General features: G+C 31.3%; 53 protein-coding genes (1 of these 53 running past the window's edge). 34 read left to right on the forward strand and 19 right to left on the reverse strand.

Features of this window, described 5'->3' with window-relative positions:
• Positions 1-337 precede the first annotated feature (337 nt).
• The gene (locus tag ACVC08_RS02150) at positions 338-2,050 is read right to left on the reverse strand and encodes a cytochrome P460 family protein (protein ID WP_452600827.1); all 1,713 of its coding nucleotides are present in this window, start codon (positions 2,048-2,050) and stop codon (positions 338-340) included.
• A 128-nt stretch (positions 2,051-2,178) separates the two neighbouring features.
• On the opposite strand from ACVC08_RS02150, the gene ACVC08_RS02155 reads away from it, so the two are divergent.
• From ACVC08_RS02155 to ACVC08_RS02195, 9 genes are all read left to right on the forward strand, one after another.
• Positions 2,179-3,126 carry a tRNA dihydrouridine synthase gene (locus tag ACVC08_RS02155; protein ID WP_452600828.1) on the forward strand — a complete coding sequence of 316 codons (948 nt, stop codon included), beginning with the start codon at positions 2,179-2,181 and terminating at the stop codon, positions 3,124-3,126.
• 372 nt (positions 3,127-3,498) lie between these two features.
• Positions 3,499-5,694 (forward strand): B12-binding domain-containing radical SAM protein, encoded by a 2,196-nt coding sequence (locus tag ACVC08_RS02160; RefSeq protein WP_452600829.1) that lies wholly within the window; start codon positions 3,499-3,501, stop codon positions 5,692-5,694.
• A 70-nt stretch (positions 5,695-5,764) separates the two neighbouring features.
• Entirely contained in the window at positions 5,765-6,259 is a 495-nt protein-coding gene (locus ACVC08_RS02165) for a glycine-rich domain-containing protein (RefSeq protein WP_452600830.1), read from the forward strand.
• Positions 6,256-7,086, forward strand: a complete 831-nt coding sequence (locus ACVC08_RS02170) for a hypothetical protein (RefSeq protein ID WP_452600831.1) — start codon at positions 6,256-6,258, stop codon at positions 7,084-7,086. Before ACVC08_RS02165 ends, ACVC08_RS02170 begins: the two co-directional genes overlap by 4 nt.
• 97 nt (positions 7,087-7,183) lie before the next feature.
• Positions 7,184-7,609: an SET domain-containing protein-lysine N-methyltransferase gene (locus ACVC08_RS02175; RefSeq protein ID WP_452600832.1), complete on the forward strand. Its 426-nt coding sequence runs from the start codon at positions 7,184-7,186 to the stop codon at positions 7,607-7,609.
• A 429-nt stretch (positions 7,610-8,038) separates the two neighbouring features.
• Positions 8,039-9,751 carry a hypothetical protein gene (locus tag ACVC08_RS02180; RefSeq protein ID WP_452600833.1) on the forward strand — a complete coding sequence of 571 codons (1,713 nt, stop codon included), beginning with the start codon at positions 8,039-8,041 and terminating at the stop codon, positions 9,749-9,751.
• 147 nt (positions 9,752-9,898) lie between these two features.
• Entirely contained in the window at positions 9,899-11,143 is a 1,245-nt protein-coding gene (locus tag ACVC08_RS02185) for a DEAD/DEAH box helicase (protein WP_452600834.1), read from the forward strand.
• A gap of 416 nt (positions 11,144-11,559) precedes the next feature.
• On the forward strand, positions 11,560-12,741 hold the full coding sequence (locus ACVC08_RS02190; RefSeq protein ID WP_452600835.1) for a hypothetical protein: 1,182 nt from the start codon (positions 11,560-11,562) through the stop codon (positions 12,739-12,741).
• 15 nt (positions 12,742-12,756) lie between these two features.
• On the forward strand, positions 12,757-14,931 hold the full coding sequence (locus tag ACVC08_RS02195; protein WP_452600836.1) for a M4 family metallopeptidase: 2,175 nt from the start codon (positions 12,757-12,759) through the stop codon (positions 14,929-14,931).
• A 69-nt stretch (positions 14,932-15,000) separates the two neighbouring features.
• Here the strand turns inward: ACVC08_RS02195 and ACVC08_RS02200 are convergent, their stop codons facing one another.
• Both ACVC08_RS02200 and ACVC08_RS02205 read right to left on the reverse strand, forming a co-directional pair.
• On the reverse strand, positions 15,001-15,420 hold the full coding sequence (locus ACVC08_RS02200; protein WP_452600837.1) for a hypothetical protein: 420 nt from the start codon (positions 15,418-15,420) through the stop codon (positions 15,001-15,003).
• A complete protein-coding gene (locus ACVC08_RS02205; protein WP_452600873.1) occupies positions 15,401-15,991 on the reverse strand; it encodes an RNA polymerase sigma factor in 591 nt (196 codons plus the stop codon). Before ACVC08_RS02205 ends, ACVC08_RS02200 begins: the two co-directional genes overlap by 20 nt.
• A 139-nt stretch (positions 15,992-16,130) precedes the next feature.
• Here ACVC08_RS02205 and ACVC08_RS02210 point away from each other — a divergent pair, with 139 nt between their 5' ends.
• Both ACVC08_RS02210 and ACVC08_RS02215 read left to right on the forward strand, forming a co-directional pair.
• Entirely contained in the window at positions 16,131-16,466 is a 336-nt protein-coding gene (locus ACVC08_RS02210) for a DUF6249 domain-containing protein (protein WP_452598855.1), read from the forward strand.
• Positions 16,467-16,672: 206 nt separating this feature from the next.
• Positions 16,673-17,656, forward strand: coding sequence for a hypothetical protein (locus ACVC08_RS02215; RefSeq protein WP_452600838.1), 984 nt, complete (start codon positions 16,673-16,675; stop codon positions 17,654-17,656).
• A gap of 341 nt (positions 17,657-17,997) precedes the next feature.
• Here the strand turns inward: ACVC08_RS02215 and ACVC08_RS02220 are convergent, their stop codons facing one another.
• Positions 17,998-18,528, reverse strand: a complete 531-nt coding sequence (locus ACVC08_RS02220) for a hypothetical protein (RefSeq protein ID WP_452600839.1) — start codon at positions 18,526-18,528, stop codon at positions 17,998-18,000.
• Positions 18,512-18,748: a hypothetical protein gene (locus ACVC08_RS02225; protein WP_452600840.1), complete on the reverse strand. Its 237-nt coding sequence runs from the start codon at positions 18,746-18,748 to the stop codon at positions 18,512-18,514. The genes ACVC08_RS02220 and ACVC08_RS02225 overlap by 17 nt, the downstream gene beginning before the upstream one ends.
• 198 nt (positions 18,749-18,946) lie before the next feature.
• Here ACVC08_RS02225 and ACVC08_RS02230 point away from each other — a divergent pair, with 198 nt between their 5' ends.
• The 16 genes from ACVC08_RS02230 to ACVC08_RS02305 all read left to right on the forward strand — a co-directional run bounded on the left by ACVC08_RS02230 (position 18,947) and on the right by ACVC08_RS02305 (position 40,328).
• Entirely contained in the window at positions 18,947-21,157 is a 2,211-nt protein-coding gene (locus tag ACVC08_RS02230; RefSeq protein WP_452596775.1) for a RelA/SpoT family protein, read from the forward strand.
• Between the two features lie 92 nt (positions 21,158-21,249).
• Entirely contained in the window at positions 21,250-21,711 is a 462-nt protein-coding gene (locus tag ACVC08_RS02235) for a Fur family transcriptional regulator (RefSeq protein ID WP_452596776.1), read from the forward strand.
• 5 nt (positions 21,712-21,716) lie between these two features.
• The gene (locus ACVC08_RS02240; RefSeq protein ID WP_452596777.1) at positions 21,717-22,988 is read left to right on the forward strand and encodes an adenylosuccinate synthase; all 1,272 of its coding nucleotides are present in this window, start codon (positions 21,717-21,719) and stop codon (positions 22,986-22,988) included.
• A 581-nt stretch (positions 22,989-23,569) separates the two neighbouring features.
• Positions 23,570-24,232 carry a helix-turn-helix domain-containing protein gene (locus ACVC08_RS02245; RefSeq protein WP_452600841.1) on the forward strand — a complete coding sequence of 221 codons (663 nt, stop codon included), beginning with the start codon at positions 23,570-23,572 and terminating at the stop codon, positions 24,230-24,232.
• Positions 24,233-24,313: 81 nt separating this feature from the next.
• Entirely contained in the window at positions 24,314-25,801 is a 1,488-nt protein-coding gene (locus tag ACVC08_RS02250; protein ID WP_452600842.1) for a hypothetical protein, read from the forward strand.
• Positions 25,802-25,877: 76 nt separating this feature from the next.
• A complete protein-coding gene (locus tag ACVC08_RS02255) occupies positions 25,878-26,402 on the forward strand; it encodes a hypothetical protein (RefSeq protein WP_452600843.1) in 525 nt (174 codons plus the stop codon).
• A gap of 191 nt (positions 26,403-26,593) precedes the next feature.
• Entirely contained in the window at positions 26,594-27,121 is a 528-nt protein-coding gene (locus tag ACVC08_RS02260) for a hypothetical protein (RefSeq protein WP_452600844.1), read from the forward strand.
• 139 nt (positions 27,122-27,260) lie between these two features.
• A complete protein-coding gene (locus tag ACVC08_RS02265) occupies positions 27,261-27,755 on the forward strand; it encodes a hypothetical protein (protein WP_452600845.1) in 495 nt (164 codons plus the stop codon).
• A 133-nt stretch (positions 27,756-27,888) separates the two neighbouring features.
• Positions 27,889-29,760 (forward strand): OstA-like protein, encoded by a 1,872-nt coding sequence (locus ACVC08_RS02270; RefSeq protein WP_452600846.1) that lies wholly within the window; start codon positions 27,889-27,891, stop codon positions 29,758-29,760.
• Positions 29,761-30,945: an aspartate aminotransferase family protein gene (locus tag ACVC08_RS02275; RefSeq protein ID WP_452600847.1), complete on the forward strand. Its 1,185-nt coding sequence runs from the start codon at positions 29,761-29,763 to the stop codon at positions 30,943-30,945.
• A 195-nt stretch (positions 30,946-31,140) separates the two neighbouring features.
• Positions 31,141-32,523, forward strand: a complete 1,383-nt coding sequence (locus ACVC08_RS02280; protein ID WP_452600848.1) for a tetratricopeptide repeat protein — start codon at positions 31,141-31,143, stop codon at positions 32,521-32,523.
• A 174-nt stretch (positions 32,524-32,697) separates the two neighbouring features.
• A complete protein-coding gene (locus tag ACVC08_RS02285) occupies positions 32,698-33,705 on the forward strand; it encodes a DUF368 domain-containing protein (RefSeq protein ID WP_452600849.1) in 1,008 nt (335 codons plus the stop codon).
• Positions 33,705-34,724 (forward strand): DUF368 domain-containing protein, encoded by a 1,020-nt coding sequence (locus tag ACVC08_RS02290; RefSeq protein ID WP_452600850.1) that lies wholly within the window; start codon positions 33,705-33,707, stop codon positions 34,722-34,724. The genes ACVC08_RS02285 and ACVC08_RS02290 overlap by 1 nt, the downstream gene beginning before the upstream one ends.
• On the forward strand, positions 34,717-35,454 hold the full coding sequence (locus tag ACVC08_RS02295; protein WP_452596784.1) for a shikimate dehydrogenase family protein: 738 nt from the start codon (positions 34,717-34,719) through the stop codon (positions 35,452-35,454). The genes ACVC08_RS02290 and ACVC08_RS02295 overlap by 8 nt, the downstream gene beginning before the upstream one ends.
• 134 nt (positions 35,455-35,588) lie before the next feature.
• Positions 35,589-37,619 (forward strand): DUF349 domain-containing protein, encoded by a 2,031-nt coding sequence (locus ACVC08_RS02300; RefSeq protein ID WP_452600851.1) that lies wholly within the window; start codon positions 35,589-35,591, stop codon positions 37,617-37,619.
• 378 nt (positions 37,620-37,997) lie between these two features.
• A complete protein-coding gene (locus ACVC08_RS02305; RefSeq protein ID WP_452600852.1) occupies positions 37,998-40,328 on the forward strand; it encodes a GH92 family glycosyl hydrolase in 2,331 nt (776 codons plus the stop codon).
• A gap of 239 nt (positions 40,329-40,567) precedes the next feature.
• On the opposite strand, the gene mazG is transcribed toward ACVC08_RS02305, so the two are convergent.
• From mazG to ruvX, 5 genes are all read right to left on the reverse strand, one after another.
• The gene (gene mazG / locus ACVC08_RS02310) at positions 40,568-41,341 is read right to left on the reverse strand and encodes a nucleoside triphosphate pyrophosphohydrolase (RefSeq protein ID WP_452600853.1); all 774 of its coding nucleotides are present in this window, start codon (positions 41,339-41,341) and stop codon (positions 40,568-40,570) included.
• 118 nt (positions 41,342-41,459) lie between these two features.
• Positions 41,460-41,744: a hypothetical protein gene (locus ACVC08_RS02315; protein ID WP_452600226.1), complete on the reverse strand. Its 285-nt coding sequence runs from the start codon at positions 41,742-41,744 to the stop codon at positions 41,460-41,462.
• A gap of 144 nt (positions 41,745-41,888) precedes the next feature.
• Positions 41,889-42,308 carry a DUF5606 family protein gene (locus ACVC08_RS02320; RefSeq protein WP_452600854.1) on the reverse strand — a complete coding sequence of 140 codons (420 nt, stop codon included), beginning with the start codon at positions 42,306-42,308 and terminating at the stop codon, positions 41,889-41,891.
• A gap of 56 nt (positions 42,309-42,364) precedes the next feature.
• On the reverse strand, positions 42,365-42,955 hold the full coding sequence (gene def / locus ACVC08_RS02325; protein ID WP_452600224.1) for a peptide deformylase: 591 nt from the start codon (positions 42,953-42,955) through the stop codon (positions 42,365-42,367).
• An 11-nt stretch (positions 42,956-42,966) separates the two neighbouring features.
• Positions 42,967-43,377: a Holliday junction resolvase RuvX gene (gene ruvX / locus ACVC08_RS02330; RefSeq protein WP_452600855.1), complete on the reverse strand. Its 411-nt coding sequence runs from the start codon at positions 43,375-43,377 to the stop codon at positions 42,967-42,969.
• Between the two features lie 298 nt (positions 43,378-43,675).
• On the opposite strand from ruvX, the gene ACVC08_RS02335 reads away from it, so the two are divergent.
• Positions 43,676-44,491 (forward strand): 2,3,4,5-tetrahydropyridine-2,6-dicarboxylate N-succinyltransferase, encoded by an 816-nt coding sequence (locus ACVC08_RS02335; protein WP_452600856.1) that lies wholly within the window; start codon positions 43,676-43,678, stop codon positions 44,489-44,491.
• A gap of 153 nt (positions 44,492-44,644) precedes the next feature.
• Here ACVC08_RS02335 and ACVC08_RS02340 read toward each other — a convergent pair whose 3' ends face one another.
• Positions 44,645-45,406 carry a lipopolysaccharide kinase InaA family protein gene (locus tag ACVC08_RS02340; RefSeq protein WP_452600857.1) on the reverse strand — a complete coding sequence of 254 codons (762 nt, stop codon included), beginning with the start codon at positions 45,404-45,406 and terminating at the stop codon, positions 44,645-44,647.
• Between the two features lie 120 nt (positions 45,407-45,526).
• On the opposite strand from ACVC08_RS02340, the gene ACVC08_RS02345 reads away from it, so the two are divergent.
• Together ACVC08_RS02345 and ACVC08_RS02350 are read left to right on the forward strand one after the other, a co-directional pair.
• On the forward strand, positions 45,527-46,597 hold the full coding sequence (locus tag ACVC08_RS02345) for a glycosyltransferase family 9 protein (protein WP_452600858.1): 1,071 nt from the start codon (positions 45,527-45,529) through the stop codon (positions 46,595-46,597).
• A 7-nt stretch (positions 46,598-46,604) separates the two neighbouring features.
• Positions 46,605-47,186, forward strand: a complete 582-nt coding sequence (locus ACVC08_RS02350) for a class I SAM-dependent methyltransferase (protein WP_452600859.1) — start codon at positions 46,605-46,607, stop codon at positions 47,184-47,186.
• 118 nt (positions 47,187-47,304) lie between these two features.
• Here ACVC08_RS02350 and ACVC08_RS02355 read toward each other — a convergent pair whose 3' ends face one another.
• Complete coding sequence (locus ACVC08_RS02355) at positions 47,305-48,138, reverse strand: glycosyltransferase family 2 protein (RefSeq protein WP_452600860.1); 834 nt, start codon at positions 48,136-48,138, stop codon at positions 47,305-47,307.
• A 92-nt stretch (positions 48,139-48,230) separates the two neighbouring features.
• Positions 48,231-48,836: a hypothetical protein gene (locus tag ACVC08_RS02360; RefSeq protein WP_452600081.1), complete on the reverse strand. Its 606-nt coding sequence runs from the start codon at positions 48,834-48,836 to the stop codon at positions 48,231-48,233.
• A 49-nt stretch (positions 48,837-48,885) separates the two neighbouring features.
• On the opposite strand from ACVC08_RS02360, the gene ACVC08_RS02365 reads away from it, so the two are divergent.
• Entirely contained in the window at positions 48,886-49,623 is a 738-nt protein-coding gene (locus tag ACVC08_RS02365) for a glycosyltransferase family 2 protein (protein WP_452600080.1), read from the forward strand.
• A 71-nt stretch (positions 49,624-49,694) separates the two neighbouring features.
• Here the strand turns inward: ACVC08_RS02365 and ACVC08_RS02370 are convergent, their stop codons facing one another.
• The 3 genes from ACVC08_RS02370 to ACVC08_RS02380 all read right to left on the reverse strand — a co-directional run bounded on the left by ACVC08_RS02370 (position 49,695) and on the right by ACVC08_RS02380 (position 52,764).
• Positions 49,695-50,294: a DUF6705 family protein gene (locus ACVC08_RS02370; protein ID WP_452600861.1), complete on the reverse strand. Its 600-nt coding sequence runs from the start codon at positions 50,292-50,294 to the stop codon at positions 49,695-49,697.
• A 12-nt stretch (positions 50,295-50,306) separates the two neighbouring features.
• The gene (locus ACVC08_RS02375; RefSeq protein ID WP_452600862.1) at positions 50,307-51,896 is read right to left on the reverse strand and encodes a hypothetical protein; all 1,590 of its coding nucleotides are present in this window, start codon (positions 51,894-51,896) and stop codon (positions 50,307-50,309) included.
• Between the two features lie 148 nt (positions 51,897-52,044).
• Complete coding sequence (locus ACVC08_RS02380; RefSeq protein WP_452600863.1) at positions 52,045-52,764, reverse strand: polysaccharide deacetylase family protein; 720 nt, start codon at positions 52,762-52,764, stop codon at positions 52,045-52,047.
• 102 nt (positions 52,765-52,866) lie between these two features.
• Between ACVC08_RS02380 and ACVC08_RS02385 the strand changes: the two genes are divergently transcribed.
• Positions 52,867-53,613: a glycosyltransferase family 2 protein gene (locus ACVC08_RS02385; protein WP_452599664.1), complete on the forward strand. Its 747-nt coding sequence runs from the start codon at positions 52,867-52,869 to the stop codon at positions 53,611-53,613.
• A complete protein-coding gene (locus ACVC08_RS02390; protein ID WP_452600864.1) occupies positions 53,614-54,681 on the forward strand; it encodes a glycosyltransferase family 4 protein in 1,068 nt (355 codons plus the stop codon).
• Here ACVC08_RS02390 and ACVC08_RS02395 read toward each other — a convergent pair.
• Positions 54,673-55,611, reverse strand: a complete 939-nt coding sequence (locus tag ACVC08_RS02395; protein ID WP_452600865.1) for a hypothetical protein — start codon at positions 55,609-55,611, stop codon at positions 54,673-54,675. The genes ACVC08_RS02390 and ACVC08_RS02395 overlap by 9 nt on opposite strands.
• Positions 55,612-55,702: 91 nt before the next feature.
• Between ACVC08_RS02395 and ACVC08_RS02400 the strand changes: the two genes are divergently transcribed.
• Positions 55,703-56,605, forward strand: coding sequence for a glycosyltransferase family 2 protein (locus ACVC08_RS02400; RefSeq protein ID WP_452600866.1), 903 nt, complete (start codon positions 55,703-55,705; stop codon positions 56,603-56,605).
• Here ACVC08_RS02400 and ACVC08_RS02405 read toward each other — a convergent pair.
• Entirely contained in the window at positions 56,595-57,422 is an 828-nt protein-coding gene (locus ACVC08_RS02405; RefSeq protein WP_452600867.1) for a glycosyltransferase, read from the reverse strand. The genes ACVC08_RS02400 and ACVC08_RS02405 overlap by 11 nt on opposite strands.
• A gap of 16 nt (positions 57,423-57,438) precedes the next feature.
• Positions 57,439-57,671 carry the 3' end of a NeuD/PglB/VioB family sugar acetyltransferase gene (locus ACVC08_RS02410; protein ID WP_452596904.1) on the reverse strand. Its footprint extends 385 nt past the window's final position, so 233 of the gene's 618 nt are visible here — the last part of the coding sequence; its start codon lies beyond the right edge, outside the window; the stop codon is at positions 57,439-57,441.

The following is a 57,671-nucleotide window of genomic DNA, read 5'->3' on the forward strand; positions in this document are numbered from 1 at the left end:
AACTTGGTATAATAGAAAAAGATTACACACGGCTTTAGGCTTAAAATCTATTGAAGAATTTGAAACAGAAATGAACAATCAAAAATTAGCAGCATAATCTCTCTTCTTTTTGTCCAGTTTTTTGTTGCAAGTCCAGTTAAAAAATTATGGTGTAATGCTCGTGTAGAAAAATCAAAATTCTATGAAAGATTTAACTTAAAAACTACAGACCAAAGCTTTACAAAAGATGGAATTGAATATGTTATTATGGAAAACACTTTCGTTAAGAATATGGTAAATTAATTAGCTACTCTATTGTATATAGACACTAAAACTGTTATAAAGTAATACCTTTAAATCACTTTTTACTATAAGGCATCTCCGTAATAACAGGACGTTTCCCAAAATTAAAACTTAACATACCATCGCCGTTGCCTTTCCAATTCATATGGCAACTAATACACCCTTGCTCATTAAAACTTGCAGAATCTACAGGGCCATAAGGCGGTGTTTTTTGCCAAAACCAACGTACAGCTCCTTCTTCATCTTTAGCTTTATACATAATGGTAAGTTCTACTAAATCGCTAGTTTGGGGCTTTTGCCTAGGCATGGTTCTAAAATTTTCTTTTAAAACAATACTACCAACAGGCAATTCTGTAATAGTAGTGGTATTATTTAAATACGCATTTAAAGCAATATCGTTTGTATAAATTTTTATCATTTTACCATGCGGATTTTCACCTGGTGTAGCCTTGCTAAACACATTCCATTTATCGTCTGGCCAAGTTTTCCAATTCTTATAAGGATTAACCCGCATCACATATTTTAAAACATCTGGACCATTTGGTTCTGGTAATTTAGCCACTGGATTTTTAGCTCTCCCCATTACCCAACTAAAATTGGAATATTTAGTTGGGTTAGACGATCGTGCAAACGCATGGCAACCAATACAACTACTTGCCGTTTGGTTAAACGTTTCCATACTACTATTGGCTAAATTCTGCAATTTAGGGCTACCTACTCTAGTTTTATCTGTTGGCCATTGTACACCAATAAGTTGATAGTGCCTCCAAACAGATTTTTCTTTACTTAATATCTCTTGATATCTTGTATTTGCTTTTTGTACCCAATCCGGAATTGGATTTTGTCGTGTTACCTGCATCATAATCTGCTCTGGGCAATCGCACTGTCTGCTATTATCTTCACAATACGGTATGGCTTTAGATTGGTCGTAAAACGATGGTGTAATCCCTGCCTTTTTAGTCGCTTCGGTTTCTACATTATCGTTCTGCTCAAACGTCATCCACACAAAATTAGGATTAGAAGGTGTTTTGTATACAATATGCAATCCTACTAAACCCACAAGTGCTTCAGAACACGATTTTATATTCTGTTTTGCAAGTTCTGGAATGCAATCAGCTCGTTTTATATGTGTACTATCTGGAACATAAATAACTGCTTTAGAGGTATAATAGCGACTAATGTCATCCTTTTTAGGATCTAAAATTCTCCAAGATGCTTTAAGCTCCATACTTCCAACAGGAAAATCTATTGTACTACCCGCCTGTTTTAACGCATTATAAAACTGATTTTTTAATACATAATTAAACATCGGTTTATTCATATACACCTCATAATGTACCAAATTTGAATTTTTATCGATAAGTACACCGCCAACAGCTTGGTCGGTTTCATCTACTAACGGGCTTACCTTAGAAGTCGCCCGCAACACCTTACTATTTTCTATGTTACCACCACAAATGGTCTCGTTACCTTGAGTTGGTTTCCCCCAAGCAGTAGGTGTTTTAGCCTCTGGTAAAAAAATATCGTAAGCTTCTTTATAATTTTCCCATTGCGTTCCTGTACCTTTTTTAGTTGGTGTATTAATACTTAAAAAGGTTTGCCAAGCAAAACCAGCAGCTTCACTAGGTGAGGCTCCAAAAGGTAAATCCTGCGGAAGCCCATTATTATTAACTATAACTATAGCTTTTTGCTTTAAAACAAGAGGCTTATTTTCGTTACAACTAACAATTAACAAACTCACTAAAAATAGATGTATAATAGGTTTCATTATAATAGTTTTTAAGTCATTACAATATACTGTATACAATACTCTCAATTACACGTAATTATACTCGTTTTTTTAATTGCAGATACTTCAACAATTCTCCTATATTTGCAGCTATTATAACTTAATTTATGTCGTTTACACTCTTATCCTCTCCATTACAAGGCTTTACCGATTTTCGTTTTCGTAACGCATTTCATAACTATTTTGGAGGTATAGATACATTTTATTCTCCTTATATAAGATTAAACGGAAAATTAGTAGTAAAAAACGCATACGAACGCGACATTCTTCCAGAAAACAATATAACTCTAGAGGTTATTCCACAAATAATAACCAATGATGTTGAGGAGTTTTTATTTGTAGCAAAGTATGTACAACAATTTGGTTATAAAGAGCTAAACTGGAACTTAGGTTGCCCCTACCCAATGGTTACAAAACGTGGTATGGGATCTGGTTTAATTGCCGATCCTGAAAAAATTGACCATATTTTAAAACGCGCACACACAGAAACAGATATTATTGTTTCTATGAAAATGCGCATGGGGTACGAAAACAGTAACGAGATTTTAGATGCGTTTCCTGTTCTAGATAAATACCCGTTAAAAAACGTTGCCATTCATGCTCGTATAGGAAAGCAATTATACAAAGGCGGAGTCGACCTAGAAGCTTTCCAGCGTTGTATAGACAGTACCAAACATAAGCTCTATTACAATGGCGATATAACGTCTGTTACACAATTTAAAACCATACAAGAACGCTTTCCATCTATAGACCATTTCATGATTGGTCGCGGTTTAATTGCCGATCCGTTTTTACCAAGTATGATTAAAAAAAACACGTTAGAATATCCTAAAAATAGAGTCGAAATTTTTTCAAACTTTCACGATGAAATCTATGCGCAATACGATGCCGCTTTATCTGGCCCAACACCTATAAAAATGAAAATGTTAGGGTTTTGGGAATACTTTTCAAAATCGTTTAGTAATCCTCAAAAAACTTATAAAAAGATAAAAAAAGCTACAAACCCACATAAATATAAACAGGCCGTTTCCGAAATTTTAAAAGGAGGGTTTTAGTTGGCTCTTGGCAAATTATAGAATACTTTTAACCATACAGAATATATTTTACATTTACTGTATACTCCTATTTTGTAATGTCATTTCTATAAACCAACAAAATACTAATCAATTCCCACTAAACACTATACTCTTTTTAAATTTAAAACACAATTTGCCATTAATTCGAGTAATTTTAAAGTACAAAAAATTGTATCGATAATTATACTTGTATAGAACTTAGTGCTCTCAATACAAATATTACGCTTGCGCAATCGTAAAATCCAATCTAACTAACAAATTTCGCCAAAATACACAACAGGTTATTTGTAAACCACCATTTACTTAATACTATTAATCCACTATCTTTGCCATAACATTAGCCAACTTACATTGAAAGACCTTTTACTAATAACACCTCCGTTTACACAGTTAAACACACCTTACCCAGCAACTGCTTACTTAAAAGGATTTTTAAATACTAAAGGTATTACTGCTTTTCAAATGGATTTAGGAATAGAAGTTATTCTAGAACTGTTTAGTAAAAAAACATTCGAAACATTATTTGAGTTAGCCATAGAAAATGAGACTATTACCTCTGCAAACTGCCAACGTATTTATACATTAAAAGAAGATTATTTACAACCTCTTGATGCTGTTATTTTATTTTTACAAGGAAAAAACCAAACGTTAGCAAGACAAATTTGCACAGATAATTTTTTACCTAAAGCCTCGCGTTTCGATCAATTAGATGATATGAGCTGGGCCTTTGGCGAAATGGGAATGCAAGACAAAGCCAAACACTTTGCTACTTTATACCTTGAAGATTTATCCGATTTTATTATAGAGTGTATTGATCCTAATTTTGGCTTTAGCCGCTATGCCGAACGCTTAGGGCAAAGTGCCAATGCTTTTGATGAATTGTACAATAGTTTACAACAAACGCCTACTTTTATAGATGAGATAACATTATCTATACTCGAAGAGCGTATACAAACCGTACGCCCCAAACTCGTTTGCCTTTCGGTACCATTTCCTGGTAATTTATACTCTGCATTTAGGTGTGCTCAGTACATAAAAACTAATTACCCTAATATTGTAGTCTCTATGGGCGGTGGTTTTCCTAATACCGAATTACGTTCTGTTACAGATACGCGTGTATTTAACTTTTTTGATTATATAACGTTAGATGATGGCGAGCTTCCTATAGAGCTGCTTTATAATGCAATAAGCAATCCTAAAAAAAACGAAACACCTACCTACAAACGCACTTTTTTAATAGAAAACGGTGTTGTTACCTATAAAAATAATACCACAAGACCCGATTATAAACAACACGCTGTTGGTACACCTGATTATTCCGATTTATTGTTAGACGATTATATTTCGGTTATAGAAATTGCCAACCCAATGCATAGTCTTTGGAGCGATGGCCGTTGGAATAAATTAACGATGGCACACGGTTGTTATTGGGGGAAATGTACGTTTTGTGACATTTCTTTAGATTATATAAAAATCTACGAGCCAGTTGCTGCCAAACTATTAGTTGACCGCATGGAAACACTAATACAGCAAACAGGAGAAACGGGTTTTCATTTTGTAGATGAAGCTGCCCCACCGGCTTTAATGAAAGCTTTAGCTTTAGAGATTTTAAAGCGTAAGCTTATGGTTACTTGGTGGACAAACATACGGTTTGAAAAAAACTTTACCCGAGATTTATGTTTACTTTTAAAAGCATCGGGTTGTATTGCCGTTTCTGGTGGTTTAGAAGTCGCTTCAGATAGATTATTGAAACTTATAGACAAAGGTGTTACCGTAAAACAAGTAGCACAAGTTACTCGTAATTTTACTGAAGCCAATATTATGGTACATTCTTATTTAATGTACGGCTACCCTACACAAACCGTACAGGAAACTGTAGATAGTTTAGAAATGGTGCGCCAGTTATTTGAAATTGGTATTTTACAATCTGGTTTCTGGCATCAGTTTGCTTTAACAACGCATAGTCCTGTTGGTTTAAATCCTTCCGATTATGGTATTACACCACACTATAAAAACATTTCATTTGCTAATAACGATGTAGATTTTACAGACAGTACTGGTATTGACCATAACAAATTTAGTTTCGGGTTAAAGAAATCACTATTCAATTTCATGCATGGTATTGGTTTTGAATTACCTTTAGAGGACTGGTTCGATTTTAATATTCCGCAAACCACCATTCACCCTAATTTTATATACGATTGCTTAGATACTGAAATCGACTTTAAAACCAAACCCACCGCTAAAATTGTTTGGCTTGGTCATTTTCCTTTAGTTACAGAATATTCTAAAACTAAAAAAGGAAAGACAACTAGTTTTCTAGAAATGACTTTTCATGATAAATCTGAAACCTTTCAAATTACTACAGAAAAAAACAAAGGCGATTGGTTTTTAGATACCTTAGCGTTATTAACGCCTACCAACGAAAAACCAATATCCTTTTCGCTATTAAAAAAAGATTTTGAAACGCATTTTGATGATTTTGAACTCTTCTGGTTTTCTAAACCTATACTTACGTTAAGAGATTATGGTTTGTTAGTGTTATAATTTATATGTAACAAAAAGCGCTTTATTTGTACTCATTAATTGTAATATCTTGTTAGAAGAACAACAAAGCATGACAGAAGACCAAAAAAAACTATGGCATAATATCTTAAATTTTGAAATTGATGATATTAATTCTTCATTAACCTTTTCAGATAGGCTAGCTAGAGAAAATAATTGGTCTTTAGAGTATAGTTTAAGAGCTATATTAGAATATAAAAAGTTTATTTTTTTAATTACCATTTCCAAAACGGCACAAACACCTTCCGATCAAGTAGATCAAGTTTGGCATTTACATTTACTTTATACCCAATCGTATTGGATTGATTTATGTAAAAATACAATACAAAAAGAAATACATCATGGCCCTACTAAAGGAACCGAACAAAAAGCACATTTTAAAGATTTATATCTAGACACTTTAGCTTTATATAAAACTGTGTTTGGGCATTCTCCACCTGATGATATATGGCCAGATGCCGAAACTAGATTTAAAAACATTCACTTTACAAGAATTAACAGACATAAATTTTGGGTGTTCCCTAAATTAACTTTTAAATGCAAATGAAAATATTATCTCAAATCTCTCCAGCGCAAACTAAACTAATTATAGACAATAATAGTGTTGCATTAAAAAACTTAATGAAACTTACTTTTATGGATTTAGTTTTAAAGAAAGTTCTAAAAATAAAAGAAGTTGAACAAAAAGCACATTCTAGAGATAAGCATACAAGAGCCTATACTTACATTATTCCTGGCAAAAATTTTAATAGCTATAAACCTAAAGTATTTGAGTCTGTTTTTTTAAGCCCATTTTATAAAAGCCCAGAAATACAAATTCAATTTAAAACATATATAAAATTAATTTATGACAACTCTAAAGGGCGTTGGAATTATAAAAAAACGGTAAAGAATACGTCTGAAATAAAACCTTATTTTAAATCTACATTTTTTATCAACTTATTTAAACAAATAAAATTAACTCCTGAAGGACATAAACTAAACACAGCATTAAAAGATTATTTATATAAAATAGATTCAGAGATCATTAACTTATTAGAGAACAATAAGAAAAAAGCATTAGAGTTATTAGAAAACATTGGAGGTAATATCTTCTTACTAAAAAATTTAGACTTCGAAATGCTTAAAAAACTCGATAAAGAATTATCAAACCAACAAAAGCATTATAGTTCTGACGCATACGATTATAATGATAATGACGATGGTTTTTGGTTGTTTTTTGGAGCTTTCGATGATAACTATATGTACGACTCTTACTTTAATGACTTTGATAGCACAATCGATTCTTACGATTCTGATTCCTCAGGATGCGCTTCTTTTGATAGCGGATGTAGTAGTTGTAGCGGATGCGGAGGCTGTGGCGGATGTAGTTAACTTAAGTTTTTTTACTAATTCTCTCCTTAGATAATACAAAAACGACTTCAATTGAAGTCGTTTTTGTATTATTGTAACACGTATTTATAAAAAAATAGTGACAGTAACAGATAACAATATTATAGACGTTCCCGAATCGGATTATTTATATACTAAAACTTCGCAATTACCTAATGCAGGTAAGGGTTTATTTACGGCTATTACTATTTATAAAAATGAGATTATTTCTTTATTTAAAGGCGAGATACTCTCTAACGCAGAAGCTAAATATCGTGCAGATAAAAAAGAAGACCAATATTTTATTAATTTATTAGATGGTAGCATTATGGACTCTAAACATGTTCATTGTTTTGCAAAATATGCTAATGATGCTAAAGGAGGCTCTAACGCTAACTTTAAGAACAATTCCAAGATTACCTTAGACGATAATAATAATGTTTGTATAATAGCTACTCGTAAAATACAGGCAGAAGAAGAAATATTTTGTAGCTATGGAAAACGGTATTGGAAAAAGCATAAATAAAATACACCTTACCTACTGCAAAATTCTAGATTCCTAAAAAATATACAGTCTATATAGACCGATAGTATAGCCACAAAAACTATAATTAGCCTCTACATTTTTATTTTAAACAGTTTATAACAAAAGGTAAAAACTACAATTTATTATAATTTTATAGAATAGATAAACCCCAACATCTATAATACAGAAAGTATTAATTATGCCTTTAAAACAACATAGTTAACCCAATAAAAGTACACCAATACACTTCATAAAAAATCATTTTTTTTTACAAAATAAAAAAAAGCGGGTAACAGAATCCAAAATAGAGTAACACCTACATAGACAGTCATTAAAAAAATCGATTTCTAGATCTAGAATCATCCCTTAAATTAAAATCGCGTAAGCTGAAAAGCGTAAGAGTAAGCAATAATTAAAAAACAAAAAATCATGTCAATTAAAAACAAAATAGCATTTTGCTTTATGTTAAGTCTATTCGCTTTAGTAGGATGTAAACAAGCAGATGACTTTGTAGAAGAAAGTACAAAAAACCCATCGACGTTTAGTAAAGGACAAGTTGGGACCTCATTATGTGGAAAAACCATTTTAAAATTTGCAGATTTAGGTCATATTCAAAATGTGCATACAAACTTATATAACCAATATCAAGCCTCTGGAGAAGATGAGCAAACATTAATAGATTTTGAACAAGCCGAAGGCCTATACTCTTTAAGACAAAAAGAACAAGATATGGATGATGGGGTTATTCCTAACGATCCATCTTTTGATGCTTTCGATTACACATCTGATGATGTATTCGCAGCCATGTTAAATGAGGATGGTATGGTAATTATTGGAGGTTATTTATACGTTTTTAGCGATGGCTGTGTAGCACACCGTATACCGTTTAAAGGTAAAGGTTGTTTTGCTTTCGATGTGTTATTACATTTTAACGACTTGGTAAAAAGCGGAAATGCTACTAATAATGGTAGTATGGATTTTTACAGAAACGAAGCTGGTGTAGAAGATATAGATATCTGCGGAGACCCAAGATACGATTTTGAAAGTATTAGCGAAGCTGGAGGTAAATTTGATAATGACAACCCACGTACAGAAAAAAGCGGTGCAGATTGCGGGTTTGTAGCCAATATAGCTCATGATATTCTTGCTCACGACCCTATTAACCAAACTATAGAAATTAGATTCGATGCATCTTCAATTGCTCCAGCAGGAAGTAATCCGTTATACAGCATGCTAATAGATAATTTAAGTGATTATGATAGTATTGATATTACAAATGCGTCTATCCCAACACTTATTGGTATAGATTGGACAACGGCAACAGGTGGTGCAGATGGGTTTGCTTATCCTGGTGAGTGGGTTCAAATTTTAGTAGATTATAGTTCTGCTACTACGGCTCCAATACTTAACGCTAGATTATTAGGTTCTGTAGCACCTTTAAGTGGTAATAGCTGTTCAGACACAGATTCTGTAAGTATAGATTTAGCTTGCCCTATCTCTATGTCTATGCAAAGTATTAATGCTACAAACGGCGAATGGGTTTATACTATTGAAGGTTTAGAAGGTTTATCTGGTTACGAAATTGTTTGGAATTTTGGAGACTCTACAACAACTACTGTTAATGGTTCTAATAGTGTAACTCATGCTTATGGTGTACCATGTGGTACTAACACTTATACCATTACTGCTACGATTCAAAAAATTGAAGGTTTATGTAAAACAGTCGTATTATCTCCAAATCCAGTTACAGTATTCGATGTTTGTAAAAGACGCACATTAAGTGCTAAGTATAAGGTTAATTACTCTGGTAAAAAGGTACGATTAAAGATGAAAATAAAAAAGCAAGCTAGCATCTTTGGAGGAAAAACAAAATTTAAAAACGTAATGCGCTACAGAAAAACAGGAACTAAAACAATTTCTTCTTCTGGTACTGTATATCTACAAACAGGAAATACTTGTACACCAACTAATGTCGCATCTGTTTTACCAAGTGTAAACCAAAGTGGAAAAAAGCGTTTAAAACAAAAAGTAAAAGATGGTAATATTTATTATGCAGATTTAAATGCACCATACCAAGTACAATTCTCTCATAGTAATGGGTTTAATTATGTATTAACTTATAGTGAAACTTGCTCAGAATAACACACATTATTAAACAAGATCATGTTGTGTATTTTATGATTGAGTTTGGCCTACAGAAGACAGCTTTCTGTAGGCTTTTTTCTATTAATGCATTTATTAAAATAAAACTACTAGTTTTGGGCTATCTTTGCATTAAATTATACACTTATGTCATTTAAAGATTTAAAACTGAACAAACCCATTTTAAGAGCTATTGCAGAGAAAGGTTATGACTCTCCTACTTTGGTTCAAGAGAAAACAATTCCCTTAGTTTTAAATAAAAAAGACATTATTGTTTCTGCACAAACAGGAACAGGAAAAACAGCAGCTTTTGCGCTTCCAATTCTACAACTGTTGTTTGATAGGCAAGATACACCTAAAAAAAGTAAAAAGATAAGAGCTTTAATAGTAAGCCCTACACGAGAATTAGCAATTCAAATTGAAGCTAATTTTAAAGCTTATAGTACGCATACAAAATTAGTTACTGCTGTTCTTTTTGGAGGCGCATCTATAGAACCTCAAAAAGAAATTTTAAAAAATGGTGTCGATATTTTAATTGCAACACCAGGTAGATTGTTAGATTTACATAAACAAGATTTTATAAATTTAGATTATATTGAAACATTAGTTTTAGATGAAGCCGATTTAATGCTAGATATGGGCTTTATAGACGATGTTAAAAAAATTGAACGCTTATGCCCTTCTACCAAACAAACATTACTATTTTCGGCTACAATACCTTATAAAGTAGAGCAATTAGCAACTACTATATTAAAAGCACCTCAACGTGTAGAAGTCGCTCAAAACTCATCCACATCAAAAAACGTAAACCAAGCATTATACTATGTTCCTAAACCTCAAAAAATAGAGTTGTGTTTACATTTACTCCGTGAGACTATAAATGGGAAAATCATTATTTTTAGACGTACTAAATATGGAGTTGACAAACTTGAAAAATCGTTATTAAAAAACGGCTATAAAGCAGGTAGTATTCATGGAGATAAAAGCCAAACCGATAGGCAACTGGCGCTTAACAATTTTAAAAAGAACGAAACTAATATTCTAGTTGCTACAGATGTTGCTGCTCGTGGTATAGATATAGATAGTCTAGATGCTGTTGTTAATTTCGATTTACCTAGCGCTCCAGAAACCTATGTACATAGAATTGGTAGAACAGCTAGAGCTGGAAATACAGGTGCGGCATATTCGCTATGCTCTGCAGACGAAAAAGAATATGTTTCTAGAATTCAAAAATTAATTCATTTACAACTAGATGTAGTAAACGATCATCCTTTTCCTTTAGCCCCTAATGCAAAAAAAGAAGTGCATACTTCTAATAAAAAGGGAAGTAAATACAGAAAAGGACGTAAAAGTGAAGCTTCTAAAAAGAAGAAAAAACGCTGGTACAAATAGCACCTACGCTATATTTCTACTTAACCTTTTCATTACATAGAAAAATAATTACTATAGCCGTTGTGTATTTTGATGAAATTCTGTCAATTCGAGTGAATTTTACGATTGAAATGAGTAAAATTTGTATCGAGAATAAGAATTTTAGATTAATACCCTGTTCTCGATACAATTTTTCGTACCTCAAAATTACTCGAACTGACATTTGGCTACTATTTTGATCCAAAATGCACAACGGGTTAACTACTGATTTAAAACCTTTTACATCAGTCAATCTGTCGTATTTCATATTTTCTTAATTATTAATTAAAAAAATCGGGTAACAGATTATTTTTTTCATAAACACTCTAATAGATGGAGGAACCCAAAAATCCATATTTATAATAGAGTCGGGAATTAATTAAAAACATTAAAAACTTATGAAAACAAGTAAACTTTTTTCAACCCTCGCAATTGTAGCTTTTACAGTATTTCAAGCTAACGCTCAATTAAATGACAATGGTACTAACGTAGGTATTGGTACGGCGGCTCCCGCAAATGGTTTAGGTACTACAGCAACCAATGTAAGGTTACATGTAGATGGTGCAACAGAGAGCGGTATTAAAGGTGCTAATATAGCACAACAATTTAAAGCTGGTTCTATATATAGCTCAACAAATTCTGAAACTACAGGTTATTTAGGTTATAACTCTAACTGGGCTGCTGGTAGTAGTTCGTTTGGTGTTATTGGTACATCTACAGTTAGTACAGCTAGAGCGTATTCTACCACAGCCAATGTTCTTGGTGGTCGATTTATTGCAGATTTAGGTGCTACATCTGGTTCAAATAAATTTCAAATAGGTGGTGTTTATGGGCATTTAAAAGGAGCCTGGAATGGTGCTTCTGCTAATGGTGGTTTTGCAGCTGGTGTAGTTGGTGTTGATGAAATTAACGGAGCTGGTACTTTTGGTGGTTACTTTAAAGGTAGAGGTTATTTTAGCGATAAAGTTGGTATTGGTACAGAAAACCCTACTAGCGAGCTACATGTACATAATGGTACTATTAGATTAACAGGAACTAGTTTTGCTGGTGGACCAATGATTTTGTTTGGTGAAAACGGACAAACTACAGATAACGGACAATGGGGTATTGAGTATATTCCTGCTGCCAATGGTACGCCTGGTTTAAATTTTTGGAGACCATGGCCTAACTCCAACTTTGGAAACCACTTTTTATTCTTATCAGACACAGGAAAAGTAGCCGTAGGAACAGACAATACACCAACATCTATAGGAGGTACTAACATTAGTGCTTATAGATTTTTTGTAAAAGGTGGTATGCTTGCCGAAGAGGTTAGAGTAAGAACAGGATGGGCAGATTATGTTTTTGCAGACGATTATAACTTAAAACCGTTAGCAGAAGTAGAAGCATTTATTAAAGAAAATAAACACTTACCAAATGTACCTTCTGCAAATACAGTAGAATCACAAGGTATAGAATTAGGTGATATGTCTAGAATTCAGCAAGAAAAAATTGAAGAATTAACATTATATATTATTGACCAACAAAAGCAAATTGATGAGTTAAAGAGTTTAGTTTATGAATTAAAGGATAAAGAATAATAAAAAATTAAACTTATGAAACTTAAAAAAAGATATATAACCCTGGGCATGCTCTTTTTACTGTCCCTCACGATATATGCTCAGGAAAATGCTGAGCATAAAAAAATATTCATTGAACTCAATGAAGAAGGAGAATCTTTCAGTAATATAATGGAAGTTCTAAAATCTAAATTTGATGTATCTGATAATAATAGTCTTTTAAATACAAAAACCTTCAATGATTCATATGGTTTTAAACACAAAGAATATCAGCAATACTATTCTAATATCAAAGTAGAACATTCTGTCTTAAAAATGCATCTTAAAAATGAAGCAATGGTATCAGTTACTGGTGAATTTGTTTCTAATCTGTCCTTAGATACAAAGCCACAAATAAGTGAGCCTGATGCATTTAAAAAGGCACTTGGCTATGTAAATGCCGAGACATATATATGGGATGATTCCGAAATGTACCAATGGTACTTATCTGAAAATAATAGTCAAGTTGGAGAATTAGTAATTTGTAAAAACTTTCTTTCAGAAAATGAAATAAATCAATATGAATTAGCTTACAAATTTGATATTTATAGTTTAGTGCCTTTAAGCAGAGCTCATATTTATGCAAGTGCTACTACTGGAGAAATTATACATACAAATAGCATTATAAAACATGCTAACAAACACAAAGCAAACATTCCTAAAAAACCAACTCCTTTTGTAACAGGAACAGCTAGTACACGCTACAGTGGTTCTAGATCAATAGAAACAACATTAGCTTCAGGAAGTTATATTTTAAAAGACGCAACTAGAGGAAATGGAATAGAAACCTATGATTTAAACAACGGAACCTCGTATGGTAGTGCTATTAATTTTAGTGATAACAATAATAATTGGACAACTTCAGAATGGCATAATTCTCAAAAAGATGATGCTGCATTAGATGCTCATTGGGGTGCAGAAATGACATACGATTATTTCTTGAATGAACATTCTAGAAATAGTTTTGATAATAGTGGAGCAATTATAAAAAGTTATATACACTATAGTAGTAACTATGTTAATGCATTTTGGAATGGTTCTGTAATGACATACGGAGACGGTAATGCCTCTATAGACCCATTAACATCAATTGACATTGCAGCTCATGAGATTGGCCATGCTGTATGTACTCATACTGCTAACTTAACTTATTCTTACGAATCGGGTGCTCTTAACGAAAGTTATTCTGATATATGGGGAGCTTGTGTAGAATTTTTTGCAGACCCAACAAAAAGTACTTGGGAATTAGGAGAGGATATTAATTTTGTAATACGTTCATTATCTAATCCAAATGCCCATAATCAACCAGACACTTATTTAGGAACATACTGGTACACAGGAAGCGGAGACCATGGTGGTGTGCATACTAACAGCGGTGTAAATAATTTTTGGTTTTATTTGCTTTCTCAAGGAGGTTCTGGAACTAATGATAATTCAGATTTTTATAGTGTAACTGGAATAGGTATTACTAAAGCTGCAAAAATTGCATATAGAACCGAAAGTGTTTACCTAAGTGCCAGCAGTAACTATAATGATGCTAAAAACTTCTCTATACAAGCCGCTGCAGATTTATATGGTGTTGGCTCTATGGAATGGAATAGTGTAAAAGCTGCATGGTGTGCTGTAGGTGTTGGTGTTTGCTGCCCATCAGATTTAACTATAACAGCCAATGTTAGTAGTGCTTCTACAGATAATCAAGAAGCAGTAAACTCTATAACAGCATCTAACACAATAGCATCTGGAGCTAATGCAGTCTATCATGCTGGAAATGAAGTATTACTAACCTCAGATTTTGATGCCTTAAACGGTTCTCAATTTAGAGCGCATATAGAAGGATGTACTGGAAACTTTGTGTTAAAACAAGGAGCAAGTGAAGAAGAAACCGAAACTAAAGAAGAGCTTGTTTTAAATGATGATACCATAAATAGTTTAAAGGTCTACCCTAACCCTACAAAAGGTATTATAAACATTAAATTAAAAAGTAGTCTTTTAGATAATGCTACAATTAATGTTTATAGTTTTAATGGTGCGCAGGTGTATACCAACACTATTCAAAGAAAAAATGTGTCCAATCATGAGTTAGATTTATCTAAATTTCAAGCAGGAATTTATATCATAAAAGTAACCGATAGCAAAGGAACTACACATATAAATAAAGTTATTAAGGAATAAATAACTGGTATTTTAACCCAAAAAGGAGGCTGTAATTAGCCTCCTTTTTCTATATATTAATAGTTATTACTAAACTTTTAGACGTTTATTAAAATAATATTTAAGTAAAGGAATTTGAATAGCCAACATTGCTCCAAATAAAACAACAGAATACAATAATGTTTTTGGTATAGTAATCCCATTAAAAAATTGAGATATCGAGTTATTATATAACAAACTAAAGTCTATAGTACTATACCAAGACATCGTTTCATTATTAATAGTATTCTCATTAAGAGAGAGTCCTAAAACGGAGATAACTATTATAGCTATTATACCCCACACCCATTTAGATATTAATGGTTTATAGCGCGTCACTTGAGATGAAGATAATTCCTCAACTTGAGACATTATATGTAATGTAAAATCTAAAGATGGTGATTTTAAATCGACCGCTTTCATCATTTTATCCACTAATGCATCAATCGCTTTATTTTCCTGTTCTTTCATAATGCTCTATTATTTCTGGTTCTAAATGCGCTCTTAATACAGACGCAAGTTTTTTTCGACTCCTGTATAATTTTATCTTAACATTATTAGGCTTTAAGTTAACAATCTTAGCGATCTCATCTAAAGACTGTTCTTCAAAATAATACAAGGTTAATAAAAAACTATCATTACTCGGTAACATATTTATACACTTCTGTATAGCCTCTTTACGTTCTTTTATTTCTAAAGTAGCTAATGCGCTATCTAATGTTTTTACTTCATGCTCTGTAAACTCATTAATTGCAACCGTATTTTGTGTTCTTTTTAATTTTTTTAATCGATCTAAACAAGTATTGTAAGTAACCTTATATATCCATGTTGAAAACTTAGAATCTCCTTTAAATTTGGAAAGCGACTTATATACTTTTATAAATGTATCTTGAGAGACCTCTTCTGCTTCTTCCCTATTTTTAATCATTCTTAAAGCTAACGTATATATTAAATCTTTATAACGCTCTACCAGAATGCTAAAAGCACTGGTATCGCCTTCTAATACTTTAGTTATATAATATTGATCGTTTTTGATGGTCATTTGTGCTTTTGACGACACTTTTACAGTTTCGGTTACATATGAGTTAAAAAAATATTTTGAAAAAGTTGTAACCATAATTAAAAAGCCATCGTCTTAAGCTAAGAACACATTAAAAATAATCAATTAAAAACAAACAATTATGGAAGTAGTAGTATTAACAGTAATCTTTGGGACGATCTTTGGAATCGCTTATTTATATTTTTCTACAAGAAACAAAGAACGCATGGCACTTATTGAAAAAGGAGCAGATGCCAGCATTTTTATAAAAGGGAAAGCACATGCAGCTCCAATATGGAAGGTTCTTATTTTAAACCTATCTTTATTATTAATGGGTATTGGTATTGGTATTTTTATTGCTTCTATTTTACATTACAATTTAGGTGTAGAGGAAGAAGTTGCTTTCCCTGGAACCATTTTCTTAATGGCAGGTGTTGGGTTATTTACTGGCTTTACATTAACAAAAAAATTAGACTAATCAACTAATTATTTTCTTAACACCTCTATAAACACTAAGTTTTAAAAGCAGTAATACACTAAGTATTACTGCTTTTTTATTAAATTATAATTTTACAAGTATAATATATATATTTAATCACTCTTATTATTAAAACAACTAAAGAGACTATTTTATATAACTTATACGTTATACTCTATAAAATGCTTCAAATAAATAAAAGGCTTATGTTAAAAAATATAATAACTTGTTTAATAGTTCTATCTACACTATTTGGTACTGCACAAACAAGTATTCTTGATTCTGAAACAAAAACACCAGTGTCCTATGCTACAATTTCATTTGGAAACGGTAATGGTATTTTTGCAGATGATGATGGTAAATTTCTATTCACTAAAAAATTATATAGTGATATAGATACCTTATTTATTTCCTCGTTAGGATATAAAGACTTGAAAGTAGCAACCACAAACTTAGCTAAAACTATTTTTTTAGAACCAGAAGCAGACAAACTTCAGGAGATTATTGTAAAAGCAAAGCCAAAAGGAAAATTTAAGATTGAAAAAATTAAACCAACAACACATGAAGATTATTATAAATGTTGGCTCCCAACTATAGAATCTGAAATTGCTGTATTTTTTCCTAATGAGGATAAAAAAACAAAACGGATAACAAGAGTTTATCTTCCCATAAAAGTAGAAGCCAAAACATGGCATAAAAGAAAACAAGCTAAATCTAAAAAGAAACCTTTTTCAACATTATTTAGAGTTAATTTTTACGAAAACAATAATGGTAAACCTGGAGAAGTATTAACCTACGATAAAGTTGTCTTTATTGCAACCGAAGCAAACGAGAAAATTTATGATCTAGATGTTAGCAAATACGATATTTTTATCCCTAAATCTGGCGCATTTATATCATTACAAGTTTTAGGTTATACAGATAAGAAAGGAAAACTTATTCCAAATAAAAAATATCAAGAAATAAAAACTAAAAGGGGGATTGTAAAAGTATCTACAACGTTTAGACCCCTATTACCTTTTACAGATAAAATCCCTGCTAAACGCACCTATGTAAAACGTATATTTTTAAATGGCAATAAATGGGTTTTATATGATAAGAAAAACATAAAAAAATCCAACTTACTACTCTCTGGGTTAAACAACTACGGAATAGGTATAAAAATGGAGGTTTATAAAAAAGAAGACTAATGACATTAGATGTTGTTTTAAAAAAACTTCACAATTTAGCACAACCAGAAAAAGTAGTATTCTCAACAAAAGTTTATAGTTAATAACACTCTTGGAATTCACCATAATAATCTTAAAAGTTAAAAATAGATAAATAGAAGTACAGAGTTTGAAAAATGTACAGTTTTTGCAACTACCACTGCTTACTATATAACTATTAAATAATAATTATTTAAAGACTTTTCGCCTATTTATTAAAGCCCAATATTATCAAATCTAAATAGTCCGGAAATAAAAATATATCATAAACAAATAGTAGAAACAAAATATTAACTCTTATAATTATATTTAGTGTTTTTAAGTTATCTTGCTTTATGTGTTCTAGTTATTACATATCTTATATCATAAACTTTCGCTGCAAAATCAGATACAATTTTAATTGTTCCTCCGTTTGCTTCCCAAGTACCTAATGTATAAGCATTAAAAGAACTTAAATAAAAATGCTCAACATTAACGCCTTTAGATGTTATAAAGTCTCTAGTAAATATTTCCCCAATGCTTCCCCCAATATCAATTGCAACTGTCACCTTAGTTGTCTTGTTATTAGTTGGAATAACTTTAAACTCTATAACTAGATTTATACCATCTCCACTCCTTCCCGTTATTGTAGAGTTAGTAGAATTATAAAATGCTGTTACATCAACTGGTTTTTGAGGGTCTAACGTTATACCTGCATTATTTGGTAAAGTTGTCTTAATATAGGGAGTTAAAACAAATGGAGAGCTGGAGGTGTATTGTGTATCAGAATATTGTGCCCAACCCGTGTAATCATTTCCACTATATGTAGCACTAAGTTTACCCCAACTACCATTATTGTTAGTAATAAAAAGCATCTTCATCTGTATCATAAACCAACAAACCTATTGCTGGTGTTGTTATTGCTGTTCTTTGAGCAGTTGTCATTCTTGGAGTTAATAATCCTTGAGTGGTAGAAGAAATGTCTAATACTGAAGATGTATCTGGAGATGTAGTCCCAATACCAACTTGCGAAAAAGAAGTTACGCAAATTAAAAGGCATAAGAATGCCATAATAGAAGAAATTCTATTTTTCATAATGATAGATTAAGTTAGTTAGGGGAGCTATATATAAAACTACAAAAAAAATATTATAACAAAACAAATTATCTATAAAAAAGGAGATTCATTGAAAATTAATAAGTTATTATTGTCTAAGAATTACTGTAAGAATTTCTTTTAAATAAAAACACATGACTTGTTTGTGAGTTAAAAATTTTACACTATTTTTAATATATGACCGAAGTTGAAATTGAAAATGAAAATGCAGCTATTGCTAAAGCCTACAAAAAACTTTTAAAAGTAAGCTATACAACGCTATCCGATGAAGATAAAAAGTTAATTCGTAAAGCTTTCGATGTCGCTGTAGATGCACACAAAGAACAACGTAGAAAAAGTGGAGAAGCCTACATCTTCCACCCTATTGCTGTGGCTACTATTGTCGCTTCAGAAATAGGTTTAGATGCCACCTCTATTGCTGCGGCATTATTACATGATGTTGTAGAAGACAACGAAGATTATTCCATAAAAGATATAGAACGTCTTTTTGGAGAAACTGTAGCTAGAATTGTAGATGGATTAACAAAAATATCCTCTTTAAAAAAAGATACCGATGTTTCTTTACAAGCCGAGAATTTTCGTAAAATGTTACTAACATTAAACGATGATGTTCGTGTTATAATTATTAAAATCGCAGATCGTCTCCATAATATGCAAACTATGGACTCCATGCGTGCAGATAAACAGGTAAAAATTGCTAGCGAAACCCTATACATATATGCACCTTTAGCACACAGAATTGGGCTCTATAACATAAAAACAGAACTAGAAGATTTAAGTTTAAAATATACAGAGCCAGAAATATATAACGACATATTAAACAAAATGCAAGAAAGTAAGCAAGAGCAAGATGCTTACATTCGAGAATTTAATAATGTTATAAAAACCTCATTAGACAAAGAAAATTTAACCTATGAAATTAAAGGGCGCCCAAAGTCTATATTTTCAATAAAACGAAAAATGGCAAAACAAGGAGTATCTTTTGATGAGGTATACGATAAATTTGCCGTTAGAATAATCTATAAAACAGATACCGAAAACGAAAAGTTTTTAGCTTGGAAAATTTATTCTGTAGTTACAGACCACTTTAGGCCTAACCCAATTCGCCTACGTGATTGGATTTCGTCTCCAAAATCTACAGGTTACGAAGCCTTACATATTACTGTAATGGGACCTAAAGGACGTTGGGTAGAAGTACAAATTCGTAGTGAGCGAATGAATGAAATTGCCGAAAAAGGTTACGCAGCACACTACAAATATAAAAACGATGATAAAGAAGATAATTTAGATGTTTGGATTAATCGCTTACAAGAAGCCCTAGAAAACCCAGAAACAAACGCTGTAGATTTTGTAGAACAATTTAAACTAAACCTTTACTCTAAAGAAATATTTGTTTTCACACCTAAAGGAGATTTAAAATCGTTACCAAAAGGCGCCACACCTTTAGACTTTGCTTTTAGCATACATACACAAGTAGGTATGAAAACCAGAGGCGCCAAAGTAAACGGTAAATTGGTTCCATTAAGTCATGAACTTAAAAGCGGAGATCAAGTAGATATTTTAACTTCAGAAAACGCAAAACCAAACCCAAACTGGTTAGAATATGCAACAACCTCTAGAGCTAGAAGTAAAATAAAATCGTTACTTAGAGAAGAAAAGAAAGAAATAGCAGAAGATGGTAAAGAAATTTTACGCCGTAAACTAAAACAGTTAAAAATAACACTTAACGAGAAATCTGTTAATGAAATGGTTAACCATTTCAAATTAAAAACAAGTCTCGATTTATTTTATCGTGTAGGTATTGGCACTATTAGTAATCCAATGCTAAAAGAGTACGCAGCATCTAGAAGTAATGCCCTTGTAAGTTTTATTAAAAATAAAATTAATCGTAAAAATAGTATTTCTAAAGAAGATTTAGACAAAGACGAAATTACAAACAAATACGATTTACTTGTTTTTGGTAAAGAAGAAGAAAAACTAGACTATAAATTAGCAACCTGTTGTAACCCAATACCAGGCGATGCCGTTTTTGGTTTTTTAACCATAAATGAAGGTATAAAAGTGCACAAAAAAAATTGCCCAAATGCACTAAGTATGCAATCTAATTATGCATACCGCATTATGCAAGCCAAATGGATAGATTCTTCGCAACAAGAATTTGCCGCACAAATAGCACTTTCTGGAATAGATAATTTAGGTCTAGTTAATGATATTACACAAGTCATTTCATCTAACATGCATGTTAACATGAATAGTATTAGTTTTCAAAGTGATGATGGTATATTCTCTGGAAAAATAAACGTTATTGTAAAAAACAGAGCCCTATTAAAAAAACTTATGGAAAACCTTCGAAAAATAAACGGAATAGACAAAGTAACCCGCGCGTAACCCCCGTTGTTAATAACCTGATGATAATACAGTTCTGAAACTAATAAATAAATAGAGCATACCTAAAAAAAATATGTAAATTTGCCACGATTATGAGTGCAGATATAGAAACAAAAAACCAAGAAATTGTAAAAAACGTATTTACTGCTTTTTTAGAGGAAAATAGCCATAGAAAAACACCAGAACGTTACGCAATTCTACAAGAAATTTACAATAACGAAGAACATTTCGATATAGAGTCTTTATACTTAAATATGAAGAACAAAAAATATCGCGTTAGTAGAGCTACATTATACAATACCATAGAGTTACTCTTAGATTGTGGTTTGGTTAGAAAACACCAATTTGGTCAAAACCAAGCACACTACGAGAAATCTTACTTTAATAAACAACACGATCATATTATTCTTGGAGACACAGGCGAAGTTATAGAATTTTGCGACCCAAGAATACAGTCTATAAAGAAAACAATAGAAGAGGTTTTTGATATTGAAATCACAAAACACTCGCTCTACTTTTACGGAAACCGAAAAACAACAACAAAAAACAACTAACTACAATGGCGGTAGATTTACTACTAGGTTTACAATGGGGAGATGAAGGCAAAGGAAAAATTGTCGATGTATTAACCTCCAAATACAATATTATTGCGCGTTTTCAAGGTGGGCCAAACGCAGGACACACCTTAGTATTTAACGGTAAAAAACACGTATTACATACTATTCCTTCAGGGATTTTTCATGACGAAGCAACAAATTTAGTTGGTAACGGCGTCGTAATAGACCCTGTAATATTTAAAAAGGAATTAGATAAATTAGAAGAACAAGATGTAGATTACAGAAAGTCGCTTTTAATATCTAGAAAAGCACACATTATTCTACCAACACACCGTTTACTAGATGCAGCGAGCGAAACCTCTAAAGGGAAAGCTAAAATAGGTTCTACGTTAAAAGGTATTGGCCCAACATACATGGACAAAACAGGTAGAAACGGGTTACGTGTTGGAGATTTAGAATTAGATGATTGGAAAGACAAATACAGAGCTTTAGCAAATAAGCACGAAGCCATGATTGCCTTCTATAACGTAGACATACAATACAATCTAGAAGAATTAGAAACAGAATTTTACGAAGCGGTTAAGGTTTTAAAATCGTTAACATTTATAGACTCTGAAGAATACATATACCAAGCACAAAAAGCAGAAAAATCTATACTAGCAGAAGGCGCGCAAGGCTCTCTATTAGATATCGATTTTGGAACCTACCCATTTGTAACGTCGAGTAATACAACGGCAGCTGGAGCTTGTACAGGTTTAGGCGTAGCTCCAAATAAAATTGGAGATGTTTTTGGTATTTTTAAAGCCTATACAACACGTGTAGGTTCTGGGCCATTCCCAACAGAATTGTTTGATGAGGATGGGGCAACTATGGCAAAAGTTGGGCACGAATTTGGGGCAACAACAGGACGTCCTAGACGTTGCGGTTGGTTAGATTTAGTAGCCCTTAAATATGCTTGTCAAGTTAATGGTGTAACACAGTTAATGATGATGAAAGCCGATGTATTATCTGGTTTTAAAACATTAAAAGTATGTACAGCTTATAATTATAAAGGAGAGACCATTTCACATTTACCATATAATATAGAGCCAGAAAACGTACAACCAATATATACAGACTTTAAAGGTTGGGCAGAAGACCTAACCGAAATGAGTGAAGCATCTCAATTACCAGCAACACTAAATGAATATATTGCCTTTTTAGAAAAAGAATTAGAAATTCCTATCACAATAGTATCTGTTGGACCAGACAGAAAACAAACTATATTTAGATAAACTCTAAAAACATAATTTAAAAAACCTATTGGAAGTTTCCGATAGGTTTTTTTTATATCTTAGAACCAACCAAAATATCCCTATCGCTATTTATGAATTTAGATCAACTTAATTTTAACATATTTAATATCCTCATTATATCTGGTGTATTACATGGTGTCATCTTTAGTTTCATTGTCTTTTCTCAAAATAAAAAATTAAAAAAAAGCACTCTATTCCTTGGGTTAACTGTATTATTTTTATCCTTGAGTAACTTTCAATATTGGTTAATAGATGTCGGTTTTTCTAAGTACTATTCCTTTCTTAAATATATTTTTATACCATGGCATTGGCTAATTTTACCAATGTTCTATTTATATGTCTACAAATTAACACACACTACAAAAATTAAACTTAAAAGATATATTTTACTAATACTTCCTTTCATATTGGTATTATTAATTCATTTAATTCAAATAGTTTATAGTTTTTTTATTAATCCAAAGTATTTAATTCCTTCACATTTTAAAGTAGGTATATATATCTATCTTGAATTGTTTTCAATATTATTCAATATATTAATCATTCTCCTTACCTTTAAAATGATTAATAGCTATGAAAAAGATACTTCTTACAATATAAAAGGAGTAAGGAAAGAAACTATATGGCTCAAAAAACTAATTTATACAGGACTCATTATCTGCATTTGTTGGTTAATAGCAATAATCATAGTAATGATTTATAATTTAGATGAATCCTACTTTTTTTACCCTATGTGGCTAGGTATATCTGTATTAGTATATTGGATAGGTTACGTTGGGCTTACAAAATCTAAACTACTTCAAGAAAGAATAGAGCTTAGAGAAAAAAGAAAAAACACTACTGTTAAAAAGGAAGAAGAAAAAAAAGAAATAAGTTCTAAAACTAAAGCTTTTGAAAAATTAGAAAACGAAATTATAAACAATAAAGCTTACTTAAACCCAAAACTAAGTTTAGAACAACTATCTAATACTTTAAACTTAAATGAAAGTTATATTTCGCAACAAATAAAACTAAACTCAAATATGAGTTTTAACGATTATATAAATAATTTAAGAATTAAAAATGCAAAACAGATTTTAGGGAATAAAGATTACGATAACTACACCATAGTATCTATTGGCTTAGAATCTGGTTTTAATTCTAAATCTAGTTTTTATACAGCATTTAAAAAATTCACTAATAAAACGCCAGCACAGTATAAAAAAGATGTCCGAAATCTTTAACTTTATAAAAATACTGGACTGCAACACTTATAACTATTAGTACTATTGTTTCATTAACAATAATTAAAAACACAATACAGAATGAAACAAAATATTGTAAAAACACTATTACTTCTCACGCTTACAGTTATTCTTTTTAATTGCGAAAAAGAGGATAAACTTACAGTAGAAGACAACAGTAATAACATAAAAAAAACTTTTAATGTCTCTAAAATTAATACAGCAGCAATATTCTCTAACTCGAATGTAAAAAATAAGTTAGAAACCATATCTAAAACAGTTAATAAACAAACACAAAATAAAGAGGTTATGTCTAGTGAGCATGGCTTTACTATAAATACAGAACAAGCCACTTATATAGAAAACACAGCAACCAACTACCATTCTTATACCTTTCCTATACAAAGACCTATAGAAACAGAATACCTTGAAAATTTAGTGCTTTCCTTACAAAACAATGGTACTTACAAAATAGCTTTAACTAAATACAATATAACAGCACAAGAAAAACAATTAATACTAAATGAAGGTGCTGTTAACTTAAAAGACAAGATTACTATTACTTATATAGAGGATGAAAACTTAATAAGCAATTTATTAAATAAAGCAACAACTACAGAGCAGTGTTTAGTTTACGACTACAGTTATGGTGCCTGCGACAACGGGGACACTTACATACATGGCCCTCAACCTTTTGCAAATGGCGGTATGTGTACGGGTTCTACGCAAACAATTATAGGCGCAAGTTACGATATGGATTGTCTAGATGGTATTAGCATGGATAATGGCTCTCCAGGTAGTGGTACAGATAGCACCAATACAGGAACAAGTACTAATAACCAAACCGATAATGGAGGAGCAGACCCAACGCACATAGTCGTTACTGCCCCTATCGTTTTACAACCATGGCAACAAGTAGTTTCTTGTTTAAATACAATTAGTGAAACAGGTAGTAATGGGTTTACCCCAGAAATGGCTACTTGGTTACAGGCTCAACCAAAAGGTATTGTAAATCAGATTAATATTTTCTTGCAAGAAAATAGCTGCAGTGACAGCACTAAACAATTCACCATTAATGCCATAAATTCCATAATAAACCAAGAAACCTCTTCTTTTGAGGAATATTTCACAATTGAAAATATAAACCCAGATTGCGAAAGTTTTAACTATTCTCAAGTAGGCTCTACAGTTTGGCAATGTGCAGCGGTTTCTAATATTCATGAGTTATTTTTAATACTCAATATAAACTGTACAGGGTTTGATTGGGGGATCTTTACTCAACCCTTATACTTCCAACTACCTGTAAACACACAATTCCCTTTATCTTCAGGTGTAACTCAGACACAGTCAGCTGTTTTATTACAATTAGGTTTTGAAGCATTTGATAATTGGTATCAAGAAAATGGCTGCAACACAACTTCTACAGCAATGGAACAAACTCTTTTAGATTATATAAAAGATGAATTTGAATATTACGGAGGAAATGTTACCTTAACACCTCCTTTAGGTTTTTCAGGAACACCAAGTCCTTACAAGACTTCATGGTTCGGTTATGGAGACTGCTTGTAAACATGTAATTATGAAATATCTTTTTAAATTTTTTATAGCTTTAAATTTTATAACTTGTTATTCTCAAATTGATATAATGACAAACAATAGTGTCTTAATTCTCAATAAAAAACTATTAACAGAAGAGTTTAATAAATATAGTCCATTCTTCAAAAAAATCACAAGTATTGAAGCTGGAAAAATGGGAATATACCCAAGACTCAATTATTTATATAAAGGAAAAAACTTACTCTTTCTAAATAGAGAGGTAAAAAAACTAGCTATAGAAGTTTTGGATGGTAAAATAAATAGAATTCATTTTGAAATCGTTTATAATCAAGAAGATAAAATAACAAATGAATTAATAAAACTATATGGTTATCCAACAGGTGGTCGTATGAACCCTAGCTTACCTAAATTAAAGGACTCTACAAAAAGTAACACAGACTTATCAAACTATAATTACGAAAATTTTTCTGCATTATCATGGAGTAGAAAAGAAGAAGCTAGTTATATTTCTGTTACTAATTTAAAACATAATGAATATTTTATAAATAAAATGAACACACTCTGGATTCATTTTGCTTTAAAAAAGTCCATAAAACAACAAACTAAATCATAATCTATGTGAGTTTATTTTCTTCTAAATTCGCATTAAGATTGAATAATAAAAGATTATGGTATGTTTTTTCACTCACATATTTTTTGTGTGTTAGACCACTACATTGAGTAGAACTTTTAAATAGAATTTTAATACTCATCCATTTAATAACTTTCATTCATGCTTCACATAAAAACTTTAAAAATAAAACAATGAAACACATAGCATTCTTAATCCTTGTTTTAATTTCTTCTTATGGTTATTCTCAAGAACAAGATTTTAGTAATTGGAAAGATCATGAAGTAAAAAAATATGAAAAACTAAAAGCTTTAGCTCATTATGTTAATAACAAAAAAACAAATGAAATATCTAAAGACACATTATTAAAAAGATATATATACTTTGACTATGTATTAAATGATACATTAAAAAATAGAAAAGAAAAAAGAATTCAAAAGTTTGATACTTTATTTTCTTTTTTTAGAAAACCAATTGACAGTCTAGGCATTAACAATATTGATGTAAAACCAATTCGATTTTTCACAAATCATGATATATATAAACCTTTTAAAAATCAACTAAAAGCCATTGAAGAAAACGTTTTTGTTTACTTTAAAAAGGGGAACCCAAATGAACCTTTAAAGTGTTTACTTTTCGAAAACGAAACAAATAAACTAGCAGCTTGGATATTACTAGATCAAGGCGGCTATAACTATTTTTTAACTTTTAATTTATTTTAAATAAAGTAACAGCTACAAAGCAACATATGGTTTACAACCATAGTTATAGATATGTAATAATAGAGACACTTATATAAAAATAGCAACTACTAGTAGTTCTCCTTCTCCTTAAAGCACATGTAATTAATAAAAAAATGAAATGAAAAAAATTTCAATACTTATAATTATAACAATTCTATCATTATCCTGTAAAGAAGAAACAGAAAAAGAAATGATAGAACAATTCGCTATTGACTTATTCAATAATCAAATTAAGCCAGAAACTATTGTAGAAAAATACATCTATATTTCAAAAGAGCTAGATACAAAAATACCATACAAAAAACGAAAACAAGGCTATGCTGAATTAATTAAAGAAACTAGAGCAGGAAAAGGTATAGATGGAGTTTGGGTCTATCCTAATATACGCTTGAAAGCTATAAAAACGCCCAGAGCATATTTGTATGAAGAATACAGTAATTTAAGTACAGTAAAAATTAATAACATAGAAACTATTAAAGATAGGGTTTATGTAATATTAAACACTAAAAAGACAAAGATTCTAGCATACATATTGTTAAACAAAACAAAAAACAAAATACTATCTTTAAGTCTTTTAGGAAAAGACAATACAGCATATTTTATTCAATTATAATTATAACCCTAAACTAAATAACATATTTAACGTTCTTGTTTTTAGGTTAAAATTAAGATAAACCTAGATTAAAAATATCTTAATACACAATGTCAACTCATTATAATCATTATTTTTGCTCAAACTATAAATTTTGAAGCATATTAAATTCCTATATACCATTGTTTTTGTTTTTGCATTTACCATACTAAACAATGCACAAGCACAACAACGCAAAAACATAGAAATAAAAGACTCTGGAGCTTTTGGTTCTAAAGACGAAGCAAAATTCCCTGGAGCAAGCATACTAACACGAAGCGATGCAGGGCAAGTGCACGTATTTCATGACGGTATAGACATGTGGTGCGATCAAGCAGTTTTATATGGCAAAGAAAACTTTGTAGAAGCCTACGGTAACGTTATCATGAAACAAGGAGACACTATACAATTGGTGGCTAAGTATGCAGAATACAGTGGTAAAACAAAACTAGCATTTGTAAAAGGAGAAGTCGTATTAACAGAACCTAGCTCTACCTTAACTACCGAAAAATTGTATTTTGATCGTGCAAAACAAGAAGCCTATTATAACGATTTTGGACAAGTGGTTAGAGACTCCTCTGGTACAATAACAAGTACAGTAGGCCGTTATTACATGAATGCGAAAAAATACCGCTTTTTAAATACCGTTAAATTGGTAAATCCAGAATATGTACTAACAACAAATCAATTAGATTTTTATTCAGAAACAGGACACGCCTACATGTATGGCCCATCTAAAATTGTTGGAGAAACTAGTACCATTTATTGCGAACGTGGTTTTTATGATACCAATAACGATACAGGCTATTTTATTAAAAACTCAAAAATTGACTACGATAATAGAGAAGTTAAAGGAGACAGTATGTATTTTGATCGTAAACGAGATTTTGCATCTGCTTCAAACAACATTAAAATTACAGATACAATAAACAATAGTATAATAAAAGGACATTATGCCGAGGTCTACAAATCTAAAGACTCAACCTTTATAACCAAACGCGCTTTAGCCATTTCTGTGCAAGAAAAAGATTCTATTTACATGCATGCAGATACTTTAATGGTAACAGGAAAAGAAAACAACAGAATTACTAGAGCTTATAGAAATGCAAAAATTTACAAATCGGATTTAAGCGGTAAAGCAGATTCTGTACATGTAAATCATCAAACAGGCTTAACCAAATTTATAAACCTAGCTAAACTAGCCCCTAAAGACCCTTTTGCCCCACCAAGAAAACCAGTACTTTGGAGTATAGAAAACCAAATAACTGGAGACACAATACATTTAAAATCTAACCCAGAGACAGAGAAACTAGACTCTTTAATAGTCTTTAACAATGCCTTTTTAATAAGTAAAGATACTATAAGCGATGATGGTTACAGTCAAATAAAAGGGAAACGACTCGTTGGATTATTTGATAAAAACAATCAATTAAGTAACGTAAATATCTATAAAAATGCAGAGTCCATTTTCTATTTAAGAAATGAAAAAGACGAACTAATAGGTATTGACAAAGCCACATCTGCTAATATAGAAATGCTTTTTGAAAATGGAGATATTGTAATATACAAAAGGCTTTTTGAACCTGGAGCCAAAACTTATCCAGAAAAAGACATCCCTGTTAATGCTAGAAAATTAAAAGGATTCGATTGGAGACCAGAAGAACGTCCAAAAAGTGTAGAAGACCTTTTTAGCGACGATCCACCATTAAATTTACCAACCATAAAAGGCTTAGCCCCTTTTGTTCCAGAAGAAGAGTTTTTTGATGAAGACCTATTAAAACGTGTAGAAAAAGCAGATGCCGAAAGCAAACCCAAAATAAGAGTTGGAGATACAAAAGAAGTAAAACCCGCAAAAGCATCAAGACAAATTCCTGAAAAATTTGTAAACCCTAAACTAAAGAACAAACCATTATTAAAAACAGACACAAAACCAAAAACCAAACCAAAAACTAAAGATAAAAAGCCTATTATTTCAGCGAAAGAATAAATGACTAACGATTTCTTTAAATACCAAGCGCAAACAACACCACATCCGCTAGCAAAAGAAATTTCGCATGCAGAGGGTTCTTATATATTTGATACTAATAATAAAGCCTATTTAGATTTTGTTGCAGGTGTTTCAGCTTGTAGTTTAGGGCACAGACACCCAAAAGTAGTTTCAGCTATAAAAGCACAGCTAGACAAGTATTTACATGTTATGGTTTACGGGGAATACATACAACAACCCGCCGTAGAACTTAGTAAAACGTTAGCAAAACATTTACCTGCCCCTTTAGAAAAGACCTATTTGGTAAACTCAGGAACCGAAGCTATAGAAGGTGCTATAAAACTAGCACGTCGTGCAACAGGAAGAAGCCAAATAATAGCCGCACATAATGCCTATCATGGCAATACAATGGGATCGTTAAGTTTAATGGATTATGAAGAACGCAAAGCACCATTTAGACCCTTATTGCCAGACGTAAGCCATATTACCTTTAATTACGAGCCACATTTTAAACACATTACAACAAAAACTGCCTGTGTTATCTTAGAAACCATACAAGGAGGTGCAGGCTTTATTGAACCAAAAAATAACTACCTAAAAAAATTAAAAGCACATTGCAAAACCGTAGGAGCACTTTTAATACTAGACGAAATTCAACCAGGTATTGGAAGAACTGGTACCCTATTTGGTTTTGAAAACTACAACTGCATACCAGATATTCTAGTAACAGGAAAAGGTCTTGGAGGAGGCATGCCTATAGGCGCCTTCACTGCATCAACACAACTTATGGAGACCTTACAAGACAGCCCAAAATTAGGTCATATAACCACCTTTGGAGGCAACCCAGTAATTGCAGCTGCAGCATTAGCAACCCTAAAAGAAGTGACAGAAAGTGACTTAATGTCACAAGCCTTAGAGAAAGAACAATTAATAAGGCAACATCTACAACACCCACTAATTTCAGAAATTAGAGGAAAAGGATTAATGTTAGCTGCCATAACACCCACGGCAGAAGTAGCCAACCTAGTTATACTAGAAGCCCAAGACCATGGATTAATCCTTTTTTGGTTATTATTTGAAGCCAAAGCCATACGCATCACCCCTCCATTAACTATTTCTAACGAAGACATCATTAAAGGCTGTGGCATTATTATTGCTATTCTTAATAAAATTGAGCATAAATAAGCTTCAAGTAACACTTTAATTATCAAGTAAAAAACATCTAAAAAAAGCTTTCAATCATAGAGTTGTTGATTACTTTGTTAAAAACATTGTCTAAAACAACACTAAAAAAAGCAATGAGAACGTTACATTTATTATGAAGTTATACGTTTAATTGATTAATAGTGCTATTACAATTAAATCCTAGAAAAAGTGCCTATGGAATTTAGTCAAGACAGAAATAACAACTTATCGTTAACAAAATTTGAATCGATGTTAAAAACAAACAATGTGTTGTTTTTTGACTCGAACGAATTTGAAAACATAATACATCATTACCTTAATCAAGGTAAAGTAGCGCTTGCAAAAAAAGCTATAAAACTAGGGTTAGAACAACACCCATCCTCTATAACATTAAAACTTTTTAAAGTTGAAATATTTGTTTTTGAAAACAAACTAAAAGAAGCTAACGTACTCTTAGACGAGCTACATGATTTAGAGCCTACAAACGAAGAAGTATATATACAGAAAGCAAATATTCTATCTAAAGAAGACGATCACGAAAAAGCAATTGAAGTTCTTAAATACGCATTACAATTAGCAGACGACAATGCCGATTTATACTCTTTAATTGGTATGGAGTATTTATTTCTAGATCAATTTGAAAATGCTAAAAGTTATTTTATGAAATGTCTTGAGGAAGACCTCGAAGACTATTCTGCTTTATACAACGTTATATATTGTTTCGATTTTCTTGATCAAAAAACGGAGGCAATAACCTATTTAAATACTTATCTAGACAAGAACCCATACTGCGAAGTAGCTTGGCACCAATTAGGAAGACAATATTTTGAATTAGAACTCTACTCGAAAGCATTAAATGCTTTCGATTTTGCTATCATTTCAGACGATACTTTTGTTGGGGCGTACCTTGAAAAAGGAAAAGTGTTAGAAAAACTAAAACGTTACAACGAAGCTATAGAAAACTATAGCATTACATTAAAACTAGAAGACCCAACCTCTTTTGCCTTATTAAGAATAGGAAACTGTCATGAAAAATTAGGTCAAGAAGATTTAGCCGTTCAATATTATTATAGAACAGTACATGAAGACCCTTTATTAGATAAAGGTTGGATTGCTATTACTAAATTTTATAGTAGAAAAAAGAACTATCAAAAAGCACTCTATTACATTAACAAAGCCATAAATATAGATAGTGAAAATGTTATCTATTGGAAGCTATATGCACAAATAAACCATAAATTAAACTTTCTTGAAGAAGCAGAACGTGGACATAAACGCGCTATAGAATTAGGTAATTACGAACTAGACACTTGGTTAATTCGCGGAGACCTTTTAAATGAATTAGGAGAACCAGAAGCAGCCACATTTAATCTAATACAAGCAGCAGAATTCTACCCAGAAAATGCCGAAATAGAATTTCGTTTGGCAGGATTATATTTTACTTTATTAGAAACAGAAAAAGCAACATATCACCTTAAAAACGCGATGCGTTTTAATCCAGATCATATTATTATTTTAGAAGAACTTTTTCCAGAAGTATACCACTCCACTACAGTAAAAAAATTACTTAAAAACTAAATATATATTATTTAGTTTTTAAGTTTACAATAATACTCAATATAAATAGTTTGCTTTTTTTATTCAAAAAAAACAGGCCTTCTTAAACAAAAATTTAACCTTAAACAAAACTAAGGGTATAACTAAATTTGCATACCTTTGAAACATAACTAATCGAGAGTTTTTTTTAAAAATATGCAAAGACGTTTATTAGATTATTTTATTATTGCATTAAAAGGTGTAGCAATGGGTGCTGCAGATGCAGTTCCGGGTGTTTCTGGAGGAACGATAGCTTTTATATCGGGTATTTACGAAGAACTAATAACAACAATAAGTAACGTAAATTTATCCTTATTTAAAACACTTCGACAGCAAGGAATAAAAGCATTTTGGGCACAAATAAATGGTAATTTCCTTTTAGCATTATTATCTGGTATTATTATCAGTTTTGTATCATTCATGCGCCTAGCAAAATACTTAATAGAATATCATCCAGTATTAATTTGGTCTTTCTTTTTTGGATTAATAGTTGTAAGCATCTATTTCATTGGAAAACAAATTACCAAATGGAATTTATTAACTGTAATAGCATTAATTATAGGTGCTGGTATTGCTTTTTACATTACAAGTCTGCCATCATTAGCCGCAAATACCAATCCTTATTATCTGTTTTTTGCAGGAGCTTTAGCCATTTGTGCCATGATATTACCAGGTATATCAGGATCATTTATATTAGTAATACTAGGAGCTTATAAAACATTAAGTGATGCCTTTCATAATTTCGATATAAAAAAAATAGCCATATTTGCAGTAGGAGCATTAGTTGGTTTATTAAGTTTTAGCCATGCCTTAAAATGGTTATTTAAAAACTATCGTAATACAACATTAGCAATACTTACTGGGTTTATTTTAGGATCTTTAAATAAAGTTTGGCCATGGAAAGAAACCCTATCTGTAATGGATGATGCCACAGGAGCTATTGTACCATTCTCTAATGTTTCAAATTTAGGAACACTATCAGTATTTCAAAAAAACACCAACAACTTTGAATCCTATAAAACAGTAATGGAACAAAGTATTTCTCCATTTACTTATTCTAAATTAAACACTACAGAGCATCAACTAACATTTGCTATTATATTAATGATCACAGGATTTTTAACTATTTTCATACTAGAAAAAATAGGAAGCAAAACAAAATAATGCGAAACACTAGAACAGTAACAGATAAACTTTTTTTAGTCTTTAAAGGGCTGGCCATGGGAGCGGCAAATAAAGTTCCTGGGGTTTCTGGAGGTGTCGTAGCTTTTGTAGCTGGTTTTTATGAAGAATTTATTTATTCTTTAAAACATGTAAATGGTACTGCTTTTCGTTTATTATTTAATGGACGCTTTAAAGCCTTTTATAAATACATAAATGGCTCCTTTTTAAGCTTATTATTTCTAGGGATGATAATTAGTTATTTTAGTGTTTCTAAAATTTTAGACTACCTCATTCAGCACTACCAATTATATGTTTGGAGTGTATTTTTCGGAATGATAATAGGCTCCATTTACTACATGAGTAAAGACTTTAAAGATTGGAGACTTACAACCATTTCAGCATTATGTATCGGGGCAGTACTAGGTTTAAGTATCAGTTTTTTAGATCCAGCAATGGGAAATGACAACTTATGGTTTGTTTTCTTCTGCGGAATCATTAGTGTCTCTGGTATGACGCTACCAGGCTTTTCTGGCTCTTTCATTTTAATTTTACTAGGTAACTATGTTCTACTATTAGTAGACTCTGTAAATGCTTTATACGATACTGTATACGAAGTTTTCGGTGGTAATTTTAGTTTTACAGAAAATGCAGAACGTATAAGAATGCTAAAAGTACTTGCTTCATTTACCTTAGGCTCTGTAGTAGGACTCGTTAGTTTTTCGCATGTTTTAAACTATATTTTAAAACATTATAAAAGTATAACCATGACCTCCATTATAGGTTTTATTATTGGCTCTTTAGGAGTTGTATGGCCATGGAAAGAAACTATATATAAAACACAAGATAACGGACAATATATATTAGACTCTACAGGCAAACAGATTATAGAGAATTATAAACGTTTTATTCCCGAATTAAATACAGAAACAGGTTTGGCAATACTATATATTATATTAGGAATAGCCATTGTATTAGGTCTAGAACTCTACGGTAAAAAGATGAAAAAACACAATGCGTAAATTTGGTTTAATAGGAAGAAATATAGATTATTCTTTTTCAAGAGAATATTTTAAAGAGAAGTTTAAAAATGAAAAGATAACCGATGCCACCTATGTAAATTTTGATTTAGAGGTTATATCTCTTTTCGATATACAAACAAGGCAAACCCCAAATCTATCAGGATGTAATGTTACCATTCCATATAAAGAAACAATTATACCTTATTTAGATAAACTTAATAAAACTGCAAAAAAAATAGGTGCTGTAAACACTATTAAAGTTAGTAAAAAAGGGAAATTTATAGGTTACAATACAGACTATTATGGCTTTAAAAAAACATTACAACCGCATTTAAAAAAACACCATAAAAAAGCTTTAATCTTAGGCACAGGAGGAGCCAGTAAAGCAGTAGCTTACGCTTTAAAGCAACTAAACATAAAATATAGTTTTGTCTCTAGAACAGCTTCAAAACAATCAAAATACACCTACAATACACTTTCTATAAAAAACATTACAAAACATACAATACTAATTAACTGTACACCATTAGGCACGCATCCAGACGTAGATGCTTGCCCTAACATTCCATATGAAGGAATTACAGATAAACATATTCTGTTCGATTTAATATATAACCCAGAAGAAACTATTTTTTTGAGTTTAGGAAAACAACTTGGCGCAACAGCTATTAATGGGTATAAAATGTTAGAATTACAAGCCGAAAAATCATGGCGCATTTGGAATAAATAGATTAGTAATAATTAAATAAAAATGATTACTTCTTCTTTCATTATTTATTTAAAATCATGTATATCGTTATAAATAATGAACTTTTACTATCTTTAACGTCTAATTTTTTGAAAAAACCTTAAACATTTAATAAAATGTCAGAGCAAGATAACCTGCAAAATGCAGATGGAAAAAACGAAGTTAACGAGATAGAAAACATATCTAAAGATACCGTTTCAAACGATCAAGAAACATCGCAAAACCCTACTAATGAAACAACTACCAACGCAGAAGACACATCTACCGAAACAGAAAAGTCTTTAGAAGTTGAAACCTCTGCAAGCATAGATGATGCAGTCATTAATGAAATTGACGATGCAAATGCAGAAGATGCAGAAGACGAAGGAAATAGCGAAAGACATACTATAGAAGAGAAAGATTACCACTCAATGTCTTTAGATGAATTAGTTATCGAGCTAGAAAAATTAGTAAAAAACGAAAAAGTACAAGCCATTAAATCTCATGTTGATGGTATAAAAAATGAGTTTAACACTAAATTCAACGCATTACTAGAAGAGAAAAAAGAAGAGTTTTTATCGCAAGGTGGAAATGTAATCGATTTTCATTACAGTAATCCATTAAAACGCAGTTTTAATGACACTTTTAAAGAATACCGTTCTAAACTAAATGCACACTACAAAGGCATAGAAAAAAATCTTAAAGATAATTTAGAAACTAGACTACAAATCATAGAAGACATAAAAGCATTAACGGCTAATGATGAGTCTATGAATACAAAATATAAGCAATTTAAAGACATTCAAGAACGCTGGAAAAATGCTGGTCCTATACCACGAGACAAGTATAATAATGCATGGAATAGTTATCACTTTAATGTTGAAAAATTTTATGATTTATTACATTTAGATAGAGACCTTAGAGATAAAGATTTTGCACATAACCTTGATAAAAAAACAAAAATTATAGAGCGTGCAGAAGAATTAGCTCAAGACGATAACATTAATAGATCCTTTAGAGAGTTACAAGTATTACACAAGCTTTGGAAAGAAGACTTAGGACCTGTATCTAAAGAACACAGAGAAGTTATTTGGGAGCGCTTTAAAGCAGCAACCAAAGTTATTAACGATAAAAGGCAAGACTATTTTGCTAACCTAGACAAACTATACGAAAAAAACCTAGAAGTTAAACATGGTATTATTGCTAAGATTGAAGAGAAATCTAATGAATCTATTAAGTCTCATAGTGGGTGGCAAAATGCTATAAAAACGATTGAAGCACTTAGAGAAGAATTCTTTAAAGCAGGTAAAGTACCTATTAAAGTTAATGAAGCCACTTGGGCTAAATTTAAAGATGCTGTAAGAAACTTTAATAAAAAGAAAAATGCTTTTTATAAAGATTTAAAGAAAGACCAATTTGCTAACCTTGAAAAGAAATTAGCTTTAATAAAAATAGCTGAAGACAATAAAGACAATGAAGACTTTGAAGCGACAACGCCTTTAATGAAGAAAATTCAAGGCGATTGGAAACGTATTGGTCATGTGCCTAGAAAAGATAGCGACAAAATATGGAAACAATTTAAAACAGCATGTAATGCTTATTTCGATCGTATTCATGCAAAACGCAATGCTGCTAGTGAAGAAGAAGAAAAAGCGTACACAGAAAAAGAAGCCCTTTTAGCAGAAGTTAAAGCTGTAAAACTGGCTGGCGAACAAAAAGCAGATTTAGCCACAATAAAAGACTACATCTCTAAATGGAAAGCTATTGGGCGTGTACCAGGAAAAAAACGTAAAATTGAAGGCGATTTCAATACAGCTTTAGACGGCTTATTCAAAACATTAGACATGAATAAGAACGAAGTAGAAATGATTAAGTTTGAAAACAAACTTCAAGACCTCTCCACTGCAAGCGACTCTAGAGTACTAGACAACGAACGTTCGTTTATTAAAAAGAAAGTAGATGAAATTAAAGGAGAAATAAACCAATTAGAGAATAACCTATTATTCTTTAAACATGCAGATGATAAAAATCCTTTAGTAAAAAGTGTTCACGATAACATAAAGAAACACAAAGAATCTTTAGTGATTTGGAATAATAAACTAAAGAAAATTAAAGAACTATATAAACAACCTAAACCTGCTACTGAAAATTCAGAACCAGAAGCTTAGGCTAATTAAAAAAAATAATTTGTATTAGTGTATAAAAAAATCCTTCTTGTATAAGAGGGATTTTTTTAGTTATAATTAAGTTTTTTATAACATATACAAAATATAAACTTAAACAAACTAATACCTCCCAGTTTAAAATATATACTACAAACTCACTTTTTAAGTAGTTTTTTTTAATATTAGAAAGAATACACAAACTATAATTATTCACTTAAACACCTAAAAACCAAACATTTTATATAATATACACAAAGATTTATACATTATTTCAAGTATTTTCAATTAAAAATTGCAATTAATGGAAAAATAAAATCTTACTTCTTTTCTAAGCATGTTTGTTATATTTTTAAAATTAATCTAATTAATTAAAAAACATACATGAGACTGTCCTTAACTTTAGCATTCGTTTTATTGCTTTTAAATGCCTGTAAACCCAAAGAACAAACAACTACAAATAATCTTGAAGAAACAAAACAAGATTACACACAATATGTAAATCCTTTTATTGGAACAAGTAAAATGGGACATGTATTCCCAGGAGCAACTGCACCATTTGGGATGGTACAATTAAGCCCACAAACAAATTTTGAAGTGATGTTTGATGAAGATGGGAAATACAACTCAGAAACTTACGAATATTGTGCTGGTTACCAATATAGAGACTCTACTATTATTGGTTTTGCACATACAAATTTTAGTGGTACTGGACATTCAGACTTAGGAGATTTTCTAGTTATGCCTACAACAGGAAAGCTAACACTAGAGCCTTTAAAAACAATAACAGGCGAAAAGGGATTTTATTCTACATTTTCGCATAAAAAGGAAACTGCGTCTCCAGGTTATTATCAAGTAGACTTAGATAGTTATAATATTAAGGCAGAACTTACAGCTAGTGAGCGTGTTGGATTCCATCAATACACTTTCCCAAAGTCTAACAATGCACATATTATTTTAGATATGGTTTATAATGTTTACCATCATGATAATAAAAATGTATGGACTTTTATTCGTGTAGAAAACGACTCATTAGTAACTGGCTACAGACAAACCAAAGGTTGGGCTAAAACAAAAAAAGTATTTTTTGCGATGCAATTTTCTAAACCATTTAAAAGCTACGGACATAAAAAATATGATACCGTTAAGTATGATGGTTTTTACAGACGTTTTAATCAAGAAGAAAACTTCCCAGAAATAGCAGGAAAAGACATTCGTGCATATTTTAATTTTAATACTACTGAAGGTGAAAAAATTAAGATTAAGTTTGCCTTATCTCCTGTAAGTACGGCAGGAGCCCTAAAAAACTTAAAAGCAGAAATACCACATTGGGACTTTAATAAAACCCATGAAGCCACAAAAGAGAAATGGAATAAAGAGCTTTCTAAAATTGAAGTAACAACGCTAACTGAAGACAATAAAAAAACATTTTACTCTGCCTTGTACCATACTAACTTATCCCCTATTTTATATGAAGATGTCGATGGACAATACAGAGGGTTAGACCAAAACATACATACCTCAGAAGGATTTACAAACTATACCATTTTTTCGCTTTGGGACACTTACAGAGCACTTCACCCTTTATTTAATATTACCCAACCAGAGCGCAATAATGACATGATAAAATCTATGTTAGCCCACCATGATGAAAGTGTACATAATATGCTACCAATATGGAGCCATTATGCAAATGAAAATTGGTGCATGATTGGCTATCATGCAACATCTGTAATAGCAGATGCAATGGCAAAAAACGTAGGTGATTTTAATTATAACCGAGCATTAAAAGCCTCTGTAAACACAGCTAATGTAAAATACTTTGACGGTTTAGGAGATTATATAAATTATAAATATGTTCCAGAAGACAAAAGTCATTCTTCGGTTTCTAAAACCTTAGAATATGCTTATAATGATTGGTGTATTTCGCAAATTGCAAAACAAATTGGAGAAACAAAAACAGAAGAGGAATTTGCAAAAAGAGCAACATACTATAAAAATGTTTACGACCCAACTATTGGCTATATGCGTCCAAAATTAGCTAATGGTTCATTTAGAGATAACTTTGACCCAATGGATACCCATGGACAAGGTTTTATAGAAGGTAATGCATGGAATTATGGATTATATGTTCCTCAAAACATAGAAAACATGATAGAAATGATGAAAGGGAAAGAACATTTTTCTCAGCATTTAGATTCATTATTTACCATGAAAATAGAGGATAAATATATTGAAAAACATGAAGATATTACCAGAGATGGTATTATTGGAAACTACGTACATGGTAATGAACCTGGGCATCACATACCATACCTTTACAACTGGACAGGTCATCCAGAAAAAACTCAAGAACGTGTACGAATGATAATGGATACAATGTACGATTCTAGTGTAGAGGGATTATGTGGTAATGATGATGCAGGACAAATGAGTGCTTGGTATATTTTTAGCAGCCTTGGGTTTTACCCCGTAACGCCGGGATCTCCTAATTATGCTTTAGGTAGCCCGTTAGTAAAAGAAGCTACAATACATTTACAAAATGGAAAAACGTTAACGATAAAAGCCAATAACCAAAGTAAAGAAAATGTCTATGTAACTAAAGTATCTATAAACGGTAAAGTGTTAGAAAACAACACAATATCTCATAAAGACATTATAAATGGAGGAACACTAGTTTTCGAGATGAGTAATCTACCTAACATAACACAATAGTTACTACATTAAGAATGTCATAAAAAAACCAAATCCTACTTCCTGAGGGAGGAAGTAGGATTTTGGCCCCTAACTAAACTAACCGATTATTTCTTTTTCGCTTAATAAGAAATAATTCTATTGTTAAAATGACACCATTTTTAAGTTTATGCTATTAACCAATTCTCTATGAAAGTTTTGATGTCATTTGTTTTATATACGCATCAAAAACAATTTTGGATTATTTAATATTAAAAAAATTAAAGTTTTTTTGCCTCCTCCCAAAAAATATCCATTTCTGCAAGAGTCATATCCTTTAAATCCTTATTCATTTCTTTTGCTTTGGCTTCTAGATATTGAAAGCGTTTAGAGAATTTTTTATTAGTACGCTCTAAAGCATTCTCTGGATTTATTTTTAAAAAGCGAGCATAATTTACCATAGAAAATAAAACATCGCCAAATTCATCTTCTATAGCATCTGTATCTCCCTTTGCAACTTCTGTTTTAAATTCTTTTAACTCCTCCTCTACTTTCTCCCATACTTGCTCTGGCTTTTCCCAATCGAAACCTACGCCTGCAACTTTATCTTGTATTCTATTTGCTTTTACTAAAGCTGGTAAACTTTTGGGCACACCTTCTAACACACTAGTTTTTCCTTCTTTTAATTTTAATTGTTCCCAATTACGTTTTACATCTTCTTCATCTGTTACTTTTACATCTCCATAAATGTGTGGATGTCTATGTATTAGTTTTTCGCAAATACTATTACAAACATCGGCTATATCAAAACTATTAGTTTCGCTACCTATTTTTGCATAAAACACTAGGTGCAGCATTAAATCTCCAACTTCTTTTTTAACCTCATCTAAATCGTTATCTAAAATAGCATCACCAAGTTCGTATGTTTCTTCTATGGTTAAATGGCGTAACGTTTCCATGGTTTGTTTTTTATCCCATGGGCATTGCGCTCGTAACTCGTCCATAATAGTTAATAAACGATCGAAGGCTTTTAATTGGTCTGCTCTACTATTCATTGTATCTAATTATTTTAGCAAAAATACTACTTACTATAAAGTTTTCTAAAGAAACGAGCCTATTAAAATTAAGATTTTAATAGGCTCGTATGTAAATTTATGTCTAAGGTTTTAACCTCTATTGCGGTCCATCTGGATCATGCATTCCATCGTCATTTCCTGGCAGGCAATTTTGATCTTGAAATTCTATTACCGTTGAGTTTGATCCTAAATCATACCCAATTCTATTTCTAGAACCACAATTACGAACTGGATCTGACCATTCTGACCATTCGCCCCATATAATTCCATTTTGAAGTTTTAAAGTTGTAATCTCTAAGGATTCAATTTCTGGTTTTACAGTATCTACAGTTGTAAAACTACATAATAGCACAAGGGCAGGGACAATGAATAATTTTTTCATGTTTAATATATTTTTATTGCTGTGCTAAAGAGAATAAAAAGTAGTCTAAGATAGAAAAAACATTTAGCAATAATACAATTTAGCATAAAAAAAATCCAGATTTATTAATAAATCTGGATTTTTTTTATGCTATTCCTTAAAACCTTATTCTTCTTCGTCTGAAGTAACAACTTCTTCTTCAAGATTTAATAAATTATTTTTCTGTAGCATATTATACCATTGCACTACTTTTTTAATATCGCTAGCATAAACTCTATCTTCATCATAATCTGGTAATACTTCAAAAAAGTATTCTTCTAGTTTATCTTTACCATCTTTATGGCTAATGCTTGTTTGCCCGCCATTTTCTTTAGCTTCTATTTTTTTAAACACCTCTCTTAAAGGCACTTCTTCTGTTAAAGTATAAATAGCTATTTCACTTAAAATACTAACATTTTGTTGTATTCCTACCGAAATCTTACGATTGTCTATTAGTGATTCCGCAATAAAACCTCCACGTGTTTGTGTTACTAATTGGTATAATCCTGGCTTTCCTGCTATTGCTAATATTTTATCTAATCCCATATTTATTCTTTTTTAAGGATGGCAAATATCTAGTGTTCGCTCCTTTTAAACAAATTTTATCGTTTCTTTTTTTGATTTGGAAAACGCATTCTATAATCTATCCCTACTTTTCCTTTAGAAATATTGGCTAGTTTACCTTTTATTAAACGTTTTTTTAATGCCGACAGTTTATCTGTAAACAACACACCTTCAATATGGTCGTACTCGTGTTGCACTATTCTTGCTGCTATTCCTGTTAACTCTATAGTGTGTTTTTTAAAATCTAAATCGTAATATTCAATTTTTACATTTGGTTTTCTAAACACATCTTCTCTTACATCTGGAATACTTAAACAACCTTCGTTAAATGCCCACTCTTCTCCTGTTTCTTCTAAAATTACAGGGTTTATAAAAGTATGTTTAAAGTTATTTAAGTAATCGCGTTCTTCCTGGCTTAACTCTTTATCTTCTGCAAATGGAGAAGCATCTACAACAAATAAACGAATAGATAATCCTATTTGCGGTGCAGCAATTCCTAAACCGTATGCGCCATACATGGTTTCGTGCATATTGTCTACTAATTCTTTTAAATTAGGGTATTCTGCTGTTATTTCCGTTGCTTTTTTCTTTAAAACAGGATCGCCATAAGCGACTATTGGTAATATCATTACATTAAAATTTATCTATTATACAGGTAACTTTGCAATATTATTGTGGCACTAATTTCGTCTACTAATGCTTTATTTTTTCTCTGCTTCTTTTTTAATCCGCTACTTATCATGGTTTGCATTGCCATTTTAGAGGTAAACCGTTCGTCTACTCTTTTAATGGGAATTTGCGGAAAAAAAGTTCGTAACTGACTTATAAAAGGCGCTATTAAAGCTTCGCTTTCGCTAGCTTCATTATTCATTTGTTTAGGTTCCCCTATTAAAAATAACTCTACCGCCTCTTTATTGGTGTACGTTTTTAAAAATTCTAATAACTCTTTAGTAGGCACAGTTGTTAGTCCAGAAGCAATAATTTGCATATCGTCTGTTACCGCCAAACCGGTTCTTACCTTACCATAATCTATTGCTAGAATTTGAGCCATTATTAATTTTTGTGCAAATTTAAGGTTTAATTAGTACATAATAAATATTATGCCAAATTATAAATTGAAACTATATTTGCGTCAAGGATAGCGCAATTTGTTAAAGCTCTTTTTTGTACTTGGTTTGATATAATGGTTTAATGTAAAATATATTCTATAAAATAAATATAGCTTTGTTTTTTTATGAAACTGTTACAATTAAAAAAGTAAGCTGTAATAGCCTAACCTTTAGGGCATACCCCTAAAAATAAAATTATACGATTTTTAACCTGCGTAAGGGATAATAAATAAAATTGAAATGAACGATTTACAACAAATTATTGAAAATGCTTGGAATGACAGAGCATTGTTAAACAACGACGAAACGACTACTGCTATTAGAAAAGTAGTGAGTTTATTGGACGAAGGTACACTTCGTGTAGCTGAGCCTACTGCAAATGGCTGGCAAGTTAATGAGTGGGTAAAAAAAGCTGTGGTTTTATATTTTCCTATTCAAAAAATGGAAACGCTTGAGGTTGGTATTTTTGAGTTTCATGATAAAATTCCTTTAAAAACGGGTTATAAAGAAAAAGGGATTCGTGTTGTGCCTCATGCTGTGGCTAGACATGGTGCTTATATTTCGGCTGGTACTATTTTAATGCCTAGTTATGTTAATATTGGTGCTTATGTAGATGAAGGGACTATGGTAGATACTTGGGCTACTGTTGGTAGTTGTGCACAAATTGGAAAAAATGTGCATTTATCTGGTGGTGTTGGTATTGGTGGTGTTTTAGAGCCTTTACAGGCTGCTCCTGTTATTATTGAAGATAATGCGTTTATAGGGTCGCGTTGTATTGTTGTGGAAGGTGTGCATGTAGAAACCGAAGCGGTTTTAGGTGCTAATGTAGTTTTAACGGCTTCTACTAAAATTATTGATGTTACTGGTGACGAACCTGTAGAAATGAAAGGTCGCGTGCCTGCTCGTTCTGTAGTAATTCCTGGTAGTTATACAAAATCTTTCCCAGCGGGCGATTATAATGTACCTTGTGCTTTAATTATTGGTAAGCGTAAAGAGAGTACTAATAAAAAGACCTCTTTAAATGATGCGTTACGTGAGCATAATGTAGCCGTTTAGTGTTTAGTCTTACGCTGTATCAAACTATGTAGGAGATAAAATATAAGCTCCAAGTTTTAAAGTTTTTCTTTAATCTTGGAGCATTTTTTTATAGAGTTCGCAATTATACTCAGTTTACCAATACTATAATTTCATGCATGGTTATTCGTAAACCTATTTTTTCTTCTTCAAATACTTCCTTTTAAAACGTTTCTTTCTGTTAATCTTTAATTTAAATTGTCTTGAAGAGTCTAATAGTAAATTATAAACAGTCTCAAAAGATTCTCCACTTAAATTGGCATACTCTTTAGCTATAATTCTAATCATTTTTTTAGAGAGCCATAATCGCTTAAGGTTATCCATACGTTTTGATAAACTCATGGTTTCAAAACGCATTCTATTTAAATCTATTAAATAAAAATCATACCCGTTGTCCTTTTTTACAATTAGTGTATTACCAGGAGAATGGTCTAAAAAGTTAATATTATTTTCGTGTAGTTTATAAGTAAAGGCAGTAAACTGTTTTAAAATCTTGTCTCGTTCTGGATATAATGGATTATGTATTAACACTCTAAAATCTAAGTCGTAATCCACATGCTTACTAATGTAGTAGCTAGATTTTAAGCCTACTGCATTTGTATTTTCTATATATGCTATGGGAAATGGTGTTAATATATTAGCTTCTGTAAGTCGTTTAGCATACTCAAAAGAGCGCCTAGCTTTAGACTTCCTAACATGCTTGTATATAACACTATTAAAAGCTTTAGGTGTTTTAAACGATTTTATATTAATGGTTTCGTCTGCTACTGCAAAGCTTTTTATAACATTACGTTCGCCTTTAGTTATGTACGTTCCTTTAGTTTCAAAATGTGCAATACTGTCTAACAGTTCTGTTTTTAAATGTTTGTATTTTGGATGGATGTGTACAATACTCATATAATGCGGTTATTTTTCAAAGATATGTGAAACTAAATTTTAATAAAAGCCGAAAAAATAATATTTTGCGTACAGACACCAATTAACTAGCATAGATTCCCTAATTATAGGGAAATGAGTATGAAAAACATTTTAGTTATACAAAACAAACGTATTGGAGATGTATTAATCGCTTCTGTAATTGCGCAGAATATGAAAAAACTATATCCCGAAAGCACTATAGATTATTTAGTTTACGATTATACTACTGGTGTTATTGAAAACAATCCTAATATTGATAATATTATTGTTATTAATGACGCCGAATTAAAGAAAATAGGAAACCTACTCGCTTTAATAAAAACCATTAAAAAACGTAAATACGATATTATTTTCGATCCTTACGCAAAAATGCAAAGTCGATTAATTTGCTTGTTTTCTAAAGCACCTATGCGCATTGGATTTAAAAAACGAGAAAAAAACCCACCGTTAAAATTTTATACTCACAATATTTCTTTTTTAAAACAGAAATCTAAAAACTGCGGAAAAGCCATTGAGGACCGTATTAATATGATAACGTCTGTTTTTGATTGTTCTAAAATAACCATAGACGAAGTACCACAAATTACATTAACTGCTCAAGAGCAATTGTATGATAAACTAGAAAAATACGACAAACCGTTTATAATGTTAGGAATTTTAGGTAGTACGCCTCAAAAATCTATGCCTTATGAATATATTGTTACTATTATAGATTACATTACAAAACATTATAATGTAAATGTCCTTTTTAATTATGCGCCACACCAAAAAGAGGATGCTTTATCTATATACGAGCAATGTGCAGATAAAGACAATATTGTTATAGATATTTATGAAGATAGTATTCGTGGTTTTATAACACTAATGAATAAGTGTACATTATTAGTTGGTAATGAGGGCGGAACGATACACATATCTAAAGCATTAAACAAACCAACATTTACAATTTTTTCTCCTTATGTTTTAAAAGAGCATTGGGCTAGTTTTGAAGATGGAACAATGCATACGTCTATACATTTACTAGAGGAAAAACCCGATTTGTTTTCTAAAGATAGAAGTGAACGCAGAAAAATTGAAGAAGACCCAACTTATATGTATAAACAATTAACGCCCGAGTTAATTATACCAAAGTTGAAAGTATTTTTAAATAACCACCTTAAGAAGCATTAAGCATTACATGAATATTATAGATAAATTTCATAACTGGAGACGTAAACAACGCTGGAATAAACAATACAGAAATGGTCGTTGGGATAACTTAAAAAATGAAAGAGAACGTATTAGATACCAAACTATAGCCAATAATATTGGTAAACATGGTAAAAGTGGTTCGGATATTTTAGCTTTAGGGTGTGGAGAGGGTATTTTACTAGAAAATCTACAAGACACAGATTTCAACTTTTTCTATGGTATGGACTTCTCGTCTGTCTCCATAAAAAAAGCTAACAAAAAACAGTTAAAAAACTCTAAGTTTGTTTGCGCAGATATACACACATTTATTCCAGAAGCAAACTACGATGTTATTGTGTTTAACGAAGCTTTTTATTACATACACGAAACTGAAAAGGCTAATGTTTTAAAAACCGTATTATCGCATTTAAACGACAATGGCATTTTAGTTATTTCTATTTACAGAGAAGGTTTAGGCTGTTGGGAGTATTTTGATGACAACCCACAACTTAAAAAACTAGATTTTGAAACTGTAACTACAGACGAAGAAAAAACGTATTGGAAAATAGGAACTTACAGAAAATTGTAAGTTTAACTATTATACATTTAGAGAGAGTTGAGTTCATAAAATGAGTTCTCGATACAATTCCGATAGCTATCGGAATCACTCGAACCGACGTTCACTTCTTTTTGTATTAAATGTAAGCTTACTCTTTTACCTCTAACTTTTCTATACCATAAGGTGTTTTTATCACTTTATTGTATTTTGTATTACGTCTTATGGCTAAATTTCTGTCTAACGATTCTTTAGTTTTATAACCTCTAGGGTGTTCTAAGTGTAAACAAATAGCTTTATATCTAATCTGTTTTGTTTTTATACCAAGGTTTACCAAACGCTCTCCTAATTCTCTATCTGGCCCACCATATTGCATACGCTCATCGTAACCATTTATAGCTATTAAATCTGCTTTCCAAGCGCTAGAATTACAGTTATTAAACGTTGCGCCTGTTGGTGTAACAACGTCTAAAAAGTTTGCTAACTTATCACCAACACTTAGCTTTAGTTCTTGTTTTTTTCCTAAAACACCTTGTTTTTTTAGCCATTTAGGTTTAAAACAGTCACCACTATCTATATCACTTAATGCTATTGCATCACTTGTTGGTTTATCTAATTTACAATAGCCTCCAGATAAAAAGAATCCTTTTTCGGCATATTTAGCATGTGTAGACACAAAATCTGGTCGAGCAATACAATCGCCATCTGTCATTAAAATATAATCGTACTCTGTTTGTACAATACATTTATTTAATAGTTCTTGTCTACGATAGCCTTTATCTTCATGCCATATATGACGCAATTTTACTGGGTAATCTTCCATAAAAGACTCTATTAAAACTTTAGTCGTTTCGCGAGAGCCATCATCTGCAACTATAACTTCAAAATTAGTATAATCTTGATTTTTATAACTCTGTAACACTTTACTTAAATAGTCTTCAGAATTATAAGTACTAACTATTACAGATATTGGTAAATCCTTCATGTTAAATTTTATTTTGTCATTTCCACGTCGGTGGAAATTTTATATTTTATTGTTTCCGTGAAGACAGAAACTTTATAATTTAATGTCGTTAATTATTTGCTTTGCAAATGTACGCATATATATTTATTTCGTAGTGTTTTAGCTTTAAGAGAACAACTTTTTAAATGTAACTCTAGTTTATTTTTAGTGCTAAAAAGTGCTTCTATATCTAATTGTTGTGCATTTGTTTTCCAAGCCGATGTGTTACAAATCATTGTGTTTTTTCGTTCTGTTACATCTAAGCCATTTTCTCTAAGCCAATTAAAATCGAAACAATCTTCTCTATAAACAGCAGTGCTTTCAATTCTAGGGGCATCGCTAAATAGTTTAGTTTTACCTGTTATAAAATACCCTTCTTCACGCTTTGCTACATGCTGCTCTATAAAATCTTTTCTAGGTATAGTATTTGTATTTGAAAAAATTAAATATTCTGTATTACTATAACCTATAACCGTTGTTTTGGGTTGTATATGGATTTCAAAAAATACATGCTCTGCAATACTATTAACAATCTTTGTAATGGCTTCTGTATTATTCTCGGTTACTATAATAACTTCAAATAAACGATAGGCTTGATTATTATAGCCATATAATGTGGTTTCTAAATGTTCAAAACCATAAGCATCGCTTAATATTATTGTTGTGTCTATTTTTGTCATATAAGCAACAAAGATAAAGTTTTTTAGTAAGTTTGTGCTTGAAATTGTTATGACAAAACTCTCTGTAATTATACCCACTTATAACGAAGCACTTTATCTTAAAGATGCTCTTTATTCTGTTAAGTTTGCAGACGAAATTATTGTTATAGATTCGTTAAGTACAGACAACACTGTTGAAATTGCCGAGAATTTTGGTTGCAAAGTACTTTCTAGAAAGTTCGATAATTTTTCTAATCAGAAAAATCATGCTTTACAATTTGCAACTGGAAAGTGGGTATTGTTTGTAGATGGAGATGAACGTATTCCTTATGCTTTAAAACAAGAAATTTTAAAGGCCATGAACTCTGGAAAACATAGCGGTTATAAACTTAATTTCCCTCATTTTTATATGAATCGTTTTCTGTATCATCATAGTGACGATGTGACACGATTAGTTATTAGAGAACGTTGTCGTTTTGAAGGGAGTGTACACGAAAAACTCATTGTAGAGGGGTCTATTGGTAAGCTAAAAAACCCTGTATTGCACTACACGTATAAAGGCTTAATGCATTATATAAGTAAAAAGGATAGTTATGCTTGGTTTCAAGCAGAGCAGATGCTTAAAAAAGGAAAAAAAGCCACCTATTTTCATTTAGCTTTTAAACCGTTCTATCGTTTTTTTAGCAGTTATATATTACGTCGCGGTTTTATGGATGGTATTCCTGGTTTAACGGTTGCTACTATAAATGCTTATGGTGTTTTCTCTAGATATGTTAAGTTGATATTGTTGCAGAAAGGCATTCGTTAGAATATATAAATACCAATAAAAAATGCTTCAGCAAAAAACTGAAACGCATTTCCCTACTTTAGAACTTAATATTATTGCTTAACTAAAACATAACGCCCAAAAGGTAAACTAGGTTCTCCGTTTGCTCCTTCTGGTAAAACAGAAGTTCCTTTTCCTGCAAAATCTATTTGCATTTTTGGAACTAATTCATTTAAAAAACGTAAACCCATATACATCTCTGGCAAATGCTCTAGATTAAGACTAGGGTCGCTAAAATCTATTTTTACTCGTTTCTCTCCTATCTCACAATTAGAACACCCTGGGAAACCTTTTTTATAGATTATTAAACAACCTGTAAGGTTATGATCATATACATCTTGTAAGTTATTTAAATTTGATAACGTATTTATTTTCTCAACACCATTCTCTACATATTTATATTCTCCCACTAATAAATCTTCATACCAATTATCATTAAATACCTGCGTTTTTTTCTGAAATACAACTTTTAAAGAAGTACTACCGTTTGTATATAGCCATGTTCCTACAAATTTATCTAATTCATTATACACATCTTTTAGATAAGCTCCATCTATCAATTCTGTTTGCCTGTCATCTATATCAATAATTGGATTTTGTGCTTTGCATGCGAAGGTTAACATTACAAATGCTATTATATATATTTTTTTCATTTTTATTTTTTATTAATTACATGGTTTTAATCTTATATCACTATTAGCTGTATCTCCATTCAACAAAATCAACTCTTCCCATCCAACTGGTTCTCCAGTAGAGTTTTCTTTAGTTTTATATAGAGAAATACCTAAATCATATTGTATATTAATATGCCTAAGAAGTATTATTTGGTACTCTTTAGGAGTACCATTTGGATTATCAAACTGATCAGTTTTTCGTCTAAATTGACTATCTAAAAGACGCTTAAACTTTTTATACTCTCTCTTACTACCTATAATGTTATTCAGAAATTGTAATTTCATCAAATCTTTTATTTTTAGCGCATACGTTCCTTGATAAGTTACCAAAATATGAGTAAATATAGAGCTATCTGGTGGATTATTTGGGTTATTGTAAGTTTGCGTAAAAACTAGCAAATCTTTAATATCTCCATGTGAAAACATAGGCTCGTAATCTGAATCTAAATCTGGATGTGAATTATCTACATGAATGTGTACTCCACCTGTAACATTTGCAGAAGAAGCGTATTTGCAAAATCCTTCACCCCTTTTATTCTCGGGTACATCATCTAATGCAGGAGGAAAACTCGAAGTTTTTCTTATTGTAAACCCTTCCTCTGTTTTACCACTTAATTCTCCTTTTAGTTCTGTAATAGCTTCTTTTAGGGTTTTAAGGCTTGGAGGTATAGAATCTGGATGGACATCTAATAGCGCTTGAAGCTCCTCACAATTCTTTTGATGGATAGGATCGTATTCTTGAGGACAATCGTCTCCTCTACATGGAGGAGTCGGCGTTGTAGCATCTTCTGGATTTCCTCCTCCGTTAGGGTTTGTAGTATCTGTATTGGTATTACTGGGGTCTTCTGTACCATCAGTATCTCCCATATTTACTGTTCCTCCTCCATCGCCTTCACATACTCCATCATAATAGCAAGTACCATGTTGAGGACATCTATCTCCTAAAACACCTGGCTCTTCTGCAATAATACCAAAAGGATGTTTAGGATTTCCCCATAAACAACAATCTAATATAACTCGTGGACATGCGGTTTCTTTATTAAAAATATCAGTAATCAATCCTGAATCATTTATTGTATAACTTTCTACTGTATTTTCGAGATCGAAAGGAATTCCATTATAAAATTCTTCTTTTTCTTGAGCTGTAATATTATATGTTATAAACATTGTTTTATAACTTCCATCTGGTTGTAGAGACACTAGCAAATTTTCTAATACCTCAACTTCTTCTACTCTTTCTATAAGAAATGTGTAAGAATGGTAAGTTTTATCTATATTTTCAATATAAGTTGCGTAATCTGTGTTTATGTAGAAGTCATAGTTACTTGAATATAAAGTCTTGTTTTTTGCTTGTCTATTTTTCTCTAATTTTTCTGTAAGCTTTTCTAATTTTACTTTTAACTTAGTATTAGAAGATAATTTTACTTTACCAAACTTTGATATTTTATATTGCGATTCTATTTTATTCCCCTCTATTTCTAAATCTTTTAAATCATCATCTTTTTGACAATTTACAGCAAAAAAACACAATCCAAAAAAGAGAATTCCGGTTTTTAAATACTGTTTAAGCTTTTGTTTCATACGGATAATATTACTTAAAATTAGCATCTATAAATATATTTACTCATAATATTTAAAAAAGTCTTAATAAGTAAAAAACACTTTTTCAATGAGTAATCGAAAATATCAGTATTATATTACAAATACAATACGTACTTCTACGTATTTTTTAAAACCACCCCTTCCCACGCTTCAACTTTTTCTTAAAAGTAGCTAAACTATCTTCGCCTTTAATATCTATACGTTGTACTTCGTAATTATTTTTAAACGGAAATGTATTTACACGGTTCCCTATACGTAAGCCATATGCAATTCTATTATTATTTAATGTATTAAAAAAGGCTAATTGCTCCTCTCCTTTTCTAGGGAATTTACCATACGGAAAGGCTAGTGTGTTGTGTATTTCTAGATTATGCTCTACAATAAATGCTTTACATTTATCGAAATCCTCTTGTATGTCTTCAACAGACATATCACTATAATTACCATGTGCATAAGAATGTAATCCTAGCTCTATAGTTTCAGGAGCTAATGATTGTAACTGCGCAACACTCATAATAGGCTCTGTGCCATCATTCCAGTCATCGGTACCACCAACGTATTGAAATGGAATGTAAAAACTGGCTTTTAGCTCATATTTTTGTAATAAAGGATATGCATATTCAAATTGATTAACATACACGTCATCGAACGTAATAATTACAGCTTTGTCTGGATAATCACTCGGCCCCTTTAAAGCCTGCAAATCTTTAAAATGTAACGTTGTATAGCCGTTATCTTTTAAAAACTTAAATTGTTCTTCCAATTTTTCTATAGAAATTGTAAGCCCTACACTATTGGTAGTAGCTTCACTAACATTGTGATACATTAAAACTGGAAGTTTTGGCATTGTAGAATTATTTATTTTAATAAAATCTTAGTAAATTCATTACTTTTGACACAAATATAATAAGTGTTATTTAATATCCTTAAATAAAACCAACGTCTTTAAATGATAAGTGCCGTAGCCATAACCTACAACGAGGAAATACATATTGAAAGCTATATAAAAAGCCTATCGTTTGCCGATGAGATTATTATTGTGGACTCCTTTAGTACAGACAGAACAGTTGAGCTTGCTAAAAAAAATGGAGCTAAAGTTATACAGCATCCCTTCGAAGATTTTTCGAAACAAAAAAACTATGCTATTTCGCAAGCAACATACGATTGGATTGTTTTTTTCGATTTAGATGAAACTATTCCTAACGTTTTAGCAAACGAAATTGTAGACACTATAAATTCTGAAGACGCGTTAAAAGCATATCGTGTAAAGCGTAATTTTCATTTTATGGGAAAACGAATAAAGTATAGCGGTTTTCAAACTGATGTTTCTGTTCGTTTATTCAATAAAAATTATTGTAAATATAACGGTAAGCCTGTTCATGAATCTATAGAAACCAACGAAAAAGTTGGGTTATTAAAACATGCTGCAGATCACCATACGTACAAATCGTTTGATAATTATAACGAGAAATTAAGCCTGTATAGCAAACTGCAAGCCGAAGCTTTATACAAAAAAAATGTACGCCCAAATCTATATCACTTTTTATTTAGACCTTGGTACCGCTTTATGCATCAATACTTTTTAAGGTTGGGTATTTTAGATGGTAAAGAAGGTTTTATAATTTGTTATGTCCATGCCTTTTCGGTTTATAAACGCTACATACAGCTATGGGCTATGTACAGAAAAATAGATTAGATGCAGAACATTTTTTTAGAATCTCATAATATAAAGAATCCTAATAACGGATTTGGTCAATTTAATTATCATTTAATTAAAGGGTTGTATCGTGCCAATATTCCAGATTTTAAAATGACGTTGCATGCTAAAGATACTAAGCCGTTAAAAAAAGAATTTGGTGATTATTTTAAATATAAAACGTACCGTTCTATTTCTAGACAACCTTTATTTAGAATTAGAACGAAATATGATGTTTGGCATTGCTTAAACCAAAACATAAAAATAGAACCTCATCATAATATTCCGTATGTATTAACAGTACACGATGTTAACTTTATAGCTGAAGTTTCTAGTGATTTAAACCATGAAACCAATAAACGGTTTATTGAAAAGCTGAATAGAAGTAGTGCCATCACCTATATTTCGGAATATGCTAAAGCGTCTACTCATAAATATTTTGATGTACCAAATGTTCCTGAGCATGTTATCTATAATGGTAACCCCATGCGAGTACTTTTGGAAACAGAAACCTATCCTGTAAAACAGAAAACCAATCGTCCGTATTTATTTTTTATTGGGGCTTTAAATGCCCGTAAAAACGTCCATACTTTGGTTGAGATGCTAGAACTATTACCAGATTACGATTTAATTTTAGCTGGACACCACACGAGTAATTATGCAAAAACAACATTAGCTAAAGCAATAGCTAAAACAAAAACGGAACAACGTGTACATATTGTAGGGACTATTAATGCTATTGAAAAACAATACTATTTACAAAACTGTGCTGCTTTTGTATTTCCGTCGTTATTAGAAGGTTTTGGTATTCCGCCAATTGAAGCCATGCGTTTTGGTAAACCTGTGTTTTTATCTAACCTAACGTCGCTTCCAGAAATTGGTGGAGAGTATGCCTTTTATTGGGATAATTTTGACCCAGAATACATGAAAACAGTTTTTGAAAACGGCATGCATACTTACGAAAGCAATAAGGCAAAATATACGGCTGCCTATGTAGAACGTGCTAACAGTTTTAATTGGGATACTGCAGCTTTGGAATATGCGAATGTTTATAGGAGTCTACTGTAAACCAAAAATAGGCTTTACCCAATTTTTAATTCTATACTTATCTAAAATAGCATCGTCTATTTCTACATAAGGCGAATTCACGAAATCTTCAGGGATTTCAATATTATTTTCATCGATAACCAATATATTTTGTGGATTGTAAAAATCGTAATTAACGATATCTGTATTGGTTGTAATTAACTTTTTACGATAGCCTAGTGCTTCAAAAATTCTAAACGATAATCCTATTTGGTCGTTACGCTGTATTTCTACAATAATTTTAGATTTTAAAATCATACGTTCTACTTGCTCAATAGATTGGTGTTCGGTAATAATTTCAACATGTTCAGCATGCATTGGTGTACCATTAAATACTTTAATGTTGTACGTCCACCCTTTAGACTTTAAGTATCCTGCCAGATTTTCTATTAATGGAAAACGGTGGTCGTTTGTAGAAATATTAAAAAACTGATAGTCGTAATTAGTTGTACTATTTTCGGCAAAAATATAATTAGTAAGTAGTTTAAAACCGTTTTCTTTAATATCCTGTTTATCGTAACTATAAATAGTATCAAAAAAGTTTACAATGTCTAGCTTTCTAGGAAAACGCCTTGTACTGTCGTAATAATATGCTATAAAATTATCTGTTTTTTCTCTTATGCATTGTAATGTGCTATCGTCTAGCATATCTGGACGAATAATAAAAATAGAATCTTGGGCACCAATAGCTGCCATTTCTCTTTTAATTCTATCAAAAACAAAAGTCTTTTTTAAATTCTTACCAAATAGCTTCGAGACAAAATTTTGAAGTTTATGTCCTAAGTTTCTATATTGAAATCCAGGTTTATCTAAATATAAAATGGACGCTTCTACCCCATCATAATCATTTAATGCTTTTTGAATATGCGATGTATACCCAAAAGCAGATGGCGCTATAATTGTTATTGTCATTTTACGTTTTTAGAATTGCTATAAAACCAATTAAAATATTGATGCAAACAAATGTATTAAATTCAAATTAATTTTATCTAATTTTGCATCTATGAATGATATCTCGGTAATTATTATTAATTACAATACAGCAAAATATACTTTAGAATGCATACAGTCTGTATTAGACTACACTGCTAAGCACTTAACTATAGATATTATTGTTGTAGATAATAATTCGGAAATGGCAGATTACCAACATTTAAAAAATAATTTCCCTAATCAAGAAAATGTCTCTTTACACCGAAGTATAATTAATACAGGTTTTGGAGGAGGTAATATGTTTGGTGCTCAGTTTGCAAAATCTAAATACATCCTGTTTTTAAATAATGATGCTATGCTTAAAAACGACTGTTTAGGCATTTTACATGATTATATGGAGCAACATCCTAAAGTTGGGGTTTGTACAGCGCAAAACTACGATGAACATAACAAACATGTTATTTCGTTTGATCATGATAAAGGTATTAGAAAGCTTATTTTTGGACGTAGTTTTTTAGAGAAGAACTTTTCTAAAACACACCCAAAACGTAAAAAAGAATATACAGAGCCAGTAACTGTAAACTTTGTAAATGGTGCTTTTATGTTTTTTAGAAGCGATGTCTTTGCAAAAGTTGGGGGATTCGATACTAATATTTTTCTGTATTTTGAAGAAATGGATATCTGTTTTAGATTAAGGCAAGAAGGTTATACTAGTGTTTTAGTTCCCGAAGCAAAAATATTACATTACCAAGGTGTAAGCACTGGAACGTCTAAAGTTATTAGTAAGGAAGGTTTTTTATCGCATATATATGTTATTAAAAAAAACTACTCGTATGCTAAATACTGCTTTATCAAGTGGTATTATTGTTTAACTTTTTTACTAAAGCCTAAAAAATGGTTTATGCTTGGTTTAGCTTGGAGAGGAGCACCTTTGTGCAAATCGTTAAAGCAGAAACAGAGTATTAACTTCTAAGTATCCTTTTTAAACGTTTATAAATAGAATATTTACTATTAAAAATCTTCTTTTTAAATTTTCTTTTGGTTCGTTTTAGTCCTTCTTTTTGAAAATCGCTTAAAGGTATATTATCTAATATGTAATTAATAACTGTAATACTAGTTTCCCATCTAAAAATCTCAGATTTTGAAGACCATGAACTTTTTTCATGAACACGATAAACAGACATTACTTTTTTTAATTTCTTAATTTTTCTTTCCTTTAAAATGGTTACATATAAAGGCCAATCTCCTATTGGTAATGTATTGAATTTTTCAGGTAATGTAAAATCGTTTCTTATCATTACAGTTGGGGTGTGCATAAAGTTACCTTTAGAAAAGTCGTCTAAACTATAATCATCTTTTTCTGTATTGGTAATATTATCGTCTATTAACTTCCCCTCTGTCTCATCATAAATTTTAGCCTCATGAAAACAAATGGCATAATCGTTATTTGCTTCTAAAAAATCCACTTGAGTTTGAAGCTTTTTCTCATCAAGCATATAATCATCTCCTTCACAAAAAGCAATATACTTTCCCTTGCAAGATTTTATAACGTTTACAAAGTTGGGAACCATCCCTATATTGTTTTTATGGTATGCAATATTAAACTTATTAGGGTACTCTTCTTGATATCTTTTTAGAATTTCTTGAGTATTATCTGTAGAGGCATCATCTCCAATAACAATTTCAAAATCGAACGTTGTTTCTTGAGCCAAAAAGCTATCTATAGCTTGTGCTATAAATTTTTGATGATTATATGTTAATACGGCTATTGAAACTAATGGTTTAGACATCTTTTATTTTTAAAATTTATTTTGCAGGTATACCTTTAACTGTTGTATTTGCCGCTACATTCTTTGTTACTACTGCTCCAGCCCCAATTATAGCATAATCACCAATTACTACATCTGGTAGAATAGTACTATTTGCTCCTACAGAAACGTAGTTACCTATTTTACATCGCCCTAAAACGGTTGCTCTTGGAGATATTTCGCAGAAATGGCCTATAGTTACATCATGATGCAATGCTACATCAAAATTAA

It is taken from the genome of Pontimicrobium sp. MEBiC06410 (assembly GCF_053601615.1).

Bases quoted from the DNA above. Each gene is read 5' to 3' on its own strand.
- ACVC08_RS02150 (WP_452600827.1), bottom strand. From the start codon at position 2,050: ATGAAACCTATTATACATCTATTTTTAGTGAGTTTGTTAATTGTTAGT.
- ACVC08_RS02155 (WP_452600828.1), top strand. From the start codon at position 2,179: ATGTCGTTTACACTCTTATCCTCTCCATTACAAGGCTTTACCGATTTT.
- ACVC08_RS02165 (WP_452600830.1), top strand. From the start codon at position 5,765: ATGACAGAAGACCAAAAAAAACTATGGCATAATATCTTAAATTTTGAA.
- ACVC08_RS02170 (WP_452600831.1), top strand. From the start codon at position 6,256: ATGAAAATATTATCTCAAATCTCTCCAGCGCAAACTAAACTAATTATA.
- ACVC08_RS02180 (WP_452600833.1), top strand. From the start codon at position 8,039: ATGTCAATTAAAAACAAAATAGCATTTTGCTTTATGTTAAGTCTATTC.
- ACVC08_RS02185 (WP_452600834.1), top strand. From the start codon at position 9,899: ATGTCATTTAAAGATTTAAAACTGAACAAACCCATTTTAAGAGCTATT.
- ACVC08_RS02190 (WP_452600835.1), top strand. From the start codon at position 11,560: ATGAAAACAAGTAAACTTTTTTCAACCCTCGCAATTGTAGCTTTTACA.
- ACVC08_RS02195 (WP_452600836.1), top strand. From the start codon at position 12,757: ATGAAACTTAAAAAAAGATATATAACCCTGGGCATGCTCTTTTTACTG.
- ACVC08_RS02200 (WP_452600837.1), bottom strand. From the start codon at position 15,420: ATGAAAGAACAGGAAAATAAAGCGATTGATGCATTAGTGGATAAAATG.
- ACVC08_RS02205 (WP_452600873.1), bottom strand. From the start codon at position 15,991: ATGACCATCAAAAACGATCAATATTATATAACTAAAGTATTAGAAGGC.
- ACVC08_RS02210 (WP_452598855.1), top strand. From the start codon at position 16,131: ATGGAAGTAGTAGTATTAACAGTAATCTTTGGGACGATCTTTGGAATC.
- ACVC08_RS02215 (WP_452600838.1), top strand. From the start codon at position 16,673: ATGTTAAAAAATATAATAACTTGTTTAATAGTTCTATCTACACTATTT.
- ACVC08_RS02220 (WP_452600839.1), bottom strand. From the start codon at position 18,528: ATGCTTTTTATTACTAACAATAATGGTAGTTGGGGTAAACTTAGTGCT.
- ACVC08_RS02225 (WP_452600840.1), bottom strand. From the start codon at position 18,748: ATGAAAAATAGAATTTCTTCTATTATGGCATTCTTATGCCTTTTAATT.
- ACVC08_RS02230 (WP_452596775.1), top strand. From the start codon at position 18,947: ATGACCGAAGTTGAAATTGAAAATGAAAATGCAGCTATTGCTAAAGCC.
- ACVC08_RS02235 (WP_452596776.1), top strand. From the start codon at position 21,250: ATGAGTGCAGATATAGAAACAAAAAACCAAGAAATTGTAAAAAACGTA.
- ACVC08_RS02240 (WP_452596777.1), top strand. From the start codon at position 21,717: ATGGCGGTAGATTTACTACTAGGTTTACAATGGGGAGATGAAGGCAAA.
- ACVC08_RS02245 (WP_452600841.1), top strand. From the start codon at position 23,570: ATGATTAATAGCTATGAAAAAGATACTTCTTACAATATAAAAGGAGTA.
- ACVC08_RS02250 (WP_452600842.1), top strand. From the start codon at position 24,314: ATGAAACAAAATATTGTAAAAACACTATTACTTCTCACGCTTACAGTT.
- ACVC08_RS02255 (WP_452600843.1), top strand. From the start codon at position 25,878: ATGACAAACAATAGTGTCTTAATTCTCAATAAAAAACTATTAACAGAA.
- ACVC08_RS02260 (WP_452600844.1), top strand. From the start codon at position 26,594: ATGAAACACATAGCATTCTTAATCCTTGTTTTAATTTCTTCTTATGGT.
- ACVC08_RS02265 (WP_452600845.1), top strand. From the start codon at position 27,261: ATGAAAAAAATTTCAATACTTATAATTATAACAATTCTATCATTATCC.
- ACVC08_RS02275 (WP_452600847.1), top strand. From the start codon at position 29,761: ATGACTAACGATTTCTTTAAATACCAAGCGCAAACAACACCACATCCG.
- ACVC08_RS02280 (WP_452600848.1), top strand. From the start codon at position 31,141: ATGGAATTTAGTCAAGACAGAAATAACAACTTATCGTTAACAAAATTT.
- ACVC08_RS02285 (WP_452600849.1), top strand. From the start codon at position 32,698: ATGCAAAGACGTTTATTAGATTATTTTATTATTGCATTAAAAGGTGTA.
- ACVC08_RS02290 (WP_452600850.1), top strand. From the start codon at position 33,705: ATGCGAAACACTAGAACAGTAACAGATAAACTTTTTTTAGTCTTTAAA.
- ACVC08_RS02295 (WP_452596784.1), top strand. From the start codon at position 34,717: ATGCGTAAATTTGGTTTAATAGGAAGAAATATAGATTATTCTTTTTCA.
- ACVC08_RS02300 (WP_452600851.1), top strand. From the start codon at position 35,589: ATGTCAGAGCAAGATAACCTGCAAAATGCAGATGGAAAAAACGAAGTT.
- ACVC08_RS02305 (WP_452600852.1), top strand. From the start codon at position 37,998: ATGAGACTGTCCTTAACTTTAGCATTCGTTTTATTGCTTTTAAATGCC.
- mazG (WP_452600853.1), bottom strand. From the start codon at position 41,341: ATGAATAGTAGAGCAGACCAATTAAAAGCCTTCGATCGTTTATTAACT.
- ACVC08_RS02315 (WP_452600226.1), bottom strand. From the start codon at position 41,744: ATGAAAAAATTATTCATTGTCCCTGCCCTTGTGCTATTATGTAGTTTT.
- ACVC08_RS02320 (WP_452600854.1), bottom strand. From the start codon at position 42,308: ATGGGATTAGATAAAATATTAGCAATAGCAGGAAAGCCAGGATTATAC.
- def (WP_452600224.1), bottom strand. From the start codon at position 42,955: ATGATATTACCAATAGTCGCTTATGGCGATCCTGTTTTAAAGAAAAAA.
- ruvX (WP_452600855.1), bottom strand. From the start codon at position 43,377: ATGGCTCAAATTCTAGCAATAGATTATGGTAAGGTAAGAACCGGTTTG.
- ACVC08_RS02335 (WP_452600856.1), top strand. From the start codon at position 43,676: ATGAACGATTTACAACAAATTATTGAAAATGCTTGGAATGACAGAGCA.
- ACVC08_RS02340 (WP_452600857.1), bottom strand. From the start codon at position 45,406: ATGAGTATTGTACACATCCATCCAAAATACAAACATTTAAAAACAGAA.
- ACVC08_RS02345 (WP_452600858.1), top strand. From the start codon at position 45,527: ATGAAAAACATTTTAGTTATACAAAACAAACGTATTGGAGATGTATTA.
- ACVC08_RS02350 (WP_452600859.1), top strand. From the start codon at position 46,605: ATGAATATTATAGATAAATTTCATAACTGGAGACGTAAACAACGCTGG.
- ACVC08_RS02355 (WP_452600860.1), bottom strand. From the start codon at position 48,138: ATGAAGGATTTACCAATATCTGTAATAGTTAGTACTTATAATTCTGAA.
- ACVC08_RS02360 (WP_452600081.1), bottom strand. From the start codon at position 48,836: ATGACAAAAATAGACACAACAATAATATTAAGCGATGCTTATGGTTTT.
- ACVC08_RS02365 (WP_452600080.1), top strand. From the start codon at position 48,886: ATGACAAAACTCTCTGTAATTATACCCACTTATAACGAAGCACTTTAT.
- ACVC08_RS02370 (WP_452600861.1), bottom strand. From the start codon at position 50,294: ATGAAAAAAATATATATAATAGCATTTGTAATGTTAACCTTCGCATGC.
- ACVC08_RS02375 (WP_452600862.1), bottom strand. From the start codon at position 51,896: ATGAAACAAAAGCTTAAACAGTATTTAAAAACCGGAATTCTCTTTTTT.
- ACVC08_RS02380 (WP_452600863.1), bottom strand. From the start codon at position 52,764: ATGCCAAAACTTCCAGTTTTAATGTATCACAATGTTAGTGAAGCTACT.
- ACVC08_RS02385 (WP_452599664.1), top strand. From the start codon at position 52,867: ATGATAAGTGCCGTAGCCATAACCTACAACGAGGAAATACATATTGAA.
- ACVC08_RS02390 (WP_452600864.1), top strand. From the start codon at position 53,614: ATGCAGAACATTTTTTTAGAATCTCATAATATAAAGAATCCTAATAAC.
- ACVC08_RS02395 (WP_452600865.1), bottom strand. From the start codon at position 55,611: ATGACAATAACAATTATAGCGCCATCTGCTTTTGGGTATACATCGCAT.
- ACVC08_RS02400 (WP_452600866.1), top strand. From the start codon at position 55,703: ATGAATGATATCTCGGTAATTATTATTAATTACAATACAGCAAAATAT.
- ACVC08_RS02405 (WP_452600867.1), bottom strand. From the start codon at position 57,422: ATGTCTAAACCATTAGTTTCAATAGCCGTATTAACATATAATCATCAA.